This is a genomic window from Methylovorus menthalis, assembly GCF_020523625.1.
GTDB lineage: Bacteria > Pseudomonadota > Gammaproteobacteria > Burkholderiales > Methylophilaceae > Methylovorus > Methylovorus menthalis.
On sequence record NZ_JAJAQH010000006.1, the window covers coordinates 112714 to 168466 of the forward strand.

Annotated in this window: 60 protein-coding genes and 2 tRNA genes (2 of these 62 running past the window's edge); 31 read left to right on the forward strand and 31 right to left on the reverse strand. The window is 55.6% G+C overall.

Annotated elements, in window-relative coordinates:
* Positions 1-337 carry the 3' portion of a TlpA disulfide reductase family protein gene (locus LG204_RS06325; protein WP_230336475.1) on the forward strand. 119 nt of this gene lie to the left of the window's left edge, so only the last 337 of its 456 coding nucleotides appear in the window; the start codon falls outside the window, past its left edge; the stop codon is at positions 335-337.
* Between the two features lie 91 nt (positions 338-428).
* On the opposite strand, the gene LG204_RS06330 is transcribed toward LG204_RS06325, so the two are convergent.
* From LG204_RS06330 to LG204_RS06350, 5 genes are read right to left on the reverse strand one after another with little or no spacing between them, the layout of a single operon-like run.
* Positions 429-725 (reverse strand): DUF3579 domain-containing protein, encoded by a 297-nt coding sequence (locus LG204_RS06330; protein ID WP_013443041.1) that lies wholly within the window; start codon positions 723-725, stop codon positions 429-431.
* A gap of 50 nt (positions 726-775) precedes the next feature.
* Entirely contained in the window at positions 776-1345 is a 570-nt protein-coding gene (locus LG204_RS06335) for a BON domain-containing protein (RefSeq protein WP_230336476.1), read from the reverse strand.
* Positions 1346-1347: 2 nt separating this feature from the next.
* On the reverse strand, positions 1348-1938 hold the full coding sequence (locus tag LG204_RS06340) for a phosphoheptose isomerase (protein WP_230336477.1): 591 nt from the start codon (positions 1936-1938) through the stop codon (positions 1348-1350).
* A gap of 17 nt (positions 1939-1955) precedes the next feature.
* Positions 1956-2291, reverse strand: a complete 336-nt coding sequence (locus tag LG204_RS06345; protein ID WP_230336478.1) for a YraN family protein — start codon at positions 2289-2291, stop codon at positions 1956-1958.
* Positions 2292-2296: 5 nt separating this feature from the next.
* Positions 2297-3952 carry a penicillin-binding protein activator gene (locus LG204_RS06350; RefSeq protein ID WP_230336479.1) on the reverse strand — a complete coding sequence of 552 codons (1656 nt, stop codon included), beginning with the start codon at positions 3950-3952 and terminating at the stop codon, positions 2297-2299.
* Here LG204_RS06350 and rsmI point away from each other — a divergent pair.
* Together rsmI and pyrC are read left to right on the forward strand one after the other, a co-directional pair.
* Positions 3944-4795, forward strand: coding sequence for a 16S rRNA (cytidine(1402)-2'-O)-methyltransferase (gene rsmI, locus LG204_RS06355; RefSeq protein WP_230336480.1), 852 nt, complete (start codon positions 3944-3946; stop codon positions 4793-4795). The genes LG204_RS06350 and rsmI overlap by 9 nt on opposite strands.
* 54 nt (positions 4796-4849) lie before the next feature.
* Positions 4850-5884: a dihydroorotase gene (pyrC, locus tag LG204_RS06360; RefSeq protein ID WP_230336481.1), complete on the forward strand. Its 1035-nt coding sequence runs from the start codon at positions 4850-4852 to the stop codon at positions 5882-5884.
* A 21-nt stretch (positions 5885-5905) separates the two neighbouring features.
* Here pyrC and LG204_RS06365 read toward each other — a convergent pair whose 3' ends face one another.
* The 3 genes from LG204_RS06365 to LG204_RS06375 are packed head-to-tail and all read right to left on the reverse strand — an operon-like array spanning position 5906 to position 9356.
* Entirely contained in the window at positions 5906-8248 is a 2343-nt protein-coding gene (locus LG204_RS06365; protein WP_230336482.1) for a bifunctional diguanylate cyclase/phosphodiesterase, read from the reverse strand.
* A 17-nt stretch (positions 8249-8265) separates the two neighbouring features.
* Complete coding sequence (locus tag LG204_RS06370) at positions 8266-8895, reverse strand: methylamine utilization protein (protein ID WP_230336483.1); 630 nt, start codon at positions 8893-8895, stop codon at positions 8266-8268.
* Between the two features lie 20 nt (positions 8896-8915).
* On the reverse strand, positions 8916-9356 hold the full coding sequence (locus LG204_RS06375; protein WP_230336484.1) for a group I truncated hemoglobin: 441 nt from the start codon (positions 9354-9356) through the stop codon (positions 8916-8918).
* Between the two features lie 196 nt (positions 9357-9552).
* On the opposite strand from LG204_RS06375, the gene LG204_RS06380 reads away from it, so the two are divergent.
* Complete coding sequence (locus LG204_RS06380; protein WP_328441999.1) at positions 9553-10398, forward strand: DUF3034 family protein; 846 nt, start codon at positions 9553-9555, stop codon at positions 10396-10398.
* Between the two features lie 19 nt (positions 10399-10417).
* On the opposite strand, the gene LG204_RS06385 is transcribed toward LG204_RS06380, so the two are convergent.
* Entirely contained in the window at positions 10418-11473 is a 1056-nt protein-coding gene (locus tag LG204_RS06385) for an aldo/keto reductase (RefSeq protein WP_230336486.1), read from the reverse strand.
* A gap of 136 nt (positions 11474-11609) precedes the next feature.
* Here LG204_RS06385 and LG204_RS06390 point away from each other — a divergent pair, with 136 nt between their 5' ends.
* The gene (locus LG204_RS06390; RefSeq protein ID WP_230336487.1) at positions 11610-12338 is read left to right on the forward strand and encodes a proteasome-type protease; all 729 of its coding nucleotides are present in this window, start codon (positions 11610-11612) and stop codon (positions 12336-12338) included.
* A gap of 7 nt (positions 12339-12345) precedes the next feature.
* Here LG204_RS06390 and LG204_RS06395 read toward each other — a convergent pair whose 3' ends face one another.
* Both LG204_RS06395 and LG204_RS06400 read right to left on the reverse strand, forming a co-directional pair.
* Complete coding sequence (locus LG204_RS06395; RefSeq protein WP_230336488.1) at positions 12346-13074, reverse strand: 2'-5' RNA ligase family protein; 729 nt, start codon at positions 13072-13074, stop codon at positions 12346-12348.
* A 38-nt stretch (positions 13075-13112) separates the two neighbouring features.
* The gene (locus tag LG204_RS06400; RefSeq protein ID WP_230336489.1) at positions 13113-13523 is read right to left on the reverse strand and encodes an SRPBCC family protein; all 411 of its coding nucleotides are present in this window, start codon (positions 13521-13523) and stop codon (positions 13113-13115) included.
* A gap of 115 nt (positions 13524-13638) precedes the next feature.
* Here LG204_RS06400 and LG204_RS06405 point away from each other — a divergent pair, with 115 nt between their 5' ends.
* Complete coding sequence (locus LG204_RS06405; RefSeq protein WP_230336490.1) at positions 13639-15597, forward strand: ATP-dependent DNA helicase; 1959 nt, start codon at positions 13639-13641, stop codon at positions 15595-15597.
* Between the two features lie 14 nt (positions 15598-15611).
* Here LG204_RS06405 and LG204_RS06410 read toward each other — a convergent pair whose 3' ends face one another.
* Positions 15612-16544 (reverse strand): LysR family transcriptional regulator, encoded by a 933-nt coding sequence (locus LG204_RS06410; RefSeq protein WP_230336491.1) that lies wholly within the window; start codon positions 16542-16544, stop codon positions 15612-15614.
* Positions 16545-16679: 135 nt separating this feature from the next.
* Between LG204_RS06410 and LG204_RS06415 the strand changes: the two genes are divergently transcribed.
* The 4 genes from LG204_RS06415 (at position 16680) to LG204_RS06430 (ending at position 19105) form a co-directional block, all read left to right on the forward strand.
* Positions 16680-16946, forward strand: coding sequence for a DUF2798 domain-containing protein (locus LG204_RS06415; protein ID WP_230336492.1), 267 nt, complete (start codon positions 16680-16682; stop codon positions 16944-16946).
* A gap of 84 nt (positions 16947-17030) precedes the next feature.
* Positions 17031-17948 (forward strand): NAD(P)-dependent oxidoreductase, encoded by a 918-nt coding sequence (locus LG204_RS06420; protein ID WP_230336493.1) that lies wholly within the window; start codon positions 17031-17033, stop codon positions 17946-17948.
* 15 nt (positions 17949-17963) lie between these two features.
* Positions 17964-18329 carry a YidH family protein gene (locus LG204_RS06425; protein WP_230336494.1) on the forward strand — a complete coding sequence of 122 codons (366 nt, stop codon included), beginning with the start codon at positions 17964-17966 and terminating at the stop codon, positions 18327-18329.
* Between the two features lie 146 nt (positions 18330-18475).
* Positions 18476-19105: a diguanylate cyclase gene (locus tag LG204_RS06430; RefSeq protein ID WP_230336495.1), complete on the forward strand. Its 630-nt coding sequence runs from the start codon at positions 18476-18478 to the stop codon at positions 19103-19105.
* Between the two features lie 136 nt (positions 19106-19241).
* On the opposite strand, the gene LG204_RS06435 is transcribed toward LG204_RS06430, so the two are convergent.
* From LG204_RS06435 to LG204_RS06455, 5 genes are read right to left on the reverse strand one after another with little or no spacing between them, the layout of a single operon-like run.
* Positions 19242-20129 (reverse strand): DMT family transporter, encoded by an 888-nt coding sequence (locus tag LG204_RS06435; protein WP_230336496.1) that lies wholly within the window; start codon positions 20127-20129, stop codon positions 19242-19244.
* A 31-nt stretch (positions 20130-20160) separates the two neighbouring features.
* Positions 20161-20484 carry a hypothetical protein gene (locus LG204_RS06440; protein WP_230336497.1) on the reverse strand — a complete coding sequence of 108 codons (324 nt, stop codon included), beginning with the start codon at positions 20482-20484 and terminating at the stop codon, positions 20161-20163.
* Between the two features lies 1 nt (position 20485).
* Positions 20486-21103 (reverse strand): DUF4202 domain-containing protein, encoded by a 618-nt coding sequence (locus LG204_RS06445; RefSeq protein WP_230336498.1) that lies wholly within the window; start codon positions 21101-21103, stop codon positions 20486-20488.
* Between the two features lie 39 nt (positions 21104-21142).
* Complete coding sequence (locus tag LG204_RS06450; protein ID WP_230336499.1) at positions 21143-21364, reverse strand: DUF3820 family protein; 222 nt, start codon at positions 21362-21364, stop codon at positions 21143-21145.
* Positions 21361-21726, reverse strand: a complete 366-nt coding sequence (locus LG204_RS06455; protein WP_230336500.1) for a DUF4144 domain-containing protein — start codon at positions 21724-21726, stop codon at positions 21361-21363. The genes LG204_RS06450 and LG204_RS06455 overlap by 4 nt, the downstream gene beginning before the upstream one ends.
* A gap of 25 nt (positions 21727-21751) precedes the next feature.
* On the opposite strand from LG204_RS06455, the gene arfB reads away from it, so the two are divergent.
* The 10 genes from arfB (at position 21752) to LG204_RS06505 (ending at position 29755) form a co-directional block, all read left to right on the forward strand.
* Complete coding sequence (gene arfB, locus LG204_RS06460; protein WP_328441319.1) at positions 21752-22267, forward strand: alternative ribosome rescue aminoacyl-tRNA hydrolase ArfB; 516 nt, start codon at positions 21752-21754, stop codon at positions 22265-22267.
* A gap of 15 nt (positions 22268-22282) precedes the next feature.
* Complete coding sequence (gene tsaB, locus LG204_RS06465) at positions 22283-22975, forward strand: tRNA (adenosine(37)-N6)-threonylcarbamoyltransferase complex dimerization subunit type 1 TsaB (protein WP_230336501.1); 693 nt, start codon at positions 22283-22285, stop codon at positions 22973-22975.
* The gene (gene rimI, locus LG204_RS06470) at positions 22972-23433 is read left to right on the forward strand and encodes a ribosomal protein S18-alanine N-acetyltransferase (protein ID WP_230336502.1); all 462 of its coding nucleotides are present in this window, start codon (positions 22972-22974) and stop codon (positions 23431-23433) included. Before tsaB ends, rimI begins: the two co-directional genes overlap by 4 nt.
* On the forward strand, positions 23430-24551 hold the full coding sequence (locus LG204_RS14145; protein ID WP_407664169.1) for a uracil-DNA glycosylase: 1122 nt from the start codon (positions 23430-23432) through the stop codon (positions 24549-24551). The genes rimI and LG204_RS14145 overlap by 4 nt, the downstream gene beginning before the upstream one ends.
* A gap of 31 nt (positions 24552-24582) precedes the next feature.
* Complete coding sequence (locus tag LG204_RS06480) at positions 24583-25176, forward strand: LemA family protein (RefSeq protein WP_230336503.1); 594 nt, start codon at positions 24583-24585, stop codon at positions 25174-25176.
* A gap of 7 nt (positions 25177-25183) precedes the next feature.
* Positions 25184-26044 carry a TPM domain-containing protein gene (locus LG204_RS06485; RefSeq protein WP_230336504.1) on the forward strand — a complete coding sequence of 287 codons (861 nt, stop codon included), beginning with the start codon at positions 25184-25186 and terminating at the stop codon, positions 26042-26044.
* Positions 26045-26047: 3 nt separating this feature from the next.
* Positions 26048-26557 carry a TPM domain-containing protein gene (locus LG204_RS06490; protein ID WP_230336505.1) on the forward strand — a complete coding sequence of 170 codons (510 nt, stop codon included), beginning with the start codon at positions 26048-26050 and terminating at the stop codon, positions 26555-26557.
* The gene (locus LG204_RS06495) at positions 26538-27185 is read left to right on the forward strand and encodes a hypothetical protein (RefSeq protein ID WP_230336506.1); all 648 of its coding nucleotides are present in this window, start codon (positions 26538-26540) and stop codon (positions 27183-27185) included. The genes LG204_RS06490 and LG204_RS06495 overlap by 20 nt, the downstream gene beginning before the upstream one ends.
* Before the next feature lie 167 nt (positions 27186-27352).
* A complete protein-coding gene (locus LG204_RS06500) occupies positions 27353-29077 on the forward strand; it encodes a proline--tRNA ligase (protein ID WP_230336507.1) in 1725 nt (574 codons plus the stop codon).
* A gap of 60 nt (positions 29078-29137) precedes the next feature.
* Positions 29138-29755 (forward strand): lytic transglycosylase domain-containing protein, encoded by a 618-nt coding sequence (locus LG204_RS06505; protein ID WP_230336508.1) that lies wholly within the window; start codon positions 29138-29140, stop codon positions 29753-29755.
* 15 nt (positions 29756-29770) lie between these two features.
* On the opposite strand, the gene LG204_RS06510 is transcribed toward LG204_RS06505, so the two are convergent.
* Positions 29771-30661: a hypothetical protein gene (locus tag LG204_RS06510; RefSeq protein WP_230336509.1), complete on the reverse strand. Its 891-nt coding sequence runs from the start codon at positions 30659-30661 to the stop codon at positions 29771-29773.
* 166 nt (positions 30662-30827) lie between these two features.
* On the reverse strand, positions 30828-31886 hold the full coding sequence (queA, locus tag LG204_RS06515; protein WP_230336510.1) for a tRNA preQ1(34) S-adenosylmethionine ribosyltransferase-isomerase QueA: 1059 nt from the start codon (positions 31884-31886) through the stop codon (positions 30828-30830).
* Positions 31887-31921: 35 nt separating this feature from the next.
* Between queA and LG204_RS06520 the strand changes: the two genes are divergently transcribed.
* A tRNA-Leu gene (locus LG204_RS06520) sits at positions 31922-32006 on the forward strand.
* A 176-nt stretch (positions 32007-32182) separates the two neighbouring features.
* Here LG204_RS06520 and alkB read toward each other — a convergent pair.
* Positions 32183-32845, reverse strand: a complete 663-nt coding sequence (alkB, locus tag LG204_RS06525; RefSeq protein ID WP_230336511.1) for a DNA oxidative demethylase AlkB — start codon at positions 32843-32845, stop codon at positions 32183-32185.
* A gap of 1656 nt (positions 32846-34501) precedes the next feature.
* Between alkB and LG204_RS06530 the strand changes: the two genes are divergently transcribed.
* From LG204_RS06530 to LG204_RS06545, 4 genes are all read left to right on the forward strand, one after another.
* Complete coding sequence (locus LG204_RS06530) at positions 34502-35053, forward strand: hypothetical protein (RefSeq protein ID WP_230336512.1); 552 nt, start codon at positions 34502-34504, stop codon at positions 35051-35053.
* 588 nt (positions 35054-35641) lie between these two features.
* Entirely contained in the window at positions 35642-36097 is a 456-nt protein-coding gene (locus tag LG204_RS06535; RefSeq protein ID WP_230336513.1) for a hypothetical protein, read from the forward strand.
* Entirely contained in the window at positions 36066-37106 is a 1041-nt protein-coding gene (locus LG204_RS06540) for a restriction endonuclease subunit S (RefSeq protein WP_268868047.1), read from the forward strand. Before LG204_RS06535 ends, LG204_RS06540 begins: the two co-directional genes overlap by 32 nt.
* Positions 37103-40309 (forward strand): type I restriction endonuclease subunit R, encoded by a 3207-nt coding sequence (locus LG204_RS06545; RefSeq protein ID WP_230336515.1) that lies wholly within the window; start codon positions 37103-37105, stop codon positions 40307-40309. The genes LG204_RS06540 and LG204_RS06545 overlap by 4 nt, the downstream gene beginning before the upstream one ends.
* 307 nt (positions 40310-40616) lie before the next feature.
* Here the strand turns inward: LG204_RS06545 and LG204_RS06550 are convergent.
* Positions 40617-40693: transfer RNA gene (locus LG204_RS06550), tRNA-Arg, on the reverse strand.
* 114 nt (positions 40694-40807) lie between these two features.
* Here LG204_RS06550 and LG204_RS06555 point away from each other — a divergent pair.
* Both LG204_RS06555 and LG204_RS06560 read left to right on the forward strand, forming a co-directional pair.
* Complete coding sequence (locus LG204_RS06555; RefSeq protein ID WP_230336516.1) at positions 40808-41764, forward strand: c-type cytochrome; 957 nt, start codon at positions 40808-40810, stop codon at positions 41762-41764.
* A 50-nt stretch (positions 41765-41814) separates the two neighbouring features.
* Entirely contained in the window at positions 41815-42669 is an 855-nt protein-coding gene (locus LG204_RS06560) for a symmetrical bis(5'-nucleosyl)-tetraphosphatase (protein ID WP_230336517.1), read from the forward strand.
* Here the strand turns inward: LG204_RS06560 and LG204_RS06565 are convergent.
* The 5 genes from LG204_RS06565 to LG204_RS06585 all read right to left on the reverse strand — a co-directional run bounded on the left by LG204_RS06565 (position 42622) and on the right by LG204_RS06585 (position 46348).
* On the reverse strand, positions 42622-43380 hold the full coding sequence (locus tag LG204_RS06565) for a lysophospholipid acyltransferase family protein (RefSeq protein WP_230336518.1): 759 nt from the start codon (positions 43378-43380) through the stop codon (positions 42622-42624). The two genes, LG204_RS06560 and LG204_RS06565, sit on opposite strands and share 48 nt — an antisense overlap.
* Entirely contained in the window at positions 43381-44130 is a 750-nt protein-coding gene (locus LG204_RS06570) for a GNAT family N-acetyltransferase (RefSeq protein ID WP_230336519.1), read from the reverse strand. It abuts the gene before it with no gap.
* 174 nt (positions 44131-44304) lie between these two features.
* Positions 44305-44724 carry an outer membrane lipoprotein gene (locus tag LG204_RS06575; RefSeq protein WP_268868048.1) on the reverse strand — a complete coding sequence of 140 codons (420 nt, stop codon included), beginning with the start codon at positions 44722-44724 and terminating at the stop codon, positions 44305-44307.
* 44 nt (positions 44725-44768) lie between these two features.
* Positions 44769-45710 carry a carbohydrate kinase family protein gene (locus LG204_RS06580; protein WP_230336521.1) on the reverse strand — a complete coding sequence of 314 codons (942 nt, stop codon included), beginning with the start codon at positions 45708-45710 and terminating at the stop codon, positions 44769-44771.
* A gap of 74 nt (positions 45711-45784) precedes the next feature.
* Positions 45785-46348 carry a TetR/AcrR family transcriptional regulator gene (locus LG204_RS06585; protein ID WP_230336522.1) on the reverse strand — a complete coding sequence of 188 codons (564 nt, stop codon included), beginning with the start codon at positions 46346-46348 and terminating at the stop codon, positions 45785-45787.
* A 194-nt stretch (positions 46349-46542) separates the two neighbouring features.
* On the opposite strand from LG204_RS06585, the gene LG204_RS06590 reads away from it, so the two are divergent.
* Positions 46543-47067, forward strand: a complete 525-nt coding sequence (locus tag LG204_RS06590) for an SRPBCC family protein (RefSeq protein WP_230336523.1) — start codon at positions 46543-46545, stop codon at positions 47065-47067.
* 53 nt (positions 47068-47120) lie between these two features.
* Here LG204_RS06590 and LG204_RS06595 read toward each other — a convergent pair whose 3' ends face one another.
* Genes LG204_RS06595 through LG204_RS06605 form a run of 3 tightly spaced genes read right to left on the reverse strand, consistent with a single transcriptional unit; the run spans position 47121 to position 48816 of the window.
* Complete coding sequence (locus LG204_RS06595) at positions 47121-47882, reverse strand: hypothetical protein (RefSeq protein ID WP_230336524.1); 762 nt, start codon at positions 47880-47882, stop codon at positions 47121-47123.
* A gap of 2 nt (positions 47883-47884) precedes the next feature.
* On the reverse strand, positions 47885-48298 hold the full coding sequence (hemJ, locus tag LG204_RS06600; protein ID WP_230336525.1) for a protoporphyrinogen oxidase HemJ: 414 nt from the start codon (positions 48296-48298) through the stop codon (positions 47885-47887).
* Between the two features lie 2 nt (positions 48299-48300).
* Positions 48301-48816 (reverse strand): peroxiredoxin family protein, encoded by a 516-nt coding sequence (locus LG204_RS06605; protein WP_230336526.1) that lies wholly within the window; start codon positions 48814-48816, stop codon positions 48301-48303.
* Positions 48817-49015: 199 nt separating this feature from the next.
* On the opposite strand from LG204_RS06605, the gene LG204_RS06610 reads away from it, so the two are divergent.
* Together LG204_RS06610 and LG204_RS06615 are read left to right on the forward strand one after the other, a co-directional pair.
* On the forward strand, positions 49016-52828 hold the full coding sequence (locus LG204_RS06610) for a DUF3683 domain-containing protein (RefSeq protein ID WP_230336527.1): 3813 nt from the start codon (positions 49016-49018) through the stop codon (positions 52826-52828).
* A 143-nt stretch (positions 52829-52971) separates the two neighbouring features.
* On the forward strand, positions 52972-53352 hold the full coding sequence (locus tag LG204_RS06615) for a hypothetical protein (protein ID WP_230336528.1): 381 nt from the start codon (positions 52972-52974) through the stop codon (positions 53350-53352).
* Between the two features lie 44 nt (positions 53353-53396).
* Here LG204_RS06615 and phoR read toward each other — a convergent pair whose 3' ends face one another.
* Both phoR and phoB read right to left on the reverse strand, forming a co-directional pair.
* Positions 53397-54710: a phosphate regulon sensor histidine kinase PhoR gene (gene phoR, locus LG204_RS06620; RefSeq protein WP_230336529.1), complete on the reverse strand. Its 1314-nt coding sequence runs from the start codon at positions 54708-54710 to the stop codon at positions 53397-53399.
* Positions 54711-54798: 88 nt separating this feature from the next.
* A complete protein-coding gene (gene phoB / locus LG204_RS06625; protein ID WP_013442982.1) occupies positions 54799-55485 on the reverse strand; it encodes a phosphate regulon transcriptional regulator PhoB in 687 nt (228 codons plus the stop codon).
* Between the two features lie 185 nt (positions 55486-55670).
* Between phoB and LG204_RS06630 the strand changes: the two genes are divergently transcribed.
* Positions 55671-55753, forward strand: partial view of an OFA family MFS transporter gene (locus LG204_RS06630; protein ID WP_230336530.1) — the 5' end (the start) only. The gene runs 1585 nt beyond the window's last position; the window shows 83 of its 1668 coding nt (coding positions 1-83); it begins with the start codon at positions 55671-55673; its stop codon lies beyond the right edge, outside the window.

Below are 55753 nucleotides of genomic sequence, written 5' to 3' on the forward strand. Positions count from 1 at the left end.
GAAGTGGCTGCTGGTTAATTACTGGGCCACCTGGTGCCCGCCATGCCTTGAAGAAGTCCCCGATCTGGTGAATCTCCATGACCAGCGACATACCCGGGATCTTGCGGTGATAGGTGTCGCCTGGGATTACAAGAACCCTGCCGAGGTCGCCAAATTTGTCGATGACATGCTGATGTCTTACCCCATCGTGCTGGGGGAAGCCCAGGTCGCAGCCCAAGTGGGTCCGAAAACCGTGTTGCCCACGACCTACTTTTATAATCCGCAGGGCCAGCTGGTCAAGGTAAAGCGTGGTCTGGTCACGCGCGCCTTCATTGAAAACCTGATTTCGGGGAAATAATGGGCAAGTAAACTTACGGCCCCGACCGTACTCAAATAAAAAACGCCACGTGCAGGCTGCCACGTGGCGTTTTTTTAATGGGCGATACAGCTCAGTTAGGCGTTGGAATGCTGTTCCCGGCGGAATCCAGTACATTGAGCTGGTTTTCTTCGGCAAAATGCATGAGCTGGGTATAGCCTTCCGGATTCACCACCTTGAGCTTGAGATCCACCGCCAGGCAACGCACGCCATTGACGACGCGTGGCTTGAGGTATGGTGAATAGCGCAACTTGCGATCCGGCCCAAAGGTGGCGTAGGTGCTGCACATACGGTCCACCCAATCGCTGGGGCGAAAAGGTTTGCCTGCGCGGGTCAGGCCTTCAATGATGATTTCGTCAGGTAAGCTCATGGTCGTTTTGCCGAAAATTTCAATAATATCTGGATTATAGCAGTGCGCTCTTAGTCCATGTATTCAAAAACTTTGACCACTTTTTCCACACCCGACGTGCCGCTGGCGATATCCACCGCATCGGCGGCTTCCTGTTTGGTGACCAGGCCCATGAGGAATACGGTGGACTTCTCAGTCACGACTTTGACGTAATTGGCCGGGAAGCGGTTTTCGGTGACCAGACGGCTCTTAACCTTGGACGTGATGTAGGTGTCACTGCTGCGTGAGCTCAGCGAACTCTTGGGCGCCACTACCAGTTCATTGGTGACGCTACGGACATTTTCCACTTCCTTCACAATCGACTCGGCCTTGGCTTTGGTTTCCGCATTAAAGGCTTCGCCGGAGATCAGCACGTTGCGGTTGAAGCTGGTAACGTTGGCGTGAATGTTTTCGCCAAGCTCACTGGCAATGCGTTGCGAGGCCTTGAGCTCAATGCCTTCGTCTTCAATATAGATGCCGGATGTACGGCGATCTGCCGCCATGACGCCTGTGGCAGCAGCGCCGCCGACAATGGCGGGGAAGCAGCCAGCCAGTTGAGTGGCGAGGGCGGTTGCGATAAACGCTTTGGTGATGAAACGCATGGTTAGTTGACTCCTAGTAAAGTGCAATCAATTGCATCGCAAAGGCAATGCAATATCAGAATATAGGCTTCCTGTACGCGCGATGCATTGTCGTGCGGGACGCCTATGTGGATATCCTCATCGGTCAGAAGTTCAACCAGCTCGCCGCCATCACCGCCGCTGAGCGCGATCACGGTCATGTTGCGGTCCTTCGCCGCCTCGATGGCGCGCAGGATATTGCGGGAGTTGCCGCTGGTGCTGATGGCGAGCAGTACATCGCCGGTGTGGCCGAGGGCCGTCACCTGTTTGGAAAAAATCTGGTCAAAATGCCCATGGTTGGCAATGGCCGTCAGGGTCGAATTATCTGCGCACAGGGCCACGGCGGCCAGGCCTGGGCGTTCCATTTCAAACTGGTTCAGCATGCGCGAAGCGAAATACTGCGCGCTGGCGGCCGAGCCGCCGTTGCCGCAGGCGAGTACTTTTTTCTCGTTGAGCTGGGCCTGTACGATCATCTCGGCTGCTGCGACAATCGGCCGCGCCAGCAGATCGCCCAGCTGCAGTTTGAGATTGGCGCTCTCGGTAAAGTGGCCGGCTATGCGTTCTGTGATGTCCATGACTTGGTGGTTTTCATTCAAGCTTCAAAAGCGTTGCGTATCCATACGATGTTGTACGCCTGATCCAGAAGGATGGCATCAAAGCGGCATGCGCTGGAGCCATGTTGCTGCAAATACTGTGCGGCCGTGAGTGCCAGCTTTTGCTGTTTAGCTGGGGTAATGCTGGCGGCTGCACCACCAAACCTTTCGCTTCTGCGCATCCTGACTTCAACGAACACCAGACTCGCGCCATCGCGCATGATCAGGTCTATTTCACCAAAACGCGAGCGATAATTGCGTGAAAGCAGTTTGAGCCCCTGCTGTTGCAAATAGATGGCAGCGCGCTCTTCGGCTTCAGTGCCCTGTGAATTCACGTGGATTAAGGCAGGCGTTCTACGGTGATGCCATTGCGGCCGAATCGCGCCACCGCCAGCTCGCGGCTGACACTGCCATCTGCATTCAGGCGCAAGGTGCCGCTCAGGCCCTTGATGGTGGCAGGCATGCCAGGATGTTGTACTACGGCCTGCAGCAGGCTGTAGGCATCTGCGCCCAGGGCGAACCAGCGTTGCATTTCGCCGCTGGGCAAATCCTGCGCAGCCGATTTGTAGGCGGCAAAGGCGTCCGGGTTCAGCAGCCATGGCATATCCACAAAACGCACGGCCAGCAGGGGGGCATCGTCCGGGTTGTCCAGCACCCCGGCGTAGATGTGGGAGAGACCAAATGTCGGGGTTGCGGCATCCAATGCCGGGCGGATCAGGCGTGCGTTGTCGGCCGTGGTGGCAAGGAAGATCATGTCAGTCGGATGCGCCTGAATGTCGGTCTTCAGTGCTTGCATGTCGGTGTCTTCATTCACTCCAAACTGCTGGCGTACCTGCCCGCCATCGGCTATCCATGCATCGCCAAAGGTCTTGATCATGCGATTGGAAAGGCTGCTTTCTGTGCCGACGATAGTGACGGTCTGCATGCCAAGATCTCGGGCGATGCGTACCACCTGCTGAGCTTCGCTGTCGACAGCCAGCCCGTAAAAATGAATGTTGCGGTTTGCTGTGGCAAGGTCGCTCTGGTTGAGCGCCACCGTGGGCAAGCTCACGGGCAGTTCGCTCAGCGCGGTCACTTCATCCCGCGTCAGTGGGCCAACTATATAATTGGCGCCTTCGCTGATTGCTTGCTGGTAAATGGCGGCGAAGTCATCGCGACCACCAGTCGACGCGTAAATCTTGACCTCGGCATTGCTATTGGCAATGGTCTGGGCAGCAACAAAGCCACGCTCAATAGCATCGGATGCCGGGTAATAGGCTTCGGAAGAAAATGGCAGGATCAGGGCAATTTGACCGCTCAATGCGGCTGTGTTTGCCGCCGCTGAAGCCGTGCTTGTATTGCCTGCCGTACTCGTAGCGCTGCTGATGGTGAGTCCTGCGAGCAGCTCATCCAGTGCGTTGTGGTCAGGGTAGGCGTTGCGCCATTGGGCGACATCATCCTTGCTCAGGCCATCCTGTGCGGCCAGTGCCAGATCTATCCAGCCTTGCAGGGCAGTGTCCGTGATATTGCCGCGCATGGCGATCAGGTCGACTTTGTTGGTCTTGCTCAGAAACTGCCAGAGCTGCTTTTGCGCGGTGAGCAGGGCATCACCCGAGAGGCCAGACTGGGCCTGGACATATTGCTCCAGTGCACGCAATGGATCGTCCTGGTTTTCATAGGCGACGGCCAAGCTTGTGTGTAAACTTGCGCTTGCCTCAGCGGATATCGACTTGTCCGCTTGTAAGGGAAGCAGAATCAGCAAGGCTTGATCGTAATCCTGCTTGCTGGCGGCAATATTGCCGGAGAGCACCTTGGCATACGGCGACATGGCCGGAATGCTCGCCAGTGCCAGCTGCGCACATGGAATATCCTGTTTTTTCAGGCAGCCCATGCCGAGACTGAATTGCGTCTCGGGCGTTTTCTTAAGGGGAGAGCCTGTAGCGACGGTATCGGCGGTTGCCGGGCCCGCAGTCAGCCACAAGCACATGAACAGCAGAGTGAGTAAGCGTTGAATCATATCGGCACATTATATGTTGTAGCCACGCCAATTGGAAACTTGCAGGACATTACTTTGCGCGCATTGGAAACCCTGAAAACGGTGGACCTGATTGCAGCGGAAGATACCCGGCATAGTGGCGGCCTGCTCGCCCACTATGCCATCCAGAAAAAGCTGCTGGCCGTGCATGAGCACAATGAGCATCGCTCGGCGGAAATCCTGCTGGAGCGTTTGCAGGCCGGACAATCCGTCGCCCTGATTACCGATGCAGGCACCCCAGGTATCAGCGACCCCGGTGCCGTGGTGGTGGATATTCTGCGCGAAGCCGGAGTCACCGTGGTGCCCATACCGGGCGCCAGTGCCGTGATTGCCGCACTCTCCGCCTCTGGTATTACCGAAAACGGGTTCCGTTTTGTCGGTTTTCTGCCCGCCAGCGGCAGCCAGCGCAAAAAACAGCTGCAGGCCTTGGAGCATGAGCCGACCACCCTGGTATTTTATGAAGCCCCGCACCGTGTGCTGGAGAGCGTGCAAGACATGGCCGCCGTGCTTGGCCCGCTCCGGCGCATGACCATTGCGCGCGAGCTGACCAAAACCTTTGAAAGCTTTCACCGTTGCCCGCTCGGTGAAGCGCATGACTGGCTGCTGGCCGATGCCAATCGCCAGCGCGGTGAGTTTGTCCTGCTGGTGGAAGCCGCCCCACCCGTAGAAGATGATGCCGATGCGCGCGAAGCCGAGCGCGTGCTTCGACTGCTGCTGGCAGACTTGCCGCTGAAACAGGCGGTAAAATTGGCGGTGGATATTACCGGTGGCAAAAAGAACGCCTTGTACCAACTGGCCTTGCAGCTGAATGACGCGCAAGCCTGAGTGAATTGAAGTTGAATTTATTTTGTTGAATTTTAAAGATAGTGGAAGCCTGACATGACCTCCTCCCTTACCATTACCCGCCCGGATGACTGGCATTTGCATTTGCGCGATGGCGCTGCCCTGCAGGCGGTATTGCCTGATACGGCGCGTCGCTTTGGTCGTGCCATTGTCATGCCCAACCTGCGTCCGCCCGTGACCACCACCGAGCTTGCGCAGGCGTATCGCCAGCGCATCCTGGCGGCCTTGCCACCGGGCGATCGCTTTGAACCCCTGATGACCTTGTATCTCACCGACAAAACCTCTGCCGAAGAAATCCGCCTGGCCAAGGCCAGTGGTATTGTCCATGGCGTCAAACTGTACCCCGCCGGCGCAACGACCAATTCTGATTCCGGCGTGACCAACCTCGGCCACTGTGTGCCTGCGCTGGAAGCCATGCAGGAGGTCGGCCTGCCTCTGCTGGTGCACGCTGAGGTGACCGATGCCGATGTGGATGTGTTTGACCGCGAGAAGGTATTTATCGAGCGCAATATGCGCCCGCTGTTGCAGCGCTTCCCCGCACTGCGTGTGGTGTTTGAACACATCACCACGCGGGAAGCCGCGCAGTTCGTGGCGGAGTCGCCGGACAATATTGCCGCCACCATCACCGCCCATCATTTGCTGATGAACCGCAATGCCATGTTCAGCGGCGGCATGCGGCCGCATCATTATTGCCTGCCCGTCCTCAAGCGCGAGGAGCATAGGCTGGCGCTGGTGGCTGCCGCGACTTCCGGTTCACCCAAGTTCTTCCTGGGTACCGATAGCGCGCCGCATCCACAATCTGCAAAAGAGTCTGCCTGTGGCTGCGCGGGCATGTACACCTCGCACGCTGGCATTGAACTCTATGCGGAAGCCTTTGAAGAAGCCGGGGCGCTAAATCGCCTGGAAGGGTTTGCCAGTTTTTATGGGGCAGATTTTTATGGCCTGCCGCGCAATGCCGATACGGTGACTCTGGTGAAAGAGAGCTGGCAAGTGCCAGAAGACTTGCCCATGGGGCAGGAGCGGCTAGTGCCCTTGCGCGCAGGCCAAAGCATAGGTTGGCGTTTGCTTTAACCCAAGTGTTGCTGGCGCGGGCTAGGCTGCCTGGGGCTCTTGCCAGCGTTGCAGCCATGCCGGAAAGTCAGCCGCTGGCATGGGCTTGCTGATGTGATATCCCTGACCAAAGTCGCAGCCCATACTGGCAAGCAGATCCCACACCGCGCGGCTCTCAATCCCTTCGGCCACGACTTTAAGATTGAGGTTGTGGCCGAGGTCTATGGTCGAGCGCACAATCTTGCGATCGCTCTCGTCCTCTTCCATTTTTAATACAAACGATTTGTCGATCTTGAGCTCGCTTACGGGCAGGCGCTTGAGGTAAGCCAGCGACGAATAGCCGGTTCCGAAATCGTCAATCGACAGTGGCAGGCCCATGTCCGACAGACGTTCCAGTGTATGTTGCGCTCGTTGTGGGTCATCCATCATGCTGCTTTCGGTGATTTCCAGTGTAATGCCACCCAGCGCCAGGCCTGCCGCGTCATGCAGTGCCAATATCTTGTTGGGAAGATCCTGATCAATCAGGTCGCGTGTCGAGAGATTCACTGCCATGGGCGCTTCAATCCCAAGCTGACGCCAGGCGACTTCAACACGCGCTGCTTCTGCCAGCATCCACAGACTGATGAGCTGTATCATGCCCGACTGTTCGGCAAATGGAATAAATGCATCCGGGAATATCAAGCCTTTTTGCGGATGCTTCCAGCGTATCAGGGCTTCCACCGCACTGACCTTGCCGCTTTGCAGGTCGATCTTGGGCTGCACATACAAGGCCAGCTCATTACCGGCAATCGCCTGCCGTAATTCCGAGGCGAGCGATAAATTGCCCTGGCTGCTGATGTCAAACGATGGATCAAACAGTACTGCACCCGACTGCTTGGCTTTGGCAATATGCATGGCCATCTCAGCGTTGCCCAGCAGTTTTTCCTGTGAGCTGGCATGTTGAGGATAACTGGCCACGCCAATGCCCATGCTGATATCGACCGACTGGTCCGCGATGCTGATAGGGGTTTCCAGTTTTTGCAGCAGCATATTGGCCACGCGCATGGCATTTTCCACGCTGGTTTTCGGCAGTAGCAATGCAAATTCATCCCCACCCAGTCGTGCCACCAGGTCTGATTCCTGACGAATAGAGCTTTGCAGGCGTTGCGCCACGCCTTTCAGCAAATCATCCGCCGCAGTATGGCCCAGCACTTTGTTGATCTGCTTGAAGTGATTCAGGTTCATCACCAGCACCGAAAGATGCTCATGCTGATCCTGCGCCTGTTGCAGGGCGATCCCCAGCTCTCGCAGGAAGGAGGCTCGATTGGGTAAGCCCGTCAGCTCATCCCAGTAAGCCAGGCGGGTGATGCTTTGCTCGCGGCTGGCAATGGCATCCACCATGCTGCCAAAGGCGCGGCTGAGTTTGCCCAGCTCATCTTCACGGGTGCTGCTGAGGCGGATGGCAAAATTGCCTTCCTCCAGCTTTCTGGCGGTATCGGCCAGCTCGGTAATCGGCTGGCTGATGCGTCGGGAAACATAAAAAATGACAAAAGCGAATACCAGTGCACCCAGTATGGTAAGCAACAGCAGATTGCGTTGAAGGACCAGATAAGGGGCGGTGGCTTCGTCAATCGAGCGCTGCAGGATAGCCACCAGTGACTCGTCTCCATGCTCCATGATGGAGACATAGCGCGTGCCATAGTCGGCATTGCCCATGCTGAACTCGGTCAGTCGGCTGGTTGATGCTTTGTCGAGCAGCTTTTCGGTGAGGGACATGCTGAGTGTAGATGCCATCGAGCTCCAGCCGCTGCCGTTGGAGCGGCTGATGAAGGTGACATCCAGATTGCTCAGTTTGTGTAAATTCTGGGCCAGCGTGTCGTCAATCTGGAAACCCATGATAATCCAGCCTATGGTCAGAGGCGCTTTTACCGGCACGGCGACCAGCTGATAAGGCTGATGATTGAAAATGGCAAAGCTTTGCGCATAACCATTCTGCTGGCCATCCTGAATCAGCTTGTCGACTATCGGGCTGGCTTCAAGGTGCGATACCTTGCCCGAGATAGTCAGGTTGCCGGTGGCCGAGGATTCAAACATGGCAATATCCGCGCCGATGCGAGACTGGTGATTGCTGAGCGCGGAGAGAATGGTTTCGTAATCCACGCTGGCAATCGCCTGCCGGAAGCCGTAATCACTCGCCAGTATCTTGGCGCCCTGGCTTAGGCTGTCGCCATTTTGCTTGAGCAGGTTCAGAAAAACCCGTTCGCCAATTTCCAGCTGCTCATTGACGGCGGCGCGCGAGTTCTTGTTGATGCTGTATTTGATCGCCAGAAAACCCGCGATCTGAATGGCGAGAATGAGCGTCAGGAAGATAACCGCCATGCGGCTTTGTAGGCTTTTAAACTGCATGCAGGTATCGCGTTTCTTTACCGTTTCTGGAGTGCGCTCGTATTGATATCCAGTTTAACGGCAGCTTGTTCGTCGGCTTTAATCGTCAGGCTTTTTTCAGCGACGGTATTTTCATTACTTTGGGCGTAATGCCAGGTCTTGAGGGTATAAGGTCCATTCGGCAGATTGCTGATGGTCGCTTTGCCCGTGCTGTCGCTCAGTGCAAAGTAGGGCGTGTCCACCACGCGGATGAAGGCCAGCATCTGGTCATGTATGTTGCAGCCCAGCACCACGGTGCCTGCCTTGTCGAATATCACCGGTGTGCTGGGAATGCCCGAATACAGCTTGAGCTCGAAGGTCTTGGCGGGAGAGAAGGAGTAAACGTGATGTTTCACCTTGTCCCGGTTAGGGAAAGTCACACTGGCGCCCGTTTGTATGACGCTGACCAGCGGGTAAAACTGACGATTTTTCTGTTCGATGGCGGCTGTAGCTATCGCTGTTACCGGAGCCTTGCCTGTAGGCTCCGCATATACCACAGCGTCTGGCAATGGGCTGCCAGCGGCATCCGTCACATTCACCGTCAACTCTGCAGCGTGCACGCTACAAGAGAAAAGCAGCGGCGCTAGCGTCAGCAGCCTGAAAAAAAAGCGGGAATATGAAGGCTGCATGTGGTGTATTCCTGGCAAGGTCAGTGCGCGACGATATCGCGTTTCATGGGGGCGAGTATCTTGAGCAGCTCGTTCTTTTCACGGGTACCTACATGCTGGTGATCCAGCGCCGTGCGCATGGCATCGACCATCAATTCAAATTCGGCATTGGTGATCTTGGCATCGGCATGCGCATTTTCCATGGTTTCGCCTTCGTACTGGCAGCCACCGCCGGTCAATGAGCATAGCTGGCTGACAATGCTTTCCTTCAGTACCGGCAGCTTGACGCCGTCAAACGAGCGGCTGGTTTTCGGGTTCTGGCTGACATTATCAATGGTTTCATCCACCACTGCCGCCAACACCGGGTTCCCCCCCAGGCGATCATACAAACTGCGCTCGGGTTTGACCCGGCTGCAGGCGTTTAGGCTGGCACTTGAAAAGGCCACCAAAAAGACGAGGCTGGCTGTCGTGAATGGCTTCATGTTTCGCGTTTTATGCCGTAATAAAAAATGGTGGAATGCGATGGAATGCTACTAAATCCGGGCTTGGCAGTGGGCTTGTGTCCTTGAATTTCTATCTGTGATGCTGATGCATCATAGCGAATAATTTATTGCGTCGGCTATTTGAATAACTATGGTGCGTTGAAAAATGATGGCAAGTCGGTGGGAAAAGATCGGGATGATCGTGCTGTTAAACATGGCAGCAGGAATAGCTGGGCAGGTGCAGGCCGGGGATCGGTTGCTGGCAACGGGTGGCGTTAGCCAGGTCGAGGGTTCGGGCGGCGGCGGCCTGGTGCCGTGGGCACTGATTTCAGGTTACAGCACTGACCAGCAAGTCAGTGCGACTGGCTTTTATACGGAAGCCCGCACACGTGGCGGATTTGATCTCAATGTGGTCGGTGTCAGCGTGGGCATTGCCAATCGGCTTGAGCTGTCGCTGTCTCAGCAGCATTTTGGCCTGGGCAGTACGGTGCATGGCGAAACCATCCGCATGAATACAGCGGGCATCAAGCTGCGTCTGTTTGGCGATGCGGTTTATGATCAGGATCGCTGGTGGCCGCAGGTGGCGGTGGGCATGCATCTCAAGCACAACGAGGATTTTGAGCGCATTCCCACCGCGCTGGGCGCCAAGCATGCCAGCGGGGCGGATTTTTATGTCGCCGCCACCAAGCTGTATCTGGACGCTGTGGGTGGACACAATCTGCTGCTGGGGGCGACCTTGCAGGCGACCAAGGCCAATCAGTTTGGCCTGCTGGGCTTTGGTGGCGACCGCCATGATGATTACCGTGCGCAACTGGGAGTTTCAGCCGCCGTCATGCTGACTGACCGCACCCTGCTGGGGGCCGAGTATCGCAGCAAGCCCAATAATCTCAGCGTCTATCGCGAAGATGACGCCAAGGATATCTTTCTCACCTGGTTTGCCCATCGCAATTTCTCGATTACCGCAGCCTATCTTGATCTGGGTCGGATTGCCGACAAAGACAACCAGACCGGCTGGTACCTGTCGGGCCAGCTTGGCTTCTAAGTGTCGGCCGTGAAAAAGCTCAGGGCGCCGGATTCATGTAGGTGAGATGCAGCGCTTCGATTTCCTGCAATATCTCTGGGCTTAAGCGCGTTTGCCAGGCGGCAATATTTTCCTGCAACTGCGTCATGCTGGTGGCGCCGACAATCGTGCTGCTGACAAACCAGCGCTGATATACAAACGCCAGGGCCAGTTGCGTGGGTGTCAGGCCATGGCGGCGCGCCAGTGCGGCATAGGCGGCGCTGGCCGGGCCCACGTTGGGTTTTTTGTAGCGCTGGGCGTAGCCCAGGAACATGGTGACCCGGCCAACGGCTTGCGGATCATCAATATATTTACCGGTGAGATGGCCAAACGCCAGCGGCGAGTAGGCCAGGAGGCCGATGTTTTCGCGATACAGCACCTCGGTCATGCCGAATTCCATGCCGCGGTTGATCAGGTTGTAGCAGTTTTGCACGGTTGCCACGCGCGGCAGATCGTATTCTTTGGCGATACGCAAAAACTCCATCAACCCCCATGGCTGCTCGTTGGATAGCCCGATGTAGCGGATTTTGCCTTCTTTCACCAGTTCGGCCAGCGTTTCCAGCTGGTTGCGTATGCTTACCCATTCCTTTTGCTGGCCGTTTTCAAATTCCTGCGCCGGATCAAACTGATACTGACCAAACATCGGCACGTTGCGCTCAGGCCAGTGCAGCTGATAAAGATCGATATAGTCAGTTTGCATGCGCTGCAATGAGCCTTCAATGGCGGCGCGGATGTTGGCGCGATCCAGCGATGGCGGGCCGCCACGTATCCAGCCCAGGCCACGCCGGGGGCCTGCCACCTTGCCGCTCAGGATGATCTTGTCGCGCGGCTGGTGTTTCAGCCAGTTGCCCACCATGGTCTCGGTGCGAGTGTAGGTTTCGGCCTTGGGCGGCACCGGATACATTTCGGCGGTATCAATGAAATTGATGCCCTGGGCGATGGCGTAATCCAGCTGCTGATGCGCCTCGGCTTCGGTGTTCTGGTCGCCATAGGTCATGGTGCCCAGGCAAATGGGCGAAACGTGCAGATCGGTATGGGCGAGTGGGCGTAGTTGCATGGTGATGGGCGCGTTGCGTAAAAGCCAAAGTGTACGTCAATTTGCGTAGAAAGCCGAAACCGGGCCGGACACGGGTTGTTGCAGGCAGGGTGGGTGAGTATGATGCTATTTCCGTTTTACTCTGCTGATCAATCTCATGACTTATTGTGTAGCCCTGCTGCTGGATGAAGGCCTGGTGTTTGCCTCGGATACCCGCACCAATGCCGGTGTGGATCAGGTGGCCATATTCCCCAAGATGAACGTGTTTGAAGTGCCGGGCGAGCGTGTGATTACCTTGCTGACAGCGGGCAATCTGGCGATTACGCAGTCGGTGGTCAACCGCTTGCGCGAGGCGATCAAGGTAGAAGATATTGCGCATTTGAACAATGTCGGCAGTATGTTTGAAGCAGCGCAACTGGTGGGCGATGTCATGCGCGAGGTGTTTGAGCGCGATGCCGAGCACCTGAAAAACCACAACACCGATTTCAATGCCAGCATATTGCTGGGCGGGCAGATCAAGGGTGAAAAGCCGCGCTTGTTCAATATCTATGCCGCGGGTAACTTTATTGAAACCTGCCGGGAAACGCCGTATTTCCAGATAGGCGAAACCAAGTATGGCAAACCCATTATCGACCGCGTGGTGAAGTACAACAGCGACATGATGGATGCAGTGAAGTGCGTGCTGATTTCGTTTGATTCCACCATCCGCAGCAATATCTCGGTGGCGGCCCCCATCGACCTCATGCTGTATCGCACCGATAGTCTCAGCGCCAATTGCCGCCAGCGCATCGAGGAAAAAGACCCGTATTACGCCACCATCCGCCAAGGCTGGTCCGACGGCCTTAAAACCGTGTTCAGCGGCTTGCCCAGCCCCGACTGGTGCTAGTGCTCGCTTACACGCCGCCTGGCATGCGCCAGGGCAGGTAACGTGACTGCAACACTTGCAGGCTGCCATCTTCCAGCGAGTAGCGACACACTGGAAGCAGGTGGCCCGCAATCTCGGCGCTGGCATATACGGCCAGCGTAATCTCGGTGATTTCCAGGGGTATTTCCGGCAGTGCCAGTGCGCCAAGTTGTTGCTGCACGTCGGTCATGGCGAGGCGCTGACGGTAAAACCCTGCCGTGATATGCGGTACATAGGGTTGCGTTTCGGTGGCGCGCAGGGCGGTACGCATGGCATGCAAGGTGTCGATGTCACCCTTGAGCCCAAGATACGCGGCTGTGGTAAAGCTATCCGCGAGGCCGGTATTTAATTTCAGCAGGCCAGGCGATGCGTTTTGCAGGCAGGCGATATCCCGCTGAAAGTCCGCCTGGGTATAGCTGTGCGTATCCGTGGCATGGGCTTGTGGAAAGCCGCACACTGCCAGCGTGATATGCGGCTGGCGCCGATAGTCCGGCAGCAGCCAGTCTCCCAGATGGCGGCGCAAGGCGCTGATATGTGCGCGCATCTCCGCCGTGTCGGCCTCTACTATCCACACCGCATAAAATGGCCTGCCCAGATGCCAGCGTACAAAGTTATCGGCGCGGCAGGCGATGGTATGCGTGGCCATATCCTCAAGCTGAGTTGTACTGGATATGTCAGGAGTGGGTGAACGCAAGGTGGTGGAGGTGTCTGCTGGCATGCTTGTGGTGATAGCCTGGGCTTTGATCTCGTCAGGCCTCAAGCCGCGTGCGCTTCGAGCAGGCTTTTCAGGTTGGCGAGGTCGCGCAGCACCCAGGCCTCGTCTTCGGCAAATTGTTCATCACTGATGCCGGGCTGGCGAAACAGGGTAAACATCAGCTCGGCGGCATTGCCATTGGCAATCACCCGCATGGGGATGTAGATCTCGTTATCGTCATCCGGGAAAACCCAGTGGTCGAGCACGCCATGGTCATTCGGTTCGCAAAAGCGGATGCGTATGGGGCCTTCCGGCCCATCGGCGACCCAGTCATTCTGCGCGCGGCGGATGCCACGCCCCAGTCCGGTAGCCCATGCTGAAAGATTCTCCGGTTGTGCCGCAAAGCGATAGACCTCTTGCCATGGCCGCTGGATCACGATGCTGATAATGCAGGAAAGCGTGGCTGTGCTCATGAGAAAACCCTTGGGGTTGGTGAGGACGGATCAATATAATACTACCTTGGGTCAGCCGCCCGGTTTGGCGACGGCGCCTGATTTTATGAGCACTCCTTTTTTCTGAAAGTTCGGCTTGAGCGATCTGGATTCTGTTTTTTCCCTGGAGGGTCCGCTGGCTGCCAGCATTCCCGGCTATCGCACCCGCGTGCAGCAGCTGGAAATGGCCAAGGCCATTGAAGAGGCCATCAAGCTGGGTCGTCAGCTGGTGGCCGAAGCAGGCACCGGCACCGGTAAAACCTTTGCCTATCTGGTGCCCGCCTTGCTCTCCGGGGGCAAGGTCATTGTGTCTACCGGCACCAAAACTCTGCAGGATCAGCTATTCAACCGCGATCTGCCCGCCGTGCGCGATGCCCTCAAGGTGCCAGTGACCGTGGCCATGCTCAAGGGCCGCGCCAATTACGTCTGCCACTTTCACCTCGACCGTGCCATGAATGAAGGGCGTTTTATCTCGCGTGAAGATGCCAATTACGTGCACAAGATTCGCGCCTTTGCCGACAACAGCTCCACCGGCGACAAAAGCGAGCTGACCGATGTGCCGGAAAACGCCACCATCTGGCCCGCGGTGACCTCCACCCGCGATAACTGCATGGGCCAGGAGTGCGCGTTTTACAAGGAATGCTTTGTCATGGAAGCCCGCAAGCGGGCATTGGCCGCCGATGTGGTGGTGGTCAACCATCACCTGTTTTTTGCCGATGTGATGCTGCGCGATGAAGGCGTGGCCGAGCTGTTGCCCAGCGCCAATACCGTGATTTTTGACGAGGCGCACCAACTGCCGGAAGTGGCCGGACTGTTTTTTGGTGAGGATGTCTCGACCAGCCAGCTGATGGAGCTGGCACGTGATGCGCATGCCGAATACATCATCACCGCCAAGGATTGCACCGCCTTGCCCGAAGCCACCGCCGCGCTGGAAAAAGCCGTGCGCGATTTTCGGCTGGTATTCAGTTTTGAAGGCAGTCGCATGCCGGTGCAAAAAGCACAGGCGCTTAAAAACTTTGATTCGGCTTACGCCACCATGCAGGAAAAACTCAATGTGCTGGCCCAGGTGCTCGAAAGCCAGGCCGAGCGCGACCCTGCCATTGAAAACTGCTGGCAGCGCGGTCTGGCCCTGCAGCAAAAACTGCAAGCCTGGCAAAAAGCCGACAACGCCAACCTCGTGCGTTGGGTCGAGGTCTTCAGCCAATCTGTGCAGTTGCATGCCACGCCACTCTCCGTGGCCGAAGGCTTTGGCAAACAGCTGAACGCCCAGCCGCGCGCCTGGATATTCACCTCGGCCACCCTCGCCGTCAAAAGCGATTTCAGCCACTACCTGGGCCAGATGGGCCTGGAAGAGGCCACCACTGGCTACTGGAACAGCCCGTTTGATTACGGCCAGCAAGCCCTGCTCTATGTGCCCAATGGCATGCCGGAACCTAATAGCCCCGGCTATAGCGCTGCCGTTGCAGCCGCGGCCTTGCCCGTCATCCGCGCCAGCCGTGGCCGCGCTTTTGTGTTGAGCACCAGCCTGCGGGCGATGCGTGAAATCCACGCCCTGCTCAAGGATGCCTTTTCAACCGAAGGCATGGAATACCCGCTGCTGATGCAGGGCGAAAGCGCCCGCACCGAACTGCTGGACCGTTTTCGTGCGCTGGGCAACGCCGTACTGGTGGGCTCGCAAAGCTTCTGGGAAGGCGTCGATGTGCGCGGCGAAGCCCTGAGCGCCGTCATCATCGACAAACTGCCTTTCGCTCCGCCTGATGATCCGGTGCTTGCCGCCCGCATCGACAAAATGAACGCCGAAGGCCGCAACGCCTTCATGGAATACCAACTGCCGTATTCCGTCATCACCCTGAAGCAAGGTGCCGGACGCCTGATCCGCGACGAAGCCGATCGCGGCGTGCTGATGATCTGCGACCCCCGGCTGATCGCCAAACACTACGGCCGCCGCATCTGGCAGAGTCTGCCGCCATTCAAGCGCACGCGGGATATTGCCGAAGTGGAGGCGTTTTTTGAGCAAGCTGCAGACGATGCCATCGCCGAAGCAGGCAACGCCTGACGACAGGTTTTTGCTTAAACCATCTTCCACTCACTCGGCATCACCTCCACCAGATAATCCACAAACACCCGCAGTTTGTGGGTCATGGCGTGTTTGTCCTGATAGCTCACATAAAAATCCAGCGGTTCAATATCGGCGGTCACGGCGCCTTCGCTGGTTTCATTTCCGGTAAACAGGGCTTCCAACTGGCCGCTGTCGATCAGCGGTTGGGCGACGAAAGCGCCTAGGCGGGCGATGCCAGCGCCGCCGACGGCGAGGCGGGCCAGGGCGTCGATATCATTGCTGTTGACGGTGGGGGTGATGTCAGGCTCGAAGCGCAAACCGTCGCGCAGAAAGCCCCAGCCCAGCATGCGGCCACTGGCGGGTACGCGAAACGTGAGGCAGGCATGGTGTGATAGCTCTTCGGGCTGGGTTGGGCGTCCGGCACGGGCGAGGTACTCGGGCGATGCGCAAAACAGAATGGGCACGCGGGCAATGTGGCGCGCGATCATGCCGGGCTCCAATTGCTGCTTGAAGCGGATGCTGATGTCAATGTTTTCGGTGATGTGGTCTATGGGGTTATCGGTCGTGATCAGCTCGACCGAAATACGCGGATAGCGGCGCATGAAGGGCGGAATCAGGTCGGCAATTACATTGCGGCCAAAGGCGGCCGAGCAGGCGATGCGTAGTCGTCCCTGAGGTTCGCCCTGAAATTCAGTGATGCTGGATTTGGCGAGCTCCAGATCGCGCAGAATATCTTTCACGGCGTGGTAGTAAAGTTGCCCGGCATCGGTCAGTGCCATGCTGCGGGTAGAGCGGCTGAGCAGGCGTATGCCCAGCGTGGTTTCCAGCCGCTGAATATTCTGGCTGGCGGCCGCCGCTGTAATGCCTACCTGGCGGGCGCCTGCGGCAATGCTGCCTTGCTCTACGGCACGGACAAAGCTTTCTATGCTGCGCAAGGTATCCATAATGTATTGACCGTTAATATTGATGTTATTCGATAGTTTATCTTGTGAATGTAAGAAGCTCCAGCCATCTATTGCTGCCGCAGTCTTTGCGATAAAGTTTCGTCAACACTGCAGCATTAATTGAAAGGAACCATCATGCAAAACACTCAACTCAAGCTACAGCGCCTGCCTAAAATCCCGGCGCGTTATACCCCCGTGGCATTCGCCTTTTACATGGCGGGCATCATGGCTCTGCTGATGTCGTTCGTTATCGTGGCGATCAATGGCGGCATTGGGCATCACTACATTGCCCACGTATTTCACGCTTACTCAATGGCGATGCCGGTGGCCTTCTGCTGTGTGCTGATGGTGCGTCCGGTGGTGGTCAAACTGGTGGCGCTGACGGTGGCTCCGCCTGCCTGAATGAAGGCGTAGGAATATTGAGCGATAACGATTGAAGAGAATGATGGTCAGAGTCCCATCGGGTTAATTTAAGGAGTAAGCGAAATGAGTGCGACAGCGACGACTGGGTTGGCGGTTGGGTTTATCGGCCTGGGGGCCATGGGTGAAGGCATGGTGGCAAATCTGCTGGCGGCAGGCCATGCGGTGCGCGTCTATAACCGCAGCGCTGAAAAAGCCGCCGCCTCGGTTGCCAGGGGTGCCTTGCTGTGCGATACGCCTTTTGCCGCCGCGCGGGATGCCGATGTGGTGATTACCATGCTATCCAACGATGCCGTGCTGGAGTCGGTTACTCTGGCTGAGAACGGCGTTTTGGCTGGCTTGAAGTCAGGTGCGGTGCATTTATCCATGAGCACTGTTTCGCCTGACACGTCGCGCAAGCTGGCCGCGCTGCATGCGGACAAAGGCGTCCAGTTACTGGCGGCGCCTGTGTTTGGTCGGCCAGACATGGCGGCTGCCAAAAAATTGTGGATCTGTGTATCCGGACATGCGCCGTCGATTGCCCTTGCCCGCCCGGTGCTGGAGGCCATGAGTCAGGGCATCTTTGAGTTTGGGGATGATCCGGGTGCCGCCAATGTGGTGAAGCTCAGTGGCAATTTCATGATTGCCTCTTGTGTGGAAACCATGGCCGAAGTCGCCACGCTGGCCGAGAAAAATGGCATTAAGCCCGAAGCGGTACTGGGCATGCTGACCAGCACCATCTTCGCCTGCCCCATGTACCAGCGCTATGGTGAGCTGATCCTGAAACAGGACTATGCACCTGCCTTCAAGCTCTCGCTGGGGTTCAAGGATATGAATCTGATTCAGAAGGTGGCACTGGATAGCGCGACGCCCATGCCGTTTCTTGGTATTGTGCAGCAACGTTACCTGAGTGCCATGGCCGACGGGCGTGAGGGCCAGGATTGGAGCGCGATTGCGCTGAATGCCCGGCATGATGCAGGCCTGCCGCTGCAGCGCCAGTTCTGAATTCAAGAGGTGAGTATGTCTGATCCACGTGTGTTTTTTGCAGCTGAGCGTACCTTGCTGGCATGGGTGCGCTCCGGCGTGACCATCATGGCGCTGGGATTTGTGGTGGCCAAATTTGGTTTGTTTCTAACACTGATGAGTGCGGCTTCGGGTGCCACCCACCTGGTACATCATCATGCCTGGACGGATACCCTGGGCATCCTGCTGGTGGTGGCGGGGGCGCTGGTGATTCTGGGCGCACAGTACAACCATCATCTCTATGTACGCACCTTGCCGGAACATGATGTGCCCGCCATGGCGCTACCCTGGATGACAGTGGCCCTTTCATTGTCGGTGGTGCTCTGTGGTCTGCTGCTGGCCATCTATCTCGCGCTGGGGTAAGCAAGGCCCGTGCGTGCTTGCGGCAGTAGGCATGCGCATTTATCCGCCTGGTCAGACTGACATTTTCTGACGCTGGCCGCTTGCGGCTGGTATCCAATTTGCTAGATTGATTATCGTGAAGCGCTTGTACTATGGAGACTGCGACGATGGATATCCTGCAAGTGGTAAATGCACAGATGAACGCCCTTGGCATGCCTTTATATGCCGTCACGCTCACCGCTGTTCCCCGAGCGGATACCCCCCTATTACTCATGCTGCACTGGCATGGCTTTCGCCGTGAAGAAGTCGAAGGCTTGCCTTCGCGCTTTGCACCTGTCTATGCGGTGCCGGGCTCGGCGCTGCAACTCAATGAGCGCTGGAACCGCATGGAGATGCTGGATGAAGCCATGCTGGAAGCCGGTTGGAAACTCGGTGCCTGGGATGTGGTGCGGGATGCACATCGCGGGTGCAACTGGATAGGCGCCAGCGAGCAGGAGGCGCTGGAGTGCCGACAGGCATTTGGCGATTATTCGCCGCTGGGTGATCAGGAAGACCACCTGCTGATGGAAGCGCCTGACCGCATGGAGATGATGCACTTGGCCGCGGCCGTGGGCTATGTGCGCTGGATGTTCCGCCCGGTGAAAGACAGCATCTGGCGCCAGACCGCCGAGGACGACACGCTGGATGAGGTTGGCGGGCGCAATACGCCATGCCCGGTCAACCCGATTACCTACACCTCCAAAAACCTGCATGTGGCGTATCGCCTTGGTCGCGTGGAGCGCATCATCTTGCCTTGAGTGGATGCGCCGATTGCTGGATTGTTCAAGGGAAAATCAATCGCCCACCCATGCTAGACATGCGCTACCAAGCTAGCTTTTCAGCATGGACAAAGCCCTTTCAGCTGATACTGAAAGGGCTTTTTTTATGGCTTGCTTAGGTGGTTGGCGTAGCGTTGACGGCGGGCTGTTGACGCGGCCAGCTGGCAAAACTGACGGCGCCGATCACCAAGGCGGCCCCGGTCAGTTGTATCGCCGTGGGTGGCACACCTTCCATCGCCGCGATCACCATGGAGGTGACCGGCACCAGATTTAGGAAGATGGCGGCCCGGCCCGCCCCCAGCCGACGAATACCGGCATTCCAGCACAAGTAGGCCAGTACGCCGCCACCTATGGTCATGATCAGCAGCGCCATGGCCGCGTGCTGGCCCGGCATGACGAAGTGCTCGCCCGATAGCAGCGCCACTAACGTCAGCGCCAGGGCGCCTACGGTCATGATGGCCGCCGTGCTGGCGATGCCGCTGGTGTCGGTCGGCATCATTTTTTTAACGCAGACGTTATAGGCGGCCCAGCTCAGGCTGGCGAGGAAAATCAGGATGTCGCCATGCGATATTTCCAGATGCGCGCCTGCGCCAAGCACCACAATCGCTACACCTGCCAGTCCGATAGGAAACGCCAGCCACTGGCGCATGTGCAGGCGTTCGCCTATGGTGGCCCAGGCAATAAGCGCGGTCAGCAATGGATTCAACGCCATGATGAGGGCGCCATTGACCGCCGATGTGCTTTGCATGCCGAGGAAAAACAAGAGATTAAAGCCGAACACACCTACCAGCCCCAGCACCACGTAAGCACGTGCATGGCGTAGCGGAACATGTTCGCCTCGGATATAAGTCAGCGTCAGCATGATGAGCGCAGCCAGCAGATAGCGCGTGGCGCCCGCCACTACTGGTGGCATTTCGGCCACCACGGGAATGGCCAGATTGAAGTTGGCGCCCCATTGGATGGCGGCGAATAACACACAGAAATAGGTAAAAGCGAGACTCAAGGGCAAATGTTCCTGATGGGATAGCGGCAGCTCAGGCCGGAAGGTTAAGGTCGATGGAGAGCGACTTGGCAATGATCACGCGCCCACCATGGTATTGGCTGAATAACTCCAGGGCTGGCGCGAGCCAGGGCGCCAGCTGGGCTTTCCACTCGAGGCTTGCTTCGGCAGATTCCAGGCTGAACAGCGGGGTTTCTTCCGGCGAGTTGGCAGAGCGCAGGGTGCGGAAATGCAGGCGGATTATAACCTGTCTGCCCCAGGCAAAAACAACGGTATGCGGCTCTACGCGCAAGGCAAGCTGGCGCCCATCATCCAGATGCAAGATGGCGGCCTGCTTGCTTTGTGACTCAATGCGCATATCAGGCGGGCAGCCAGCCTTCTTCCTGCATCACCTGGGTAATGGCAGGCACCAGCGCGGCTGGCAGGCGGATGATGGTGAGGGCAGCTTCGCGCCCCTGTGGCGATACCTTGCGCAGGGTCTTGCGCAGAATATCCAGCAGCTTGGGGGTGTCGTAATCAGGGTGCTGCTCGACAAAGGCTTGCAGATAGTCCTCAACAAATACCAGCACGATCACATCTTCCAGCGTTTGCATATCCGGGTCACTGAGCGGGGCGGCTTTGCCAACCAGCTCAGCCACGCGCTGGATGGTGATGTCGTCATAGCCAACGTCGCGCAGGATGTCCGATGCAAGCTTCGCATGCATGGCTTTCAGCGCATTGCGCCATTGATGGTAGCCCGCTTTGGTCATGGGGTAACTGTCGCGCGCGATGCTCCAGCGGCAAATGTGCTGGCAGCGGGCCGCCAGTTGCAACACTTCACTGGCATCGGGCCGGTAGCGCTGCAGCATGGCGCTCATGCGCTGGGCATAGAGCAGCTCATTGGGGATTGCCTTGGCATCGACCACGGTGTGCTTGGGGTCTTGGGCATTGCGGGCATCAAAGGCATCCAATGCCTGTTGCAGTTGAGGGCTGGTCATGTGGTTTCCTGGATATTGTCGGTATACATTGCGGTGCGCTTAGCGCTGGCCGGGGACCCGTAATGGGGCCAGCAGGCTTTTCAGGCCATTGTGATCCAGCTCCTGCATCAGGGCCAGCAGGCGGCCAATCTCGCCAGGCGGAAACCCTTCACGTGCAAACCAGTTGAGGTAATTGCCCGGCAGGTCCGCCAGCAGTCTGCCCTTGTATTTGCCAAACGGCATTTGCATGGTCACCAGGCGGTGCAGGTCTTCAGGTTTCATCGCGTGTTGGGCTCGTTATCATTGGTCATGGCAATGGCGGCCGCGATGGATGGGGCGTAGAGCTTGGCGATGCAGGCATGGCCTTCGCGTGCCAGATGCGCGCGTACCAGCTCCAGCACCTCATCCAGCGATAGAGACTGGCTGGAGGGCTGCGGGCTGACCCGGTGTTGCGCACGTGGCGTCAGGGTGTAAATGGCGCCATCCGCATCGATCAGGCGATCGCGTGCATGGTAAATGTGGAGCTGCAAGTCGGACGCGGCTTGCCATTCCGCCAGACTGCCGATGTAGGCCAGCTCGGGCTGGCCATCAAATTGCAGAATCGCGGGCCAATGTATGTGGGCAGGAGCTGGGCTAAGGGACATGCCCGCATGGTAACCATGCCCCTGCGTGCTGGCAACCCGTTTGCGGCGTGCAGTTTACTGGTTGAGGGTGCTGATCAACGGCACAGCCGCCCTGCGTTACAATGCCTGCTACCCCAGAATGCCGAGCCCTATCTTCATGCAGCCTATCGTGATTCCTGACAGCGAATTTGAACTGACCGCCATGCGGGCGCAGGGCGCGGGTGGGCAAAACGTCAACAAGGTCTCCAGCGCGGTGCATTTGCGCTTTGATATACGCGCCTCTTCGTTGGATGAAGCGCACAAGGCCAGACTGCTCATGCTGCGCGATGCCCGGGTTAGCAGCGAAGGCGTGCTCATCATCAAGGCGCAGCGCCATCGCAGCCAGCTGCTTAATCGCCAGGATGCCATCGAACGCCTGTATGCATGGGTAAACCAGGTGGCGCGGCCGCCTGCCGTGCGGCATGCCACGCGCCCCACGCTGGCTTCGCGCAAAAGAAGGCTGGAAGGCAAGACGCGGCGCGGGCATATCAAGGCAATGCGTGGCAAAATAGCGGCTGAATAACAGACTGAAGTTTTTATGCGGCTGCTCGCACTCGATACCTCTACCGAATACCTCTCCCTGGCGCTCCATCTGGATGGCCCCGTGTTGACGCGCGAGCTGCATGCCGGACAGACGCATTCCCAGCGCATCCTGCCTTTGCTGCGCGAATTGCTGGACGAAGCCGGGCTCGCCATGACTGATCTGGATGGCATTGCCTTTGGCGCAGGGCCAGGTTCGTTTACCGGTCTGCGCATAGGTTGTGGCGTGGCGCAAGGGCTGGCGTTTGGCGCGGGTCTGCCTGTGGTGGGCGTATGTACTCTGCTGGCGCTGGCGGAAGCCAGTGGCGCTGACCAGATAATTGCCTGCCTGGATGCACGCATGGGCGAGGTGTACCACGCTGTGTATCGCCGGCAAGGTGATGCCTGGCACGAAGTTATTCCCCCAGGGTTATACAAGCCCGAAGCCGTGCCCGCTGTGGATGGCGCTGGCTGGGTCGGGATTGGCAGCGGTTGGGCCAGTTATGCTGATGAGCTCCAAGCGGTTTATTCGGGGCAAGTGTTAAGCACGCAGCTAGATCGCTACCCACGCGCGCAGGAAATTGTGACCTTGGCTTTGCCTGCGTTTGCCGCTGGCGAAGGGCGCCCGGCGGCCGAGGCAGCACCTTTGTATATTCGTAACAAGGTCGCCCTCAAAACCAGCGAGCGCGCTAAGATGGCAGGGCTGAAATGAACGCCGTCCTCAAGCCGCAGGTCGAGTTCAGACCCATGCAAAAAGAGGATCTGGATACCATCGTTGCCATCGAGCAGGTGATTTTTCCTTACCCATGGACGCGCGGCAATTTCATGGACTCGCTGAATGCGGGCCACAGCTGTTGGGTCATGCAGCAGGATGAGACTATCGTCGGCTATGCCGTCGTCATGATGGTGCTGGATGAAGCACACCTTTTGAATATCAGTGTGGCGCAGGCCATGCAGGGCAGGGGGGTGGGGCGACTGCTGCTGGAGCACGTCATGCAGGTCGGTCGTCAGTATGGTGGCCTCAATATGTTTCTGGAAGTGCGGCCATCCAACACCTCGGCGCTGCGTCTTTACGAAAGCATGGGCTTTAATGAAATGGCTATCCGCCGCAATTACTACCCGGCCAAGCATGGCCGCGAAGATGCCGTGCTGATGGGAGCCGCCTTATGAGCCTGACACGCGAGGACATGCTGCGTGAGCTGGAACTGCTCCCTGCCTGGCATCTGAAGCAGCCCCTGCATCACCATGTGCAGCCTGACGCACTGCCCGTTGCTCCTGCCGTGCTGGCAGTTGACGAGACTTCTGCTACGCCAGATGCCGTGACGATGGCGCCAGCACACGCTGACTCCTTGATTCAAGCTGCCCCGACATCGAGCGAGGCCAGCACACAGGTATCTACAACGGCTCGCCCTGAAGAAGTAATCACCACTGCTGAAGCGGCCGTTGTCGAGGAAACCGCAGCGCCCCTGACTCCAGCCCCTGAGCTTGATCCAGAGCTTGATCCAGAGCATGCACCTGCCTCTGTCACCCCAGCCGCGGTTGTCATTGCCTCGGATGCCTTCACGTCCCCGCCATGGGACGATGAAATACCCCCGCCGGATGAGATGCTGTTGCCTATCTTTGATGACGATGATCACTTGCCTGCCATGGGAACATCGCTGGGGCAGGGGCGTCGTGACAGCATTGCCCAGCTGGACTGGCAAGGGCTGCAGTCCTGCGTGGCGAATTGCGAGGCATGCAGTCTGTCCCGCACCCGCACACAGACCGTGTTTGGTGTGGGTGATCCTGCCGCCGAATGGCTGATTGTGGGCGAGGCACCGGGTGCCGAAGAGGACAAGCGCGGCGAGCCCTTTGTCGGGCAGGCCGGGCAGTTGCTGGATAATATGCTGGGGGCGATACAGCTCAAGCGCGGGCAGAATGTGTACATTGCCAATGTGCTCAAGTGCCGCCCACCGCAAAATCGCGATCCGCAAGGCGAGGAAGTCCAGCAGTGCGATCCTTTTCTCAAGCGCCAGGTGGAACTGATCAAGCCCAAACTGATCCTAGCGTTGGGCAAGTTTGCCGCGCAATCCCTGTTGAATTCGGATGCCACCATCGGCAGCATGCGTGGGCGGCAGCATGTATACAACGGTGTGCCAGTCATTGTCACTTACCATCCTGCCTATCTGCTGCGCAACCTGATGGATAAGGCCAAGGCATGGGAAGACTTGTGTCTGGCGCGCGCGACCATGCGAAAACTGCAGGAAGCTGCCTTGCAATCGGCAGCGGTACCCTCATCTAATGACTGAATTCATTTAACACTAACCGAGGACACAATAAATGCGATCCCTGATGCTCAAACTGGCCACATTGCTGCTGGTACTGAACCTGACTGGCTGCGGCTACAACACCTTCCAGCAGCTGGATGAAGAAGTGAAGGCCGACTGGTCTGAAGTGCTGAACCAGTACCAACGCCGCTCTGATCTGGTGCCCAATCTGGTGAGCACGGTCAAAGGTTATGCCAGCCACGAAGAAAAAGTACTGACCGAAGTGACTGAAGCGCGTGCCAAGGTCAGCAGCATTCAGGCCACCCCTGCGCTGATCAACGACGAAGCGGCGTTTGCCAAGTTCCAGCAAGCCCAAAGCCAGATGACCTCGGCGCTGTCACGCCTGCTGGTGGTATCAGAAAACTATCCCCAGCTGAAGGCGGATGCCAGCTTCCGTGACTTGCAGGCCCAGCTCGAAGGCACGGAAAACCGCGTCACCGTGGCCCGCAATCGCTACATTCAGGCGGTGAAGGAATACAACGTGGCGATTCGTACCTTTCCGAACAACCTGACTGCCAGCATGTTTGGCTACAAACCCAAGCCTAACTTCAGCGTGGAAAACGAGAAGGAAATCTCCAAGGCTCCTGCTGTCAACTTCGACAAGTAAGCCTTAGGTGAAGAAGTTGAGCGCCTTGCTGCGCTGGTGCCTGCCCCTGCTGTTGCTTGCCTCTTTATGGCAGGCGGGGCTGGCGCAGGCGCTGGAAGCCATTCCACCGCTGACCCAGCGCGTGACCGATCTGACGTCGACCTTGACGGCCGAGCAACAGGCTGGGCTGGAAGCGCGCCTGCAAGCATTTGAGCAGCAAAAAGGCAGCCAGATCGCCATCCTGATCGTACCGACGACCCAGCCAGAAGATATTGCCCAGTATTCCATCCGCGCGGTGGAAGCCTGGAAGCTGGGGCGCGAGAAGCAGGATGATGGCGTGCTGATCCTGCTGGCCAAGAATGATCGCAAGATGCGCATTGAAGTGGGCTATGGCCTCGAAGGCGCGATTCCCGATGTCATCGCCAAACGCATCATCAGCGATGTCATGGCGCCCTATTTTAGGCAGGGGGATTTTTACGGTGGCTTGAATGCTGCCGTGGAGCGTATCGCCGCGCTGATCGATGGTGAAGCCCTGCCTGCGCCGCCACAGCAAGCCCGCGGTGGCGAGCATGACTGGGGCGATATGTTGCCGATTCTGCTGTTTGGCGGCCTGATTGCCGGTGCCATGTTGCGCGCCGTACTGGGCAGTTTTTTTGGTGGCGTGGCTACCGGCGGCCTGATAGGCGCTGCTGTCTGGATATTGGGTGGCGGCCTCATCATGGCGCTGGTGCTGGCGTTTATTGCCTTTGTCGTCACGCTGGCCGGTATCGGTAGCCTGGGTGGATTCGGTGGCTATGGCGGCGGCGGATTTGGCGGCGGTAGCGGTGGTGGCGGTTTTTCTGGTGGAGGCGGCGGCTTCGGCGGCGGTGGGGCTTCGGGAGACTGGTAAAGCATGCTGAAAAAATCCGGATTTTCACGTTTCATGACGCACTTGCTGGCCATGCCATGGCAGTTCAAACGCCACTTTAGCCAGCAGGCACTCATCAATATTGAAAAGGCTACCGCCGCGAGCGAGCGCTCACATAATGGCGAAATTCGCGTGGTGGTGGAGGGCAGTCTCTCGCCCATGAATATCCTGCAAGGGGTCACACCGCGCCATCGTGCCATTGAGCTGTTTTCGCAACTACGGGTATGGGATACCGCCGCCAATAATGGCGTGCTGATTTATCTTTTGCTGGCCGACCGCGATGTGGAAATCATCGCCGATCGCGGCATACATCAGCAGGTGGGCGAAGCGGGCTGGGAGGCCATCTGCCGCGAAATGGAAGCCATGTTCCGCCAGGGGCATTTTGAAACCGGCGTGTTGCATGGCATCACCCGCATAGGCGCCGCCTTGCAGCAATACTTTCCGCCAACTCCTGATGATCAGAATGAGCTGCCCAATGCGCCGCTGGTGCTTTGATAGCAGCGACTGGCTTGCTAGGGTTGCCAGTGGGCTTGTTGCATTTTTCCTGTTGTCATCGTCCCCTGCCTGGGCGGATAGCGCGGCACTGACGCAAATATTGCAGCAAAAGCCCACACTCGAGGGCTTTGACATGTGTTACGGCGGCGGCTGTGCGGCCATCGCCCGTATTACCTTGAGCGCCGAAGAATGGCAGCGCGTGGTGCAGGTCTTTACTCCCATGCCGGAAAATGCAGCAGCCGAACGTGTGGCCATCAGCCACGCGCTGGGCCAGATGGAGCAGATGGTGGGGGCCAAAACCGGTACATCGGTCGACAAGGCGGGTACCTTTGGTGTCTGGGGCAAGCCCGGGCAGCTGGATTGCAATGATGAGGCCGCCAATAGCACCGCCTACATGAAGCTCATGCTGAAAGAAGGCCTGATCCGTTTTCACGATATCCTGGATACCAAGCGTCGTGGTTTTTTTCTCAATGGTTGGCCGCATACGACGGCTGCGATACTTGACCGCGCCTCGGGCGAGCGTTTTGCCGTGGACTCCTGGTTTTACGATAACGGCCAGCCCGCCGTGATCGTCCCGCTGGAACAGTGGAAATCGGGCTGGAAGCCGGAAAACAGCCCCGCTCGCTGATCTTGCTGGCGCATCTTTCCCGCTTGATGGTCATTGCATTTGTTTAATCCCGGATCATTTTCCTGGCGATTTTTGTCCCGTGAAATGCCTCTCGGCTGACTTCGGGGGCATTTCTCTATAAAATCCACACCTTAAGTTTTCCCATTCCCATTTTTTAAGAGTTACTCATGCGCGCCTCACAGTTTTTTATTGCCACCCAAAAAGAAGCCCCACAGGAAGCCGAGCTGCCCAGTCATCGTTTGATGCTGCGAGCTGGCCTGATCAAGCGCCTGGGCTCTGGCCTCTATACTTGGATGCCGCTGGGTTTGCGCGTGTTGCGCAAGGTGGAAACCGTGGTCCGCGACGAAATGAACAAGGCCGGTGCGCTGGAATTGCTGATGCCTGCTGTACAGCCCGCCGAACTGTGGCAGGAAACCGGACGCTGGGATGTGTTTGGTCCCCAGATGCTGAAGATTACTGACCGCCACGAGCGCTCCTTCTGTTTTGGCCCCACGCACGAAGAAGTGATCACCGATCTGGCGCGGCGCGAAATCAAGAGCTACAAGCAATTGCCACTCAACTTTTATCAGATCCAGACCAAATTCCGCGATGAAATCCGCCCCCGCTTTGGCGTGATGCGCGCCCGTGAATTTGTCATGAAGGATGCCTACTCCTTCCATACCAGCCTGGAGTCGCTGGAGTCGACCTACGCCACCATGTACCAGGCGTATAGCAACGTGTTCAACCGTCTGGGCCTGAAATTCCGCGCTGTGCGTGCCGATACTGGCGCCATCGGCGGCGATGGCTCGCATGAGTTTCATGTGCTGGCGGATTCCGGTGAGGATGCACTGGCTTACTGCCCCGCCTCTGACTACGCCGCCAACGTGGAGTTGGCGGAAGCTCTGCCACCAAGCGAGCCACGCGCTGCTGCGCAGGAAACCCTGCGTGAAGTGGATACCCCCAAGCAGACTGCCTGCGAAGATGTCGCAGCCTTGTTGGGGATCAGCGTTACGCGTACCGTGAAAGCGATTGCCCTGATGGTGGCACATGGCGAAGGTCAGTCCCGCTTTGTGCTGGCGCTGCTGCGTGGCGACCATAGCTTGAATGAGATCAAACTGGCCAAGCAGCCTGGCTTTGCCGATTTCCGCTTTGCCACCGAAGAAGAAATCCGCGCGCATCTGAATTGCCCTCCCGGCTTTATCGGCCCGGTAGGTGTGAGTGCCGAGGTGAGCGTTATTGCTGACCATACCGTGGCCGCCATGAGCGACTTTGTCTGCGGTGCCAACAAACCCAAGTTCCACCTGGCGGGCGTCAACTTTGGCCGCGATTTGCCCGAGCCTTCGTTGGTGGCGGATATTCGCAATGTGATCAACGGCGACCCAAGTCCGGATGGCAAGGGTGTACTGGAGCTGTGCCGTGGCATTGAAGTCGGCCACATCTTCCAGTTGCGCACCAAATACGCCGAAGCGATGAACGCGACCTACCAGGCCGAAAACGGCGAGCTCAAGATCATGGAAATGGGCTGCTACGGTATTGGCGTTTCCCGCATCGTGGGCGCGGCGATTGAGCAGGGTAATGATGCCCGCGGCATTATTTTCCCCGCTGCCATGGCGCCTTTCAGTGTGGCGATTGCGCCTATCGGCATGGATAGAAGCGATGCTGTCAAAGACGCGGCGCTAGCCCTGTATGCAGAACTGCAGCAGGCGGGCATCGACGTGCTGCTGGATGACCGTGGCGAACGGCCGGGCGTCATGTTTGCTGATCTGGAACTGATCGGCATTCCGCATCGTGTGGTGATTGGTGACCGTGGCCTGAAGGAAGGCCAGGTGGAGTACCAAGCCCGTACCGATGAGCAGGCGCAGTCTGTCGCGCTGACCGATATCGTTGCCAAGCTCACGCAGGCTCTGGCCTGAAGCATAGCCTTTATGTGGGCCGTGGGCTAAACCTGCGGCGCCTGACGCCGTAACATACTGATGAGGGCGCACCTGTTGAATAAATTCTGCATATCCGGCTGGCTGGTATGGGCACTGTTCAGTGCCTTGCCTGCCCACGCCGGTGCGCAGAAAGAGGAGCCGCTCTCGAATAGTGTGCGGGCGCTGATGCAGAAATCCGTAAGTGATCTGGCGGCGCCCAGACTGGTGTTTGCCAGTGAGGTGGAAGGCCAGCGCTGGATGCAGGAGATGTCGGAGCGCCTGAAAAAACGCATGCCGGACCAGACCATGCGCGAGGATTTTTTACGATCCGTGCATTACGAGGCATCGCGTGCGGGACTTGATCCGCAACTGGTGCTGGGCTTGATTCAGGTGGAAAGTGGTTTCAAGAAATATGCGGTGTCCGAAGTCGGCGCGCGTGGTTTCATGCAGGTCATGCCATTCTGGGTGCGCAGCATCGGCTCGCCGGAGCACAACCTGTTTCATCTGCGCCTGAATCTGCGCTATGGCTGTACCATCCTGCGGCATTACCTGGATATTGAAAACGGCGATCTTTACCGGGCGCTTGGCCGTTACAACGGCAGCCTGGGCCAGCCAGAATATCCCAATATGGTACTGGGCGCCTGGCGTAGTAACTGGAGCTATCGCCCTAGTTACTAGCTCAAGACGCTTGGATCAGGGTGCCGCTTGGTCCGAGATTTTGAATCCCAGGTAAGTCCCGAACTCCCCCTCGCGCTCGGCGTATACAAATAGCATGCCATTGCTGTAGCCAACCCCGTTGTAATGGTTTTGCGACAGCAGCTTGATATTGCCTGGCAAGCTACTCTTGCCTACCAGCTTGCCATTGAGGTCAAACACCAGAATCGCCTTGTGGTCCACATCCAGCATGGCGAGCTCTTCGCCTGTAATCCCCGTGTAGGCAATAAAGTGGTCGCTCACGTCATCAAACTTCGCGCCTGCGGCATCCAGGTCCAGCAGGATCTCGGCGACTTTTTCGCGTTGCTTTGTTTCCACTACCCATACGCGGTTGCTGCGTTCCTGCTTGGCATAATAGCGCTGGCGCTGTGCGTCGTAGCTCGGCATGGTCGCGGCATCCCCAAACGCCGGGTTGAAGCTGAGCACATCATTGGTATTGTCTGTCAGCTCGCTCTTGTCATTGATTTCCAAGGAAAAAATGCCCGTGCCCGGGGTAAAGCCTGCATTGCTTGAAACATTGTAGGTAATGGTTTCAATGTGCTTCGTATTAGGGTTGAAGTAGATGGCGCGATTATCCAGGCCAGGCAGGGCGGATTGCAGGTATTTGCCGCTGGTGTCAAACACGTGCACTTCCGAGCGCGAGGTGGTGATGTCCATCGAGCCCGGCACCGGTCCCAGGCCGCCATCGGCGACAAAATAGCGTTGATGCAGTGGCGAATAGGCAACGCCCATGGGTCGGGTGGTCGGTTTCTTTGCCAGGGGAATGCGTATGCCGATCTGGGCTTCAGGCAGCACCTGAGCGGAAGCGGGCAGGGGCAGCAACAGGCTGGCACACAAGGCGGATATGGCAGTAAAGCGGTTTAACGTCATGGCAACTCTCATCTCACTCTCAATTCACGGCGCATTGTGATCATGGCCTGGGTCATCTGTCGGGATTCCATCCCGCACAGGATTGGGAAGAATACCCGATTATGAAGCGGACGGGCAGCAGGAGTTCCCTTCAAGTCTGGTGATGCATCGCGTGTTTGGGTTGCTGCTAACCGGGAGTGGTCTGCGTTTGATCGATGGTTTCCCGACGTTCCAGCAGCATGGCATCGCCATAGCTGAAAAAACGGTAACGGCTGGCAATGGCGTGGGCATAGGCCGCACGGATATGCTCCACCCCGGCAAAGGCCGATACCAGCATCATCAGGGTGCTTTTGGGCAGGTGAAAGTTGGTCAGCAAGCGCTCGACCACCTGAAAGCGGTAACCCGGCGTGATGAAAATGTCTGTTTCGCCACTGCCTGCGACCAGCGTGCCTGTGCGTGCTGCGCTTTCCAGCGCGCGCAGGGCCGTGGTGCCGACAGCGGTAATCTTATGGCCTGCCGCGCGTGTAGCGTTGATCAGATCAACGGTGGCAGGCGGCACGGTATAAATCTCGCTATGCATGCGATGCTCGCTGATGTCATCCACCCGTACTGGCTGAAACGTGCCCGCGCCTACATGCAGGGTAACGTAGGCGATCTGTATGCCGGCTGCCTGCAGACGATCGAGCATGGCCTGATTGAAATGCAGGCCTGCCGTGGGCGCGGCGACGGCGCCTGGCGTTTTGGCATACACCGTCTGGTAACGTTCATCGTCCTCGGCATCGGCAGCATGGGTAATATATGGCGGCAAGGGCAGGGCGCCATATAGATCAAGCAGATCCAGCAAAGGGCTGGCGTGCTCCACTTCAATCAGGAACAGGTCATCCTGGCGCTCGATAACACGCGCCGGAATGCCCTCGCCAAAGAAGATGCGGCTGCCAGGCTTGGGCGAGCGCGAGGCGCGAATATGCGCCAGTGCGCGATGCGTATCCAGTGGCCGCTCAATCAGCAACTCGATGCCACCACCACTCTCTTTATGGCCTTGCAAGCGCGCCTTGATGACACGGGTATCATTGAAAATGAGCAGATCGCCCTTGTTCAAGAACTGCGGAAGCTCGCGGAAGTGATGGTCGGCAATCACGCCGCTATTGCCATCCAGCCGCAATAAACGGCTGCCATCGCGCTCATTGGCGGGAAACTGGGCAATGAGTTCTTCAGGTAGGAAAAAATCAAAATCTTCGGTTCGCATATTGCTCAAGCTTTGTTATAATCGCGTTCCACTCAGCCGGGGTGGCGGAATTGGTAGACGCAGCGGACTCAAAATCCGCCGCCGCAAGGTGTGGGGGTTCGAGTCCCCCCCCCGGCACCACAAAAAGTTATTTTACCATAATAAACAATGGCTTAAAAATAACGATCCTGTTGTAAATCTTCCCTTTGATCTTGTTTTAACTTGGCTTGCTGCCGGGTAATGGCTTTGGTTTTTGTATTGCTTGCTGTGTATTTCTCATGGTCGCAAAGCCGTTGCGCTGCTTGGTGCAGACAAGCTTAGCCAGCTTTGCGAAACGTCAAGTTGATACGGTCTGGTCCCATTAGAGGATGATGCTGCGGCTTGATGGGTAACACCCCATGAAAACGCAATCTGTCTTCACCGCCCCACACCAGCACATCGCCATGCTGTAATCCTATGCGCAGCGGCTTGTCGCTACGCTGCATGCCGCCAAGTTGAAATGCCGCATCCACCCCCAGCGATACCGAAACGATGGGCGCGCTGTAATCCACCTCGTTTTTGTCTTGATGCAAGCTCATGCGTGTGCCCGGTGCATAGCGATTGATCAGGCATGCATCCGGCATAAACCCGGCAAAGCCGCAGAGCGCTGCTGCCTCGGTTGCCAGCTGCTGCATGCAAGATGGCAACACAGGCCATGGCGCATTGGTCAGCGGATCCATCGGTGTGTAGCGATACCCTTTGCGATCACTCACCCAGCCCAGCGCACCACAATTACTCATGGCCACCGACATGGTAAAACCGCCTGGCGTTTGCATATGGCGCAGGGGAGATTCACGCAGAACCTGCTCTATTTCGCCCAAGAGTTCATGTTGCCGCGCCAGCGCAAATCCCGCCAAAAGAAAAGTCGCCGCCGCCAATGCTTGCGGAGCATCTGATTCAAACAGGCGCTGGCTGGTGCTGATGTGGGGGCTATCTGTCATTCGTATGGAAAATCCTTTGAGGGATAGTGTCAGGTTGGCGATCTGGCTAAATCAAACGGAAAACGGCTTTTTTGTTTAGCCAGCAAAGTATATATGCCGGTGTATGCGTATTGGACTATTTTTTGCAGAATGGGGTTGCTATGTCTGTAAAAAAAAGCAATTCGGGATGGCCATTTGTTTTCTATTAATACATAACATCAATATGTTTTAATTCTCTGTGTAGTGCGCTTGTTGCTGGCAGCATGATGCATGCCTTCTTTATCTAAATCGATTTTCGCATGGCGCCATGCCCCAGCAAACTGGCGTCCTTATTTTCTTAGTCTATTAAGCACAGCTCTGCCGATCGCCGATCGCATGAGCGTATAGGGTGCTACCCGCAATACCCCCGCATTTACAAGTGTGTATGGGCAAACTGCATGGCATGTCTTTGCAAGGCATTGTCGCTGGCGTAAGCGCCGCTGTCAGCCTTCCCGTGCTGATTAATGTGATACGCGAGCCCGGGCAAGTACTTCCTGTGATTTCTTCAGATTTCTTTTTGTAAATATTTTAAAGGGGATTGAAGAAATTAATCTTAATTTAAAAATTTTCAATTGAATACCTCCTCTCTCAATGTCTATTGAGAATATGTCTGTTCAGATTTATACCGCTTGATAATCATCTCTTTCCATCTAGGCATTAGAGGCCCATTAGGCCGGTGTTGGCGGGCGGAACGTGTCCTCTAACTTTAAATATAGGTAAGACTTCAATTTATAAGGGTTGCTTTCTAAGTTATTGAAGAGCGCTATATATTGCCGATGGTGGACTGTGAGTATTCCATAAGTGATGAAAAAATTAAGGTCTAAGTCGACTATCAATCAAGGCTGATATTTCCAATATAAAGCAACAAAATTACTGCCTGGGATTTCCACTTTAGAATAGCAGTATTCATTGTTTATAGATTAATAGTAACAAGTGAATAAAGATATAAAATATCTATAAAATTTAGAATTTATTATCACATTTAATGGTTTTTAATCCTGAGTAATATAGGGTGAAATTTTAATTTGAATAATGTCGAGAATGAATTGAAAAGGCTTTAATTTTAGTAATGCTAGAAATGGTAGTGTAATCAGCAGAGGGAGTAGCGATAATGCCCGCCTCTGTTGAGGTGCTAAGTATTTCATTTGTAAATCCCTCCCCATATAGTTTCGATGCGGAAATTGGTACATAGTCAAAACCTAGCCAATATTAAGCTTCCCTGTTGCGTGATTGGAATCACACTTAAATCAGAAATGTAAGTGCTGATCGTCTGGAAGAGTCTGCTGAAGTCAGTGACTGATCAATGGCTATTTTGTTGTCCTCAGTTTGTATTTTTTAATCAAAAAATATTTCAATTTTCACCTATCCTCATGCTTCATAAACACTTAATAGTGTTTGTAAGTGACTGTTTTTAATTATATTTAATAGAAGATAACACCTGGTTCCTAAAGGGCTATTTGATCCAGTGCGACAGTCAGTTCTAACTTTTTAAATTAAGGTTAAAAGGGATTTTAGGGTAAAGATTTTCGGCATCTGACAATCTTAAATACCGATATCGGCAATGCCCCTAAGGGATATGTCAGTAGCTTTTATTAACGACGATACTCGCAATCGTACAAATGTCGATGGAGTATTTCTATGAAAATTGCAGCCATTCTAACCGCGGGTATTTTGATGGTCAGCTTTGCGTGGGCAGACGGTACTTCGTCTTCCGCAGCGGCCTTGGCTCGCGGGGATTCTTCAAAACCGATCAGTATTCTTCTTGCACAAAAGAAAGTCATAAAAGATGCAAAGGGCTCTGAGCAGCTCGTTGATGCAGCAGCAGTCAAGCCAGCTGACATCATCGAATACCGCGTCACCTATACCAACGTTAGCAACAAGCCAGTTAGAGGTGTTGTAGCTGAATTGCCTATTCCCGAAGGGTTGGAGTATCAGGCCTTAAGTGCCAAGCCTGTGGGTAACGTACTGCTGGCAGCCAAGGATGTGGCATATGCGAAAGAACCGCTAGTTAGAAAGCGGGCTGATGGCAAGTTGGAGCCAGTTCCTTATACCGAATACAGGCGTGTCCGCTGGGCTCTTGGGGTTATGGCTCCTGGGGCTGTTGTGGATGTCTACGCGAGAGCAAAAGTGGAGGATTTTGGCGATAAATCACAGAAAGCGTCTGGGGCTGCAAAGTCTTCTGGCAGTTAATTTAAAAAGTTTTTTTAGTTGGGTTGTTTCGGCTGTTTGCATCCTCTCTTCGGGTGCTCAAACGGTTCGGTTTTTAATTTGAAATGGGAGAAATAAAGTGAAAACTTCAAGTACGCGAGGATATGCCGGCAAAAGGAAGTGTACAGCGGTTGGGCTTGTCAATTCTTCAAGGGCGTGAGGCGGATGCTGCAAATGCAAGGCGAAGACGCTTAGGGAAAGATTTCTGCAATAAATGTACTGCAGTCACGATAAAAAATCTGCTTGAAAAAGGCATTCTTCTGAAAATCAATGCAATTTGAGAATGTTTTCTAAGTGATTGATATTATTTGAAAAATTGGCGCGCCCGACAGGAATTTCCCTACTGAAATATATATTCCATTATTTACAGATAGTTACGAGGGGTCTGGCCTTTAAATGTATCCTTCGATGTATCCAAAGTCAAGCTCTTACTTTTTCGGAGATGTTTCGCTATGTGGGAATCGTAATTTGCTGAGGTGAGCTATAGTATTTGAGAAAGAAAACATTGCTTGTAGACAGATTAAATTTCCTCCAATATTGCAAGCAATACAAAAAGATAAGGGGACGGTCGTGGTGGCAGAATTCAATCTTCCAGGCTCATCAATCGAAGAAATACAAAAGATCGTTAAAGGGTATGTTCATGCTCCTGAGAAAGCCTCATTGGATAATTTGTCGAAGCTTACCGGGCTTCATGGAAGCGTTATCAGTCGAAGTAATAAGTTCTTAACCGACATAGGCCTTATCTCGGGCGGGGCTAAAAAAGGCGCTACCGAGCTTGGAAAAAAACTAGGGCGTGCGTTGGACCATAAGCAAACTCATGATGCTCAGGGGTACTGGAAAGAGGCTGTACAGACCAATGAAAAAGTGTCGGGGCTTGTTACTACAGTCAGAATTAAAGGCGGTATGACAGATAAAGATTTATCAGCTCATGTTCTGTACGTTTCGGGTCAAAAAAACACCTCTCACAATAAAACTGGCGCTCGTTGTGTTGTCGATGTGTTGCTTGCGGCAAGGGCTGGTCTCTAAAGCACCTCATTTTCCTCCTTACGCGGTGAATCAAGGGGTCACTGTGTTTAAAGTTGATGAGGAAAATGTCGAGCGCTCCTACCTTGCTTACTGGTGTGAAGGACCTATGTTTCGAGGTTACATTAAAGGCCATTTTGCAGGTGCTACACAGATACATATACGTCACGCAGACTTGATGGCCGCACCACTTTGGTTGCCTACAATTTCTATACAACGCCGCATCGCTTCCATCCTGTCTGCCTACGACGACCTTATCGAAAACAACATGCGACGGATCGCCATCTTTGAGGAAATGGCCCGGAGAATCTACGAGGAGTGGTTTGTCCGCTTCCGTTTTCCGGGGCATGAACTGGTGAAGATGGTGAAATCGGAACTGGGGTTGATCCCGGAGGGGTGGACGACCGCTCCTTTGAGCGGTTTGGTAACAACGCAGTATGGATACACCGAATCCACTCAAGATACTCCTATCGGCCCTAAGTTCCTGAGGGGGATGGACATTAACAAACAGACCTACATTGATTGGTCTGCCGTGCCTTATTGCCCCATATCTGATGCCAACTTACCGAAGTTTCGCTTGTCAAAAGGCGATGTTCTTGTGATCAGAATGGCTGATCCCGGCAAGGTGGGAATAGTCGAGAAAGATGTATCTGCGGTATTTGCTTCGTACCTTGTACGCCTCCGCATAATTGATCAGCGGCTTGCTCCGTATTTTCTCTTTTACTTTCTGAGGAGTGATCGTTATCAGGGATACATCACGGGAGCTAGCACCGGAACAACCAGGAAGTCAGCGAGTGCGCCGGTGATCACGGGTATTGACGTCATTCTTCCTCCCCCTGAGATCATGGAGCGATTTGTCGAGCAAGTTTTCTTGATCAGGTCCCTACTGAACAAACTGCTCGAAAAAAACGCCAACCTCCGAGCCACCCGAGACCTCCTGCTTCCCAAGCTCATCTCCGGCGAGCTCGACGTCTCCACCTTGCCTGAATCTGAGGAGGCCATTGCGGAATGACTACCGTTCTCTCAGCAAAGGAAGTGACAGCCACCTACGGGGAACTCGCTCTGGTCGAGCTACCCGCGATCAACTGTTTTGTATCCCTTGGCTGGGAGACGGCCAATCTCTACAACGAGACCTTCGGGCTGGATGGCACGGAAGGCCGCAAGTCTGCCGTCGAAGTCATATTTGTGCCTCGCCTTCGAAAGGCGCTGGAGCGCATTAACCCTGGCTACCCGGCCTCTGCCTATGAACAGGCCATTGAGCAACTGACAGAGGATCGCTCGAAGCAGATACCGGTGAATGCTAACCAAGCCTTCTACAAGCTGCTGCGGGATCGGGTGAAGGTAGAAGTCACCGACGACGAAGGCAACCCGCAAACCGTCGAGCTTTCGGTCATCGACTGGAACACCCCAGAGAACAATGACTTCTTCCTTGCCCAGCAGATGTGGGTGTCGGGGGAGATGTACAAACGCCGCTGTGACCTGCTCGGCTTCGTCAACGGAATCCCGCTGGTTTTCATCGAACTGAAGGGGCCTCATGTTCCTCTGAAGTCTGCCTACGACGACAACCTGAAGGACTACAAGGGCCAGAGCGTTCCGCAGCTCTTCCATCCCAACGCCTTCATTCTGCTGTCCAATGGCTCACAAACCCGTGTGGGCACCTTGACCAGCCCTTGGGAACACTTCTTCGAGTGGCGACGCATCGACGATGAGACAGAGCCAGGTTCCACCAGCTTGGAAACGGCCATTCATGGTCTTTGCGACAAGCGGCGGTTGCTCGACATCGTGGAGAACTTCACCCTGTTCGAGGTTGCACGGGGTGGTCTGATCAAGAAGGTTGCCAAGAACCACCAGTACCTGGGCGTGAACAAGGCGATTGCCCAGATGATCAAGCTGCGGGAATCCGGGGATGTTGAAGCAGCCAAGAAGCTCGGGGTCTTCTGGCACACACAGGGGAGCGGCAAGAGCCTCTCGATGGTGTTCTTCACCCAGAAGATTCTTCGCACCTTGCCCGGCAAGTGGACTTTCGTCATCGTCACTGACCGCTCGGAACTGGACGATCAAATCTACAAGACCTTCACGGCAACCGGCGCGATCACGGGGGTGGAGGTTCAGGCCAACAGCGGGGAACACCTGAAGCTGCTCTTGTCTCAGGATCACCGCTACGTATTCAGCCTCATTCAGAAGTTCCACACAGACAAGGGCGAGGCTTACTCGCAGATTTCCGACCGCAGCGACATCATCGTCATCACCGATGAAGCCCACCGTAGCCAGTACGACATCTTCGCCCTTAACATGAGGAACGCTTTGCCTCATGCGGCTTTCCTGGGCTTTACAGGTACCCCCCTGATTGCTGGTGAAGAAGAGCGCACCCGAGAGGTCTTTGGGGATTACGTCTCGGTCTATGACTTTGCGCGATCCATCGAAGACGGGGCTACCGTACCGCTCTATTACGAGAACCGGACGCCTGAACTCCAGATCGTCAACGACAACCTGAACAAGGACATCGAGAAGCTACTAGAAGATGCCGAACTGGATGAGGCTCAAGAGAAGAAGTTGGAGCGGGAGTTCGCCCGTGAATACCACCTGATCACCCGTGATGAGCGACTGGAGACCATTGCCGCCGATCTGGTGAAGCACTTCCTCGGTCGAGGCTACCGTGGCAAGGCCATGATGGTCTGCATCGACAAGGCCACGGCTGTACGGATGCACGGCAAGGTACAAGCGCACTGGAAGATGCAGTTGGCCGATCTTCAAGAACAACTGAAGACAGCCACCGGGGACGCCAAGGAGGTGCTGGCCGAGAAGATCATGGTTATGCAGACCACTGACATGGCTGTGGTGGTGTCGCAATCCCAGAACGAGATTGAAGACCTCAAGGCCAAGGGGCTGGACATCGTGCCGCATCGGCAGCGGATGATCAGCGAAGGCTTGGACGAGAAGTTCAAAGACCCCGATGGCCCCCTGCGTCTCGTCTTCGTCTGCGCCATGTGGATCACTGGCTTCGATGTGCCGACCTGCTCCACCTTGTACCTCGACAAGCCGATGAGGAATCACACCCTGATGCAGACCATTGCTCGGGCCAACCGGGTGGCACCGGGTAAGAGTGTCGGTCTGATCGTCGATTACGTGGGTATCTTCCGTAACCTTCAGGATGCCTTGCGTATCTACGCCAAGCCGAACCAGCCGGGGCAACTGCCGATCAAGGACAAGGCTGCTCTGGTCGAGCAACTGGAGTGGCTGCTCAAACAGGCAGAATCGTTCTGTACGAGCCTCGAAATCGATCTGAAGGTGGTGGTGAACACACCGCCAGAAAAACGTCTGGAAGCCCTTCAGAAGACAATGGACGTGATCCTTGAGGCTGGGGAAGACATGGTCAAGTCGTACCTGCTCTTGGCGGGTCAGGTGGCTCGAACTTTCACGGCCATCCTGCCAGATACCGCTGCAAATGCCTACGCACCGATGTCGCTTGGAGTTCCCTATCTTGGCGCGATGATCAAGGCTCTCCGTCCTGCGCCTGACATCTCCGGGGTGATGAGTGACTTGGATGCCCTGCTGGATGACTCGATTGCAACCGAGGGTTACCGCATCGGGGATCGTCCTGCGGCTGAAGCCCTGATCGACCTGTCGCAGATCGACTTTGCTGCCCTCCAGAAGAAGTTCGAGGAAGGCAAGAAAGCCACCGAGACCGAGAAGCTGAAGGGACAGATCGAGAAGAAGCTGGAGAAGATGGTCCGGGAGAACAAGGGGCGGATCGATTTCATGGAGAAGTTCAAGAAGCTGATCGACAGCTACAACGCCTCCAGCCACAATCTCGAAGCCTTCTTCAAGGAGCTCCTTGAGTTTGCCCAAAGCTTGACTGAGGAGGAACAGCGAGCCCACCGGGAGATGCTGACCCAGGAGGAGTTAGCGATCTTTGATCTTCTCACGCAGCCCGAACCCAAGCTGTCGGATAAAGAAGTGGATGAGGTGAAGAAGGTGGCCAAGGAACTTCTAGCCAAGCTTAAGGCTGAGAAGCTGGTACTGGATTGGAAGCTGAAGACCCAGACCAAGGCTGATGTTGAGCGTACTATCCGTGATTACTTCATCAAGCTCCCCTCAACATACACGCCTGAGCTCCGCAAGGAAAAACGTGTGAAGACCTACTATGCCCACATCTATGAGAACTACTCCGGAGGTGGCCGAAGCATCTACGGAGGAATGTCAGCAGGAGCTTGATAATCAGGCGGCTCTGTCACCGGATAAGTTTTACCACAAAAATCTGAAGCCCTATCTAATAGACGCCTCGGTTGACTTACCCCCCATGGGGTGAGGTGACGCTGTAACGTACTCGAATCGGCCTGGTAATCAGACGTGTAAAGAGTTGATGAGGTGCTTGTCAGACGGCTTGAGGAAATGCTAATGTCGTTCTGACAGCTGTCACCCGGCTGTCACCCTAAAACCTAGCGGGGTTGAAAAGCTTGATTCAACTTGAGCAAAGCAAACTAGGTAATTAACTGATTTAACCTGGATTACCCGGGAAAATTGGCGCGCCCGACAGGAGTCGAACCTGTGACCTTTGGCTTCGGAAACCAACACTCTATCCAACTGAGCTACGGGCGCGTATCGAAATACTGCGAACAAGATTATAGCAAATGCACGCTAGCTTGTCCTTTTACCTGTAGGCGCTTCAACGTATAATCACTACTTTTCGTATGGGTATAAGGGTTTATAGTCATGGGTGAGCATCATCACGAATTTCCAAAAACAACAGTGACGCAGGTGGTGCTGGCTACCTTGGGTGGTTTGTTCGCGCCCGCGCTGGTGATTTTCCTCATTGTTAAGATGTTGTTTGGTGTACAGGCTTCACATCTGGTCGATGCAGACCCAGCCATTCAGCAAGCGGTGGTTGAAGAGCGTATCAAGCCGGTCGCGCAAGTTGAAGTGGCTGACAATAGCGGCCCACACGTGGACAAGACGGGCGAGCAAGTTGTAACGGCTGTTTGTTCGGCATGTCACGCCGCAGGTGCGCTGGGTTCGCCCAAGATCGGCGACAAATCGGCTTGGGGTCCTCGTATTGCTCAAGGGTATGAAACCCTGATCAAGCATGCCATTGAAGGTATTCGCTCCATGCCTGCACGCGGTGGCAATCCTGATCTGACCGATAATGAAGTTGCCAATGCTGTGGCTTACATGGCAAATCAATCAGGTGCCAGTTTCAAGTCTCCTGAGCAGGGTGGGGCTTCACATGGTGCTGCTCCGGCTGAGGCTGCTGCGACAGAGCCGGCTGCTGCGCCTGCAGCGGCTCCGGTAGCGGCAGCTCCTGCGCCCGCTCCCCAAGCCAAGGCTGCTGCACCAGCTGCGCCTGCCGCAGCTCCTGCTGAAGAGGCTAAGCCAGCTGTGGTAGCAGAAGCCCCCAAGCCTGCTGCCAGTGGCAAGTCTGGTGAAGAGGTGGTCAAGGGTGTTTGCGCCATGTGCCATGCGGGTGGCCTGATGGGTGCTCCCAAAATCGGTGATAAGGATGGCTGGGCACCACGTATTGCGCAAGGCTACGATACCCTGGTGCAACATGCCATTCATGGTGTACGCATGATGCCAGCCAAGGGTGGTAACCCCGGCTTGAGCGATGCGGAAGTTGCCCGCGCGGTGGCTTATATGGCAAACCAGGGCGGCGCTAACTTCAAGGCCGACTAAATTTGATCATGCGGTGCTGCCATGCGGCATCGCTTAAGTGAGTTCATGCTATGGCAACCTACGCAATCGGTGATCTGCAAGGTTGCCATTTTTCATTTCAGCACCTGCTGACCCATATCCAGTTTAACGCTGCGCATGATCGCCTGTGGCTGGTGGGCGATCTCATCAATCGTGGCGGACATTCCCTGCAAGTGTTGCGCTGGCTGTATCAGCACCGGCAATCGATCGTCGCCGTGCTGGGTAATCATGATCTGCATGCGCTGGCAGTGGCCGAAGGCTTTGTGCAGCCACACCGCAGTGATACCTTGCAGGAAATACTCGATGCGCCTGATAGAGAAGATCTGTTGAATTGGCTCCGCAGCTTGCCTCTGGTGCATGCCGAGGCGGGGTATCTGATGGTACATGCGGGCTTGTTGCCGCAATGGACTGCCGAGGATGCCATGGCGCTTGGCGCCGAGGTGGCTGAAGCGTTGCGCGGACCCGCCTATCGCGATTTTCTGCGCCATATGTATGGCAACCACCCGGTGGCGTGGGATGACGGCCTGCATGGGATGGACAGGCTGCGCATGATCACCAATGCCATGACGCGCTTGCGTATCTGCACTCTTGCAGGAGAAATGGACTTCAAGTTCAAGAGCGAGCTGGAGGATATTCCTGCAGGTTATGTGCCGTGGTTTGACGTGCCGCAACGGCGCTCTTCCGACACCGCCATCGTTTTTGGGCATTGGTCAGCGCTTGGCTTGCAGCAACGCGACAATCTGTTTGCCCTTGATACGGGATGCTTGTGGGGTGGAAGCTTGACAGCAATGCGGCTGGAAGACCGGACAATTTTTCAGGTGCCCTGCAGCCCGGAAGATTCACCCCGCAAGATCAAGTCGGCTGGCAATCGCCTGCCTAGCCTGTAGCGTCAGGCTGCGCCTGTCGTGCCCGGCTGCGCTGATGGGGGGCGCAAAGTCGAGTTCTACCACTGGTTTGCGGCAGGCCAGCACCTTGCCGATAGATTGCATCAGGGTAATGTCTCCCCAATACGCCATCTCGGTATTTGCATTGCCATCTTCCCGCGGATAGCGAATAGCCACCGGCCATACCATGCTGTCGGCTTCAATCGCGGCCTGCATCAGGCTGCCCTTGAAAGGTTTCAGCTCGGTGCCATCGGTGGTTGTGCCTTCTGGAAAATAGCATAGGCAATCGCCTGCCTTCAGGCTGCTCACTGCTTCAGCCACCATGCGTGACGTATCCTGCTTGCGTTGGCGGTCTATAAAAAACGTATTCACCTTGCGCGCAAACCAGCCAAATACCGGCCAGTCGCGCACTTCAGATTTCGCGATAAAACGCACCGTGCGCACGCTGTTGAGCGCATGGATGTCGACCCAGGAAACATGGTTGCCGACCAGCATGGCCGAGGCGATGTCCGGATGCGGTGGCGATCCTTTAACCACCACGCGGATGTTCATGACCTGCATCAATCCATGTGCCCAGCGGCTGATCACCCGGTCGCGCTGCCGCGCACTGAGGCGCGGCAACAGCAGGGTGGCAATCAGCATGCCATTGAACATGTGCAGGACGATACGGATTGCCCGAAAAATGCGGGTGATAGGGGAGCTTGGTTTTTCCAATTATTTGAAGAAGTGAGCTGCATAGCGCTTGTTGATACGCGACAAAGGTAACATGACCAGCATGTCTGCGGTATTGAAATCTGGATCCCATGCCGGCTCGCCGCAGATGTAGGCGCCCAGGCGCAAGTAACCCTTGATCAGGGGCGGGCAATTAACATCGAGTGAGGTCTGCAGCGCGTTCAGTGGTAATGGGCAGCGTGGGAAAACACGGTATTCCTGCGGACTGAGATGATCCTGCGCCAGTTGTGTATAAAGGCTGGCTGCCATGTGGCCACCATCGGCCATGCCAACGCTGCCGCAACCGATCATGTATTCATAGCGGTGCGTTTGCATGTATTTGGCAAGGCCTGCCCACAGCAGGGTAATGGTGCCGCCCATGCGGTAGTCGGGGTGGACGCAGGCACGGCCCACTTCTACGGTGCGGTCAAACAGGTGTTGTAGGCGGCTCAAGTCAAACTCGCCAGCGGAATAATAACCACCAGCTTCAGCCGCCATGGTGGGGTTCAATATGCGATAGGTACCAACGACTTCGCCACTGCGTGTTTCACGCACCAGCAAGTGATCGCAAAAGGCATCGAAGCCATCGCGGTCCAGGCCGTCCTGCCCATTGATGCGGGCGCCCATTTCTTCAGCAAATATCTTGTAGCGTAAACGTTGTGCTTCGGCAATTTCGGAAGGATTGCGCGCCAGAGTCACGTGCAGATGGCTGGGCTCGCTGTGCAAGCCGGTTGAGACATGCTTTTCTAGCAATTGAATCTCTCCTGCTGATTTAAGATAGGAGAGAATTTACGAATCTTTTATGACGGAACGGTGACGGCCATTTGAAGCTTGCATGAATCGCGGATGGCGTGTGATAAGAATCAGCGGGAAAAATAAAACCCGGCATTCTCTCGCCGGGTTTTATGAGATGCTTGGTATGCGTGTTTAGTGGCTGACGCGGGTGATGCCGCCACTTTCCAGGATGCGCACGCGTTCGCCTGGCTGGAACTGGTCGTCGGCTTCCTGAACGATGGCGATCATGGTGCCGCTATCCAGCTTGACGGTGATTTCAAGACCATCCTTGCGGGTAAAGCCTTCTTCAGCGGCGGAGCCTGCGAGACCACCTACAATAGCTCCGAGTACGGTAGCAATCGCCTGGCCTTTGCCGCCACCCAATGTACTACCCGCCACGCCACCGACAACGGCGCCGCCTGCAGTCCCCACTGGCGATTTTGTACCTTCCAGTTTGACGGTGCGTACGCTTTCCACCACACCCATTTTGACGGTTTGTACCTTGCGGGCTTCATCCCGGCTATACACACTGCCAGAGTTGGAGCTGGCGCATGCCCCTAGCATAGCCAGCATGACTGCAATGCCCACTAATTTCACTGTATTCACTTGTGACTCCTTTAACCCAGATTGATTGAGCTACCAAATGCCTGTTGATACTTTTGTACGATTTCTTCGCGGCTCGGCTGGTGGTTTTGCGCACCACGATGGGCAATTTTAATAGCCCCCATCACTGATGCCAGCTGCCCGCTTTGTTGCCAGTCCCAGCCATTGCTGATCCCATAAAGCAGGCCAGCGCGATAAGCATCGCCACACCCGGTGGGGTCGGTGACGGCGGAAGCTTCAACGCATGGAATATGCAGGCGTTTACCTTCAGTGTAAATGTGCGAACCCTCGCTGCCTAGCGTCACGACCAATGCTTTCACCATGCCAGCAATGCTATCAAGGGTAAGACCGGTTTTTTCCTGCAGAAGTTGCGCTTCGTAATCATTGACAGCCAGGTAGTCAGCCAGCTCAATGAAGTGCAGCAGCTCTTCGCCATTGAACATGGGCAAGCCCTGGCCGGGATCAAACAGGAAGGGAATGCCTGCATCCTTGCATTCCTTGGCATGAAGGAACATGGCATCGCGGCCATCAGGCGCGATAATGGTGAGGCTGACTTGCTTGGCGTCATGCACGCTATTGCTGTGCGCTTGGCTCATGGCGCCAGGGTGAAATGCGGTGATCTGATTGTCATCCTGATCGGTAGTGATGAAAGCCTGGGCGGTGAAGGTATCGGGAATAACCTTGATATGCGCGCTATCCAGTGACTGTTTATCCAGCCATTTGGTGTAGGGCTGAAAATCTTCGCCTACGGTCGCCATGATAAGGGGGGCGCCGCCCAGCAGTTGCAGATTGTAGGCGATGTTGCCAGCGGTTCCGCCAAATTCGCGCCGCATTTCCGGTACAAAAAAGCAGACGTTAAGCAGGTGAATTTTTTCGGGCAGGATATGGTTTTTGAAACTGTCCCCAAACACCATGATGGTGTCGTAAGCCATTGAGCCGCAGATCAGAGTTTTCATTATGTGGGCTAAGAAGGAAAAGCCACATTATCTGCGAGTAGCGGCTCGCCGGGCAAGTGTGCTGAGGGGCTATATCAGGATTTGAGAGCGTTATCGATCAGGACTTTGGCGGCTTTCTTGGCATATTTCACTGCACCTGAGCCGCGCTTCATCTGTTCGGCCTGCATGGCACCTTCAATCAGCAGGGAAAGTTGCAAGGCCAGGCCTTCGGTATCCTGAATGCCAGCTTCCGTAGCAAGCGATGCCAGAAATTGCCGGAACTGCCGCGATTGCTCGGCAGACAGGCGGTGCACCGGGTTCTCTTCATTGGGGAATTCGGCGGACGCTTTGAGAAACGCCATGCCGCGGAAGTCAGGAGAAGTGACCCACTCTTCAATAAAGTCGAACAGCTTTTGCAGTTTTTCAGCAGGCTTTTTGGTATTGGTCTCGAATTTTTGTTGCAGCCAGGATTGAAAGTCCTGATGGCCTTGCTGCAATACTTCCAGGATCAAGTCTTCCTTGCTGTGGAAGTATTTGTACAAGGTCATTTTGGTCGTGCCAGCGACGGCGACGATGGTGTCGACGCCGGTAGAGTTGATGCCCCGCGTCTGGAACAGATCGGTGGCCACACTGAGTATTTTTGCCCGTAATGGAGACATGGTTTGGTGTTTCCTGAAGATGATTAAATTCTATCGTAAAGCATTCAATAAATATACAAATCTGTATATTTTTAAGCGCGGCCCTTATTCATCCCTAACAACGGGATTTTTTCACGGGTGTCAGGCGAAAAATTCATGTACATTCCTTGCGCCGTAAGTCATGCGGTCATTTTCATTTATTAACCGAGGTATGTATGCGTACATTTAAAAGTGCTTTAGTTCTGGCGGCTTTTGCTTTACCGGTGGTATCAATCGCGGCGATTGATGAAACCTTGCGAGTTCGTGAAACCATCGAAATCAATGCCCCTGCGGATAAGGTTTGGGCGCATGCCGGGAACTTCGCCGATATGTCCTGGCACCCTGCTGTTGCAAAAACCACGCTGTCCAGCGGCACTGCCAATGCGGCGGGCGCTCAACGTGTACTGGTGCTGAAAGATGGCGGCACTATTCACGAAACACTCACTGAGTTTGACGATGGTAATCACGTATTGAAGTACACCATCACGGAAAGTGTGCTGCCATTGCGCGAATATGACTCCACCTTGCAAGTGCAAGCCGTAGGCGAAGGCAAAACCAAAGTGACCTGGAAGAGCATGTTCAAGCGTAAGGATCCTGCGCATGAGCCCAAGGCGGGCGAGGATGACAAGACTGCGCGTGATACCGTGACTTCCATTTATCAAGGCGGCCTGCAAAATCTTAAAGCACTGTCTGAGAAATAATACTGCGCACTCCATGTAATAAAGCCGGCGATGGCCGGCTTTATTATTTGTTCCTAACTCGTCGAGTTCTTCATCAGCATTGGCGTGTAGTTGCAGCTGACTTGTTGCAACAGTTTGTTGACGACATCCTGATCGCTGACCTTGGTTGACACCTTGCCGTTGACGACATATTCGATGTAAATCCCACGTTCCGATTCAGGTAGCACAAGCGCTTGCGGGTAGTCGCAGCTTCCCGTGCGCATCTGTTCAATTTTGGCGTACATGGCGGCGGTGCGGGCGGGATTGGCGACTGAAAAATCTGGTGCCATCCGGGGCTCGGCGGGTTTCGCCGAGGCATTCAAGGCCGCCACGATAAACCGGCCTGACGGCTGGAGCTCACTCTGTAGCGCAATACTGCTAGTGCCCAGCAAGGTAAATAAGCCCGCGGCAATCGCATAGGCTAATGCCTTGCTGGCAGGTTTCTGTTCAGGCGCCTGGGCTTGTAGCATGGCGTCGGCTGCAATGCGGGCGTGGCGCAGGGCGCGTGAAGCGGGTGATACCAGTTCCGTTTCAAGCGCCTGTTGCATCATGAAGTAGAGTTGCTGAGCCAGCAGCTCTGGCATCTCCTCAATCGCCATAGCTTGCGTCTGCTCTTGCATGAAACGCAGCATAGCGCTATCCGAGGCAATGCCTGATTCACCGCATAGTATGGAGGTGGTGCTGGCTGCATCTGCCAGAAGATCAAACGCATTCAGCAGGCGCTGGCCTGGGTCGCTCGAGGATTTTTGTATCCTGGCGATCAGCAATTCCGAGTTCAATAATGGATGGGCTGGCATGGTTAGAAGGGTTTAACCTCAACCAGAATAACAATGGCAATCAGGGCCAGCACGGGAGCTTCGTTAAGCCAGCGGTAAAATACATGGCCGTGCCGATTGCGGTCGTTGGCGAAGTCACGCACGAGCTTGCCGCAATACAGATGATAGAGCACCAGCAATACTACTAGCGATACCTTGGCATGCAGCCAGCCGCCACTGAATCCATAGCCCAGCCAGAGCCAGGTGCCAAAAGCGATGGTCAGTACCGCGCCGGGGGTCATGATGCCGTAGAACAGCTTACGCTCCATGATTTTGAAACGGGCATTGCTGGGTTCGTCGCTGGACATGGCGTGGTAAACGAACAGGCGCGGAAGATAAAACAGCCCTGCAAACCAGGTCACCATGAAAATAATATGCCAAGCCTTGATCCAGAGCATGGCTAGCCTTTTGTGCCCAGTTGTTGATCCAGCAGGCTGTGCAGTGACTTGAAATCAAGCTCGCCGATGGCTTTGCGGATAATTTTGCCATCCTTGTCTAGTACGAAGGTGGTCGGGGTGACGCGCACTTCGTTGAACTGCATGCTCATGTCGCCGGTGTCGTCGTGGGTGACTTTAAATGGCAGGGAATTTTTGGCCGTGTAATTTTTAACCTGATCGATAGGGTCGTAGGGCATTGCAATCGCCACGACTTCAAAGCCGCGATCATGGTATTGATGCCAGGTCTGGATCAGTGCCGGCATTTCGGCAATACAGCCGGGGCAATCAGTAGCCCAGAAGTTGACCAGTACCACTTTGCCACGCAGATCCTGCATGCTGGTGGTCTTGCCATCCAGTGTGGTGAAGCTGATATTGGGGGCTGTAGGCTTGCTGGCCAGTGTGTAGGCAAGAAAGCCCAAAAGCAGGACCAGCAGCAATGGAAACAGCAGTTTGCGAGGGGAATTAAATAAGGATTTCATCTTTAAATATGAGCGATCTGCGATGCACGCGTTATTGTCGTGGGTTTGCCGGGGCTTGTCATCAGGAATCTGCGCGGGGGAATGAGCGACTGTATGAATTTTGCATCACGCACAAGCTTAATACCTGACAAATTCAGTCTGCTAATAAACTGCCATGTTGCCCATGGTATAATTGCACTTTTGGTTACCTTCCAAATTCATGACCACCCGCTTACGCGAAATCCCGTATAACTACACCTCGTTTTCAGACCGCGAAATCGTCATCAGATTCCTCGGTGAAGATATCTGGAACGTTCTCAACGAATTGCGCGGCGAACGGAAAACCGGCCGCTCTGCACGCATGCTGTTTGAGGTGCTGGGCGACCTCTGGGTTGTTTCCCGCAATCCTTACCTGCAGGATGATCTTCTTGCGAACAAGAAGCGTCGGCAAGCACTGATCAGCGCATTGCATCACCGTATCAAGGCTATTGACGAACGTAGCCAGGGCAATCCTCTGGTGCTGCGTTTGATTGAGGCGGCGCGCAAGGCAGTCAATGTCTTCGAACAGGATTTCAAGCAAACCGAGAGTCTGCGCAAAAAAGCCCAGTCACGCCTGGGCAAGATCACGCGCAAGGACAACATTCAGTTTGACGGCCTGGCGCGCGTTTCGCATGTGACCGATGCTACCGACTGGCGGGTTGAGTATCCGTTTGTCGTGCTGACACCGGATACCGAGCAGGAAATGGCGGCGCTGGTGCGTGCCTGTATCGAACTCGGCCTCACCATTATTCCCCGCGGCGGCGGTACCGGTTACACCGGCGGCGCCGTGCCGCTGACGCCTTTGTCAGCCGTGATCAATACCGAAAAATTGGATACCCTGGGTGCCGTGGAAATGCGCACCCTGCCAGGTGTTGGTCGTCAGGTGCCGACTGTCCATTGCGGCGCTGGCGTTGTTACGCGCCGCGTGATGGAGGCTGCCACGGCCGCCGGGCTTGAATTCGCCTGCGATCCTACCTCTGCCGATGCGTCTTGCATCGGCGGTAATGTCGCCATGAACGCCGGTGGCAAGAAGGCCGTGCTCTGGGGCACGGCGCTGGATAACCTCGCCTCATGGCGCATGGTGACGCCCGATGCCAACTGGCTCGAGGTGGAGCGTCTGGACCACAACCTGGGCAAGATTCATGATATTCCAGTCGCGCGCTTCCGCATCACGCGCTTTGCCGAAGATGGCAAAACCATGCTCGCCGAACCGGAAATCCTGGAAATCCCTGGCCCCAGCTTCCGCAAGACCGGACTGGGCAAGGACGTCACGGACAAATTCCTCTCGGGCTTGCCTGGCATACAGAAGGAAGGCTGCGATGGTCTGATTACTTCGGCCACCTTCATCCTGCATCGCATGCCCAAGCATGTGCGTACCATCTGCCTGGAGTTTTTCGGCCATGTGGCGCTGGGTGTCCCTGCCATTGTCGAGATCAAGGATTACCTGGATGCGCACCCCAATACCCTGCTCGCAGGCCTGGAGCATCTGGACGAGCGCTATCTGAAAGCCGTGGGTTATGCCACCAAGGCTACCCGCAATGAGCGTCCCAAGATGGTGTTGCTGGCCGATATTGCCAGTGACGATGAAAACGGCGTAGGCGAAGCCGCATCGCATATCGTGCGGCTTGCCAATGCGCGTGGCGGTGAAGGCTTTATCGCTGTATCGGGTGAAGCGCGCAAGAAGTTCTGGCTGGACCGTGGCCGTACGGCGGCGATTGCCAAACACACCAATGCGTTCAAGATCAATGAGGACGTGGTGATTCCGTTGCCACGTCTGGGCGATTATTCGGACGGCATCGAGCGCATCAATATTGAGCTGTCGATCAAGAACAAGCTCAAGCTGGCCGATGCGCTGGAAACCTTCCTGCAAGGTGATCTGCCTTTGTATCAGGACGATGACACTCAGGCCGATCCTGAAATGCTGGTCGCCAAGCGGGCCCAATCTCTGGCGATGGTGGACAAGGTGCGTACGCACTGGCGCACCATCCTGGAAAACCTGGATGCGCCGGTTAGCATTCTGGGTAGCGAATATGCGGATATTGCGACTGAAAACGTCTTCCGTGCTGTGCAGGAGCATCAGGTACGCGTGTCCTGGAAACGCGAGCTGAAAAAGCCGCTGCATCAGATATTCACCGGCCGTGAATACCAGAAGATCCTGGAGCGGGCGGACGAAATCCATAAGCAGGTGCTCAAGGGCCGCGTATTCGTGGCGTTGCACATGCACGCGGGCGACGGCAACGTTCATACCAATATTCCGGTCAATTCAGACGACTATGAAATGATGCATGCCGCGCATGAGGCCGTGGCTCGCATCATGAAGCTGGCCGAAAGCCTGGATGGCGTGATTTCCGGCGAACACGGTATTGGTATTACCAAGATGGCGTTCCTGGACCAGAAAACCATTTCGACCTTTGCCGATTACAAGCAGAAGGTAGATCCGGAAGGGCGCTTCAACAAAGGCAAGCTGATGGCAGGCTCAGGCCTGGATGGGGCTTACACCCCATCGTTTGGGTTGCTGGAGCAGGAATCCATCATCATGGAACAATCGGCGATCGGCGATATTGCCGACTCGATCAGCGATTGCTTGCGTTGCGGCAAGTGCAAACCCGTATGTACCACGCACGTGCCCCGCGCCAATTTGCTATATTCGCCACGCAACAAGATACTGGGCACCTCGCTGCTGATTGAGGCGTTCCTCTATGAGGAGCAGACGCGCCGTGGCATTTCGATCAAGCACTTTGACGAGTTCAATGATGTGGCGGATCACTGCACGGTGTGCCATAAATGCTTGAACCCTTGCCCGGTGGATATCGATTTCGGCGATGTGTCGATTGCGATGCGCAACTTCCTGCGTGAGCAGGGCAAGAAGCATTTCAATGCCGGGACTACCGTGTCGATGGCCTTCCTGAATGTCAAGGATCCGGCCACTATCAAGATGATGCGCACGGCCATGATAGGCTGGGGTTACAAGCTGCAGCGACTGGGGCATCAGGTGTTCAAGAAGCTGGGCCTGATTGGCAACATCAAGAAGAAACCACCCGCCACCCTGGGCAAGCCCGATATCAAGGCGCAGGTGATTCACTTCATTAATCGCCCCATGCCCAAGGCCATGCCGACCAAAACCTCGCGTGCGCTGCTCGGTCTGGAAGACGATACGATAGTGCCGATCATCCGTAATCCGCAGAAGACGACGGAAGAATCGGATGCGGTGTTCTACTTCCCGGGCTGCGGTTCGGAGCGCTTGTTCTCGCAGGTGGGTCTGGCTACCCAGGCCATGCTGTATGAAACCGGTGCCACTACCGTGCTGCCGCCAGGCTATCTGTGCTGCGGTTACCCGCAGACATCCAGCGGTAATCACGACAAGGGTCAGCAGATCACGGCGGAAAACCGCGTGCAATTCCATCGCATTGCCAATACGCTGAACTATCTGGATATCAAGACCGTGATCGTCTCGTGCGGCACGTGTATGGATCAGCTGCAGAAGTATGAGTTCGAGAAGATATTCCCGGGCTGCCGCTTGCTGGATATTCACGAATATCTGATGGAAAAAGGTCTGAAGCTGGAAGGCGTGACGGGTACGCGTTATATGTACCATGACCCTTGCCATAGCCCGATGAAGACCTACCAGCCGCTCAAGGTGACCAATGCCCTGATGGGGCAGGATGTTGCGCTGAATGACCGTTGCTGCGGCGAGTCTGGCACCTTTGCCGTGTCGCGTCCCGATATCGCAACCCAGGTCAAAATGCGCAAGCAGGAAGAGCTGGAAAAAGGCATGGCCAAGCTGGGTTTGACCCCTGGCGCGCCCGAGCAGGATGTGAAGATTCTGACTTCATGCCCATCCTGCCTGCAAGGTCTTGCGCGCTATGGCGAAGATACTGGCGTTCAGGCGGATTACATCGTGGTGGAAATGGCCAAGCATCTGCTGGGCGAAAACTGGATGCAGGATTTCGTTCACAAGGCCAATAATGGCGGGATCGAAAAAGTGCTGCTGTAACACTGGCTCTGCTTGGGTGAAGTGAAAAGCGCAAGGCTCAGCCTTGCGCTTTTTTTATTGGGAGGCGTATCCAGGAATTTGGGGTTTACAGGCTGATTTGCCAGCGTATAGTAGGTTGAATTGATTCAGGCAAAGGAGTTGTAATGACCAGGGTTGCCTCACTTTTACTGACCAGCATGGCGTTCATCCTTGTTGGTCAAGCCATGGCGGAAGAAAGTACGCTGGGTGCCATTCCGGCATTATCCAACAGTAACAATGCATCCTCTGGCGTGGCTGTCAGCCCGCCTACCCAAATGAATACCCGCTCGCGCCTGTCGCCTGTCATTGTGTTGCCGCCAGAGAGTCTGGAGCCGCGTACGCTGGTGGTGCCATTGCCAAGCGAAGGCGGTCCACCAGTGGTGATGCGCAAGAACAGTATTGAAGTGCTGCCGAGTTTGCAGCCCGCTTTGCCCAAGTCCAAGGCTAGCCCTGATGCAGGGAATGCCACGGGAAACAGAAAGCCTCTGCCACCAATCGTCGATTGAGGTAGCTGCGCTCACTTGCCTGGCGCAACGGCTGGGTGTGATGGCTAGCTTGCGGCTGTGGCTTTATGCACTAGGCGCGCTTTGGGGAACACGGCGCTGAAGGTACTGCCTTTGCCCAATTCGCTTTCGATATCCAGTCTGGCCTGATGGCGCGTCAGGATATGCTTGACGATGGAAAGTCCCAGGCCTGTGCCCCCGGTTTCGCGTGAGCGGCTGCGATCGACCCGGTAAAAGCGTTCGGTCAGGCGATCGATGTGCTGTTGTTCAATCCCCAGTCCCGTGTCCTTGACGCTAAATACGCCATCGGTGCCGCGGGTTTTCCAGCTGATATGAATGCTGCCACCCGTTGGTGTATAGCGAATGGCATTGCTCACCAGATTGCCCAGAGCGCTGTGCAGCTCTTCCAGCGCACCCGTCAGGTTGAGCGTGGTGTCCGCGTCCAGGGTGATGGTATGGCGATCGTTGCTGAGGCCACGCGCTTCGTTCATTACCATGCTAAGCAGGGCATTGATATCAATGACGGTGTCTTGCGGGGTGGTCGGACTATTTTCCAGTTGCGACAAGGTCAGCAGGTCTTCTACCAGCCTGCGCATGCGGCCAGTCTGCTCCTGCATCATGTCAAAATAACTGCGCGTGCTATCCGGCACGGCGCCATCCATGTCGCTCAGCGTCTCCAGAAAGCCCCCTACCACCGTCAACGGAGTGCGTAATTCATGGGAGACATTGGCAATAAAGTCGCGCCGCATGTGCTCCACTTTTTCCAGCTGGCTGATGTCGCGGCTAATCAGCAGTTTCTGGTTGATGCCAAAGGGGATGACCTGCAATTCCAGCGTGGTATCTGCCAGGCGCCAGGATTTGAGTTTGATGGGGTCGGTGTAATTGTGTGAGTCAAGATAGCTGATGAAGTCACTGCTACGAACCAGGTAACTGATGGGCTGGCCGACGTCCTGCTTCATGGAAAGGCCAAGGTGGCGTTCTGCCGGTGGATTGCACCATTCGATCAGATCGTGCCCATTTAGTAACACCACACCGTCAGGCAGGGCGCTGGCAGCATGGCGAAAGCGATCGAGCGCCGAGCTCAGCTGGGTCTGGCTGCGGCTGTAGCGGCGCTGCTGATGGTAGATGGCGGCGAATACATCTTCCCAGATGCCAGTGCCCAGCGGCATGGTGGCGAGATCCGGTTTATTGAACCACTGCAGCAGCTTGTGTATCCAGTACAGGTGGGTGGCGAGGTAAAGCACGACGCCCACGCCAAATACCAGTAATGCTGCAATTTCATCGACGACAGCCCATACCACCAGGCTGACGGTCACTAACAAAAAGCCGAGCCAGAAAGCTCTCCAACGAATATCGTGCACGCGGCTACCATTCCACAAATTAATAAATCACTTGTTGGAGCATTCGGGAGCCCCGACAAGTGCGACGTTGGCAAAGCGTTATTATGAGCTAGTGCGCCGAGAAACGATAGCCAACGCCACGGACTGTCTGGATCAGGTCTTCGTGACCGGAGTCTGCCAGTGCTAGGCGCAGACGGCGGATATGTACGTCTACGGTGCGGTCTTCGACAAATACGCGATCACCCCATACGCGGTCCAGCACCTGGCTGCGCGAGTGCACGCGCTCCGGGTTGGACATGAGGTAATGCAGCAGGCGAAACTCGGTTGGCCCCAGGTCCAGCGTGGTGCCATTGCCTGTGACGCGGTGGGTCACAGGATCAAGCCGCAAGCCGCCGACTTCAATCGGGTCATCGGTCATCTGGGGTGCACGGCGACGCAAGACTGCCTTGATGCGGGCATTCAGCTCGCGCGGGCTGAAGGGCTTGGTGACATAGTCATCGGCGCCCACTTCCAGTCCTTTTACCTTGTCGGCCTCTTCACCACGCGCTGTCAGCATGATGATGGGAATCGCCTTGGTGAATTCATCCGATTTCAATTTGCGGGCAAATTCAATGCCGCTCATGCCTGGCAACATCCAGTCCAGAATAATCAGGTCGGGCAGTGCTTCGCGAATCAGCATTTGCGCTTGCTCGACGCTGAGGGCGCGTATGGGGTTATGTCCGGCCTGGGTCAGATTAAGAGCAAGCAGCTCTTGAATGGCGGGTTCATCTTCTACAATCAATATGTTAGCGGGCATTTCATTTATCCTTGGCTTTTGCAGTGCTGCTTACTATATGACGTTAATATGACAGATTGATGACACTTGAGGAACCCGAATTTTAATGCAGATTGCCAACCCTGTTTTTTTATATGATGATCGTGCCTGTCAGGTATTTGATCGCGAATCATTATTCGAAATAATAAAAAGCAGGGAGTTTGGAGATGGCTGGATTTCTTTCTAAGGAACGCATTATCACCGGCGGTAATTTTAATCGCTGGCTTATTCCGCCCGCGGCGCTGGCTGT

Bases quoted from the DNA above. Each gene is read 5' to 3' on its own strand.
- LG204_RS06585 (WP_230336522.1), bottom strand. From the start codon at position 46,348: ATGTCTCCATTACGGGCAAAAATACTCAGTGTGGCCACCGATCTGTTC.
- pyrC (WP_230336481.1), top strand. From the start codon at position 4,850: ATGACCTCCTCCCTTACCATTACCCGCCCGGATGACTGGCATTTGCAT.
- LG204_RS06395 (WP_230336488.1), bottom strand. From the start codon at position 13,074: ATGCCAGCAGACACCTCCACCACCTTGCGTTCACCCACTCCTGACATA.
- phoB (WP_013442982.1), bottom strand. From the start codon at position 55,485: ATGCCCGCTAACATATTGATTGTAGAAGATGAACCCGCCATTCAAGAG.
- LG204_RS06430 (WP_230336495.1), top strand. From the start codon at position 18,476: ATGGATATCCTGCAAGTGGTAAATGCACAGATGAACGCCCTTGGCATG.
- LG204_RS06420 (WP_230336493.1), top strand. From the start codon at position 17,031: ATGAGTGCGACAGCGACGACTGGGTTGGCGGTTGGGTTTATCGGCCTG.
- LG204_RS06580 (WP_230336521.1), bottom strand. From the start codon at position 45,710: ATGAAAACTCTGATCTGCGGCTCAATGGCTTACGACACCATCATGGTG.
- LG204_RS06555 (WP_230336516.1), top strand. From the start codon at position 40,808: ATGGGTGAGCATCATCACGAATTTCCAAAAACAACAGTGACGCAGGTG.
- LG204_RS06500 (WP_230336507.1), top strand. From the start codon at position 27,353: ATGCGCGCCTCACAGTTTTTTATTGCCACCCAAAAAGAAGCCCCACAG.
- hemJ (WP_230336525.1), bottom strand. From the start codon at position 48,298: ATGCTCTGGATCAAGGCTTGGCATATTATTTTCATGGTGACCTGGTTT.
- queA (WP_230336510.1), bottom strand. From the start codon at position 31,886: ATGCGAACCGAAGATTTTGATTTTTTCCTACCTGAAGAACTCATTGCC.
- rimI (WP_230336502.1), top strand. From the start codon at position 22,972: ATGAACGCCGTCCTCAAGCCGCAGGTCGAGTTCAGACCCATGCAAAAA.
- LG204_RS06510 (WP_230336509.1), bottom strand. From the start codon at position 30,661: ATGACGTTAAACCGCTTTACTGCCATATCCGCCTTGTGTGCCAGCCTG.
- LG204_RS06545 (WP_230336515.1), top strand. From the start codon at position 37,103: ATGACTACCGTTCTCTCAGCAAAGGAAGTGACAGCCACCTACGGGGAA.
- LG204_RS06480 (WP_230336503.1), top strand. From the start codon at position 24,583: ATGCGATCCCTGATGCTCAAACTGGCCACATTGCTGCTGGTACTGAAC.
- LG204_RS06595 (WP_230336524.1), bottom strand. From the start codon at position 47,882: ATGCCAGCCCATCCATTATTGAACTCGGAATTGCTGATCGCCAGGATA.
- LG204_RS06390 (WP_230336487.1), top strand. From the start codon at position 11,610: ATGACTTATTGTGTAGCCCTGCTGCTGGATGAAGGCCTGGTGTTTGCC.
- LG204_RS06445 (WP_230336498.1), bottom strand. From the start codon at position 21,103: ATGACCAGCCCTCAACTGCAACAGGCATTGGATGCCTTTGATGCCCGC.
- LG204_RS06490 (WP_230336505.1), top strand. From the start codon at position 26,048: ATGCTGAAAAAATCCGGATTTTCACGTTTCATGACGCACTTGCTGGCC.
- LG204_RS06455 (WP_230336500.1), bottom strand. From the start codon at position 21,726: ATGTCCCTTAGCCCAGCTCCTGCCCACATACATTGGCCCGCGATTCTG.
- LG204_RS06380 (WP_328441999.1), top strand. From the start codon at position 9,553: ATGATCGTGCTGTTAAACATGGCAGCAGGAATAGCTGGGCAGGTGCAG.
- LG204_RS06370 (WP_230336483.1), bottom strand. From the start codon at position 8,895: ATGCAGCCTTCATATTCCCGCTTTTTTTTCAGGCTGCTGACGCTAGCG.
- LG204_RS06540 (WP_268868047.1), top strand. From the start codon at position 36,066: ATGTGTTGCTTGCGGCAAGGGCTGGTCTCTAAAGCACCTCATTTTCCT.
- LG204_RS06440 (WP_230336497.1), bottom strand. From the start codon at position 20,484: ATGCGCATTGAGTCACAAAGCAAGCAGGCCGCCATCTTGCATCTGGAT.
- LG204_RS06375 (WP_230336484.1), bottom strand. From the start codon at position 9,356: ATGAAGCCATTCACGACAGCCAGCCTCGTCTTTTTGGTGGCCTTTTCA.
- LG204_RS06590 (WP_230336523.1), top strand. From the start codon at position 46,543: ATGCGTACATTTAAAAGTGCTTTAGTTCTGGCGGCTTTTGCTTTACCG.
- LG204_RS06365 (WP_230336482.1), bottom strand. From the start codon at position 8,248: ATGCAGTTTAAAAGCCTACAAAGCCGCATGGCGGTTATCTTCCTGACG.
- LG204_RS06560 (WP_230336517.1), top strand. From the start codon at position 41,815: ATGGCAACCTACGCAATCGGTGATCTGCAAGGTTGCCATTTTTCATTT.
- LG204_RS06400 (WP_230336489.1), bottom strand. From the start codon at position 13,523: ATGAGCACAGCCACGCTTTCCTGCATTATCAGCATCGTGATCCAGCGG.
- LG204_RS06605 (WP_230336526.1), bottom strand. From the start codon at position 48,816: ATGAAATCCTTATTTAATTCCCCTCGCAAACTGCTGTTTCCATTGCTG.
- LG204_RS06415 (WP_230336492.1), top strand. From the start codon at position 16,680: ATGCAAAACACTCAACTCAAGCTACAGCGCCTGCCTAAAATCCCGGCG.
- tsaB (WP_230336501.1), top strand. From the start codon at position 22,283: ATGCGGCTGCTCGCACTCGATACCTCTACCGAATACCTCTCCCTGGCG.
- LG204_RS06410 (WP_230336491.1), bottom strand. From the start codon at position 16,544: ATGGATACCTTGCGCAGCATAGAAAGCTTTGTCCGTGCCGTAGAGCAA.
- LG204_RS06330 (WP_013443041.1), bottom strand. From the start codon at position 725: ATGAGCTTACCTGACGAAATCATCATTGAAGGCCTGACCCGCGCAGGC.
- LG204_RS06350 (WP_230336479.1), bottom strand. From the start codon at position 3,952: ATGATTCAACGCTTACTCACTCTGCTGTTCATGTGCTTGTGGCTGACT.
- LG204_RS06385 (WP_230336486.1), bottom strand. From the start codon at position 11,473: ATGCAACTACGCCCACTCGCCCATACCGATCTGCACGTTTCGCCCATT.
- LG204_RS06425 (WP_230336494.1), top strand. From the start codon at position 17,964: ATGTCTGATCCACGTGTGTTTTTTGCAGCTGAGCGTACCTTGCTGGCA.
- LG204_RS06450 (WP_230336499.1), bottom strand. From the start codon at position 21,364: ATGAAACCTGAAGACCTGCACCGCCTGGTGACCATGCAAATGCCGTTT.
- LG204_RS06530 (WP_230336512.1), top strand. From the start codon at position 34,502: ATGAAAATTGCAGCCATTCTAACCGCGGGTATTTTGATGGTCAGCTTT.
- LG204_RS06505 (WP_230336508.1), top strand. From the start codon at position 29,138: ATGAGGGCGCACCTGTTGAATAAATTCTGCATATCCGGCTGGCTGGTA.
- LG204_RS06335 (WP_230336476.1), bottom strand. From the start codon at position 1,345: ATGCGTTTCATCACCAAAGCGTTTATCGCAACCGCCCTCGCCACTCAA.
- LG204_RS06615 (WP_230336528.1), top strand. From the start codon at position 52,972: ATGACCAGGGTTGCCTCACTTTTACTGACCAGCATGGCGTTCATCCTT.
- LG204_RS14145 (WP_407664169.1), top strand. From the start codon at position 23,430: ATGAGCCTGACACGCGAGGACATGCTGCGTGAGCTGGAACTGCTCCCT.
- LG204_RS06610 (WP_230336527.1), top strand. From the start codon at position 49,016: ATGACCACCCGCTTACGCGAAATCCCGTATAACTACACCTCGTTTTCA.
- LG204_RS06495 (WP_230336506.1), top strand. From the start codon at position 26,538: ATGCGCCGCTGGTGCTTTGATAGCAGCGACTGGCTTGCTAGGGTTGCC.
- LG204_RS06340 (WP_230336477.1), bottom strand. From the start codon at position 1,938: ATGGACATCACAGAACGCATAGCCGGCCACTTTACCGAGAGCGCCAAT.
- LG204_RS06575 (WP_268868048.1), bottom strand. From the start codon at position 44,724: ATGCTGGCTATGCTAGGGGCATGCGCCAGCTCCAACTCTGGCAGTGTG.
- alkB (WP_230336511.1), bottom strand. From the start codon at position 32,845: ATGACAGATAGCCCCCACATCAGCACCAGCCAGCGCCTGTTTGAATCA.